General features: G+C 69.3%; 50 protein-coding genes (2 of these 50 running past the window's edge). 25 read left to right on the top strand and 25 right to left on the bottom strand.

All coding sequences use genetic code 11. The features are described from left to right. The 3 genes from CLV71_RS17540 to sodN all read right to left on the bottom strand — a co-directional run. Nucleotides 1–76, bottom strand: the 5' portion of a protein-coding gene (locus tag CLV71_RS17540) for a hypothetical protein (protein ID WP_133903809.1). Its footprint begins 995 nt before the window's first position; only the first 76 of its 1,071 coding nucleotides appear in the window; it begins with the start codon at nucleotides 74–76; its stop codon lies beyond the left edge, outside the window. After that, complete coding sequence (locus CLV71_RS17535) at nucleotides 73–1,035, bottom strand: hypothetical protein (protein WP_133903808.1); 963 nt, start codon at nucleotides 1,033–1,035, stop codon at nucleotides 73–75. The genes CLV71_RS17540 and CLV71_RS17535 overlap by 4 nt, the downstream gene beginning before the upstream one ends. A gap of 675 nt (nucleotides 1,036–1,710) precedes the next feature. Then, entirely contained in the window at nucleotides 1,711–2,118 is a 408-nt protein-coding gene (gene sodN, locus CLV71_RS17530) for a superoxide dismutase, Ni (RefSeq protein ID WP_133903807.1), read from the bottom strand. Nucleotides 2,119–2,201: 83 nt separating this feature from the next. Between sodN and CLV71_RS17525 the strand changes: the two genes are divergently transcribed. After that, entirely contained in the window at nucleotides 2,202–2,522 is a 321-nt protein-coding gene (locus CLV71_RS17525) for a S26 family signal peptidase (protein WP_133903806.1), read from the top strand. Here CLV71_RS17525 and rfbC read toward each other — a convergent pair. Then, nucleotides 2,495–3,100 (bottom strand): dTDP-4-dehydrorhamnose 3,5-epimerase, encoded by a 606-nt coding sequence (gene rfbC, locus CLV71_RS17520; protein ID WP_133903805.1) that lies wholly within the window; start codon nucleotides 3,098–3,100, stop codon nucleotides 2,495–2,497. The genes CLV71_RS17525 and rfbC overlap by 28 nt on opposite strands. 220 nt (nucleotides 3,101–3,320) lie before the next feature. Between rfbC and CLV71_RS17515 the strand changes: the two genes are divergently transcribed. The 8 genes from CLV71_RS17515 to CLV71_RS17480 all read left to right on the top strand — a co-directional run bounded on the left by CLV71_RS17515 (nucleotide 3,321) and on the right by CLV71_RS17480 (nucleotide 12,483). Further along, nucleotides 3,321–4,514 carry an NAD(P)-dependent malic enzyme gene (locus CLV71_RS17515; protein WP_133903804.1) on the top strand — a complete coding sequence of 398 codons (1,194 nt, stop codon included), beginning with the start codon at nucleotides 3,321–3,323 and terminating at the stop codon, nucleotides 4,512–4,514. A gap of 63 nt (nucleotides 4,515–4,577) precedes the next feature. Next, on the top strand, nucleotides 4,578–7,130 hold the full coding sequence (locus tag CLV71_RS17510; RefSeq protein ID WP_243866531.1) for an EAL domain-containing protein: 2,553 nt from the start codon (nucleotides 4,578–4,580) through the stop codon (nucleotides 7,128–7,130). After that, nucleotides 7,127–7,954, top strand: a complete 828-nt coding sequence (locus tag CLV71_RS17505) for an alpha/beta fold hydrolase (protein ID WP_133903803.1) — start codon at nucleotides 7,127–7,129, stop codon at nucleotides 7,952–7,954. The genes CLV71_RS17510 and CLV71_RS17505 overlap by 4 nt, the downstream gene beginning before the upstream one ends. A gap of 156 nt (nucleotides 7,955–8,110) precedes the next feature. Beyond that, on the top strand, nucleotides 8,111–9,220 hold the full coding sequence (locus tag CLV71_RS17500) for an ABC transporter ATP-binding protein (RefSeq protein WP_133903802.1): 1,110 nt from the start codon (nucleotides 8,111–8,113) through the stop codon (nucleotides 9,218–9,220). Beyond that, the gene (locus tag CLV71_RS17495; protein ID WP_133903801.1) at nucleotides 9,217–9,885 is read left to right on the top strand and encodes an ABC transporter permease; all 669 of its coding nucleotides are present in this window, start codon (nucleotides 9,217–9,219) and stop codon (nucleotides 9,883–9,885) included. The genes CLV71_RS17500 and CLV71_RS17495 overlap by 4 nt, the downstream gene beginning before the upstream one ends. Continuing rightward, entirely contained in the window at nucleotides 9,882–10,619 is a 738-nt protein-coding gene (locus tag CLV71_RS17490) for an ABC transporter permease (protein ID WP_243866530.1), read from the top strand. The genes CLV71_RS17495 and CLV71_RS17490 overlap by 4 nt, the downstream gene beginning before the upstream one ends. Nucleotides 10,620–10,630: 11 nt before the next feature. Then, nucleotides 10,631–11,548 carry an ABC transporter substrate-binding protein gene (locus CLV71_RS17485; protein ID WP_133903799.1) on the top strand — a complete coding sequence of 306 codons (918 nt, stop codon included), beginning with the start codon at nucleotides 10,631–10,633 and terminating at the stop codon, nucleotides 11,546–11,548. Nucleotides 11,549–11,733: 185 nt separating this feature from the next. Further along, complete coding sequence (locus tag CLV71_RS17480; RefSeq protein ID WP_133903798.1) at nucleotides 11,734–12,483, top strand: hypothetical protein; 750 nt, start codon at nucleotides 11,734–11,736, stop codon at nucleotides 12,481–12,483. Here CLV71_RS17480 and CLV71_RS17475 read toward each other — a convergent pair. After that, nucleotides 12,434–13,234, bottom strand: coding sequence for an IclR family transcriptional regulator (locus CLV71_RS17475; RefSeq protein ID WP_243866529.1), 801 nt, complete (start codon nucleotides 13,232–13,234; stop codon nucleotides 12,434–12,436). The two genes, CLV71_RS17480 and CLV71_RS17475, sit on opposite strands and share 50 nt — an antisense overlap. 62 nt (nucleotides 13,235–13,296) lie before the next feature. Between CLV71_RS17475 and CLV71_RS17470 the strand changes: the two genes are divergently transcribed. From CLV71_RS17470 to hutI, 7 genes are read left to right on the top strand one after another with little or no spacing between them, the layout of a single operon-like run. Continuing rightward, on the top strand, nucleotides 13,297–13,710 hold the full coding sequence (locus CLV71_RS17470; protein WP_133903797.1) for a hypothetical protein: 414 nt from the start codon (nucleotides 13,297–13,299) through the stop codon (nucleotides 13,708–13,710). 2 nt (nucleotides 13,711–13,712) lie between these two features. Continuing rightward, nucleotides 13,713–16,382: a maltose alpha-D-glucosyltransferase gene (gene treS / locus CLV71_RS17465; RefSeq protein ID WP_243866528.1), complete on the top strand. Its 2,670-nt coding sequence runs from the start codon at nucleotides 13,713–13,715 to the stop codon at nucleotides 16,380–16,382. Nucleotides 16,383–16,434: 52 nt separating this feature from the next. Continuing rightward, nucleotides 16,435–17,931, top strand: a complete 1,497-nt coding sequence (hutH, locus tag CLV71_RS17460) for a histidine ammonia-lyase (RefSeq protein ID WP_133903796.1) — start codon at nucleotides 16,435–16,437, stop codon at nucleotides 17,929–17,931. Further along, nucleotides 17,928–19,580, top strand: a complete 1,653-nt coding sequence (hutU, locus tag CLV71_RS17455) for a urocanate hydratase (RefSeq protein ID WP_133903795.1) — start codon at nucleotides 17,928–17,930, stop codon at nucleotides 19,578–19,580. The genes hutH and hutU overlap by 4 nt, the downstream gene beginning before the upstream one ends. Beyond that, entirely contained in the window at nucleotides 19,577–20,779 is a 1,203-nt protein-coding gene (locus CLV71_RS17450) for an allantoate amidohydrolase (protein WP_133903794.1), read from the top strand. Before hutU ends, CLV71_RS17450 begins: the two co-directional genes overlap by 4 nt. Continuing rightward, complete coding sequence (locus CLV71_RS17445) at nucleotides 20,776–22,083, top strand: formimidoylglutamate deiminase (protein WP_133903793.1); 1,308 nt, start codon at nucleotides 20,776–20,778, stop codon at nucleotides 22,081–22,083. Before CLV71_RS17450 ends, CLV71_RS17445 begins: the two co-directional genes overlap by 4 nt. Beyond that, on the top strand, nucleotides 22,080–23,288 hold the full coding sequence (hutI, locus tag CLV71_RS17440) for an imidazolonepropionase (RefSeq protein ID WP_133903792.1): 1,209 nt from the start codon (nucleotides 22,080–22,082) through the stop codon (nucleotides 23,286–23,288). Before CLV71_RS17445 ends, hutI begins: the two co-directional genes overlap by 4 nt. Here the strand turns inward: hutI and CLV71_RS47700 are convergent. After that, nucleotides 23,208–23,378, bottom strand: coding sequence for a hypothetical protein (locus tag CLV71_RS47700; RefSeq protein ID WP_166664129.1), 171 nt, complete (start codon nucleotides 23,376–23,378; stop codon nucleotides 23,208–23,210). The two genes, hutI and CLV71_RS47700, sit on opposite strands and share 81 nt — an antisense overlap. A gap of 35 nt (nucleotides 23,379–23,413) precedes the next feature. Between CLV71_RS47700 and CLV71_RS17435 the strand changes: the two genes are divergently transcribed. Beyond that, on the top strand, nucleotides 23,414–24,406 hold the full coding sequence (locus CLV71_RS17435) for an aldo/keto reductase (protein WP_133903791.1): 993 nt from the start codon (nucleotides 23,414–23,416) through the stop codon (nucleotides 24,404–24,406). Nucleotides 24,407–24,467: 61 nt separating this feature from the next. On the opposite strand, the gene CLV71_RS17430 is transcribed toward CLV71_RS17435, so the two are convergent. The 19 genes from CLV71_RS17430 to CLV71_RS17345 form a co-directional block, all read right to left on the bottom strand. After that, nucleotides 24,468–24,965, bottom strand: coding sequence for a nucleoside deaminase (locus CLV71_RS17430; protein WP_133903790.1), 498 nt, complete (start codon nucleotides 24,963–24,965; stop codon nucleotides 24,468–24,470). Nucleotides 24,966–24,976: 11 nt separating this feature from the next. Next, entirely contained in the window at nucleotides 24,977–25,231 is a 255-nt protein-coding gene (locus CLV71_RS17425) for a hypothetical protein (RefSeq protein ID WP_133903789.1), read from the bottom strand. Continuing rightward, the gene (locus CLV71_RS17420) at nucleotides 25,228–25,764 is read right to left on the bottom strand and encodes a radical SAM protein (protein WP_133903788.1); all 537 of its coding nucleotides are present in this window, start codon (nucleotides 25,762–25,764) and stop codon (nucleotides 25,228–25,230) included. Before CLV71_RS17420 ends, CLV71_RS17425 begins: the two co-directional genes overlap by 4 nt. After that, nucleotides 25,736–26,563 (bottom strand): hypothetical protein, encoded by an 828-nt coding sequence (locus CLV71_RS17415; RefSeq protein ID WP_133903787.1) that lies wholly within the window; start codon nucleotides 26,561–26,563, stop codon nucleotides 25,736–25,738. Before CLV71_RS17415 ends, CLV71_RS17420 begins: the two co-directional genes overlap by 29 nt. A gap of 127 nt (nucleotides 26,564–26,690) precedes the next feature. Next, the gene (locus CLV71_RS47695) at nucleotides 26,691–26,867 is read right to left on the bottom strand and encodes a DUF6104 family protein (protein WP_166664128.1); all 177 of its coding nucleotides are present in this window, start codon (nucleotides 26,865–26,867) and stop codon (nucleotides 26,691–26,693) included. A gap of 4 nt (nucleotides 26,868–26,871) precedes the next feature. Then, on the bottom strand, nucleotides 26,872–30,657 hold the full coding sequence (locus CLV71_RS17410) for a multifunctional oxoglutarate decarboxylase/oxoglutarate dehydrogenase thiamine pyrophosphate-binding subunit/dihydrolipoyllysine-residue succinyltransferase subunit (protein WP_133903786.1): 3,786 nt from the start codon (nucleotides 30,655–30,657) through the stop codon (nucleotides 26,872–26,874). 342 nt (nucleotides 30,658–30,999) lie between these two features. Next, the gene (locus tag CLV71_RS17405) at nucleotides 31,000–34,863 is read right to left on the bottom strand and encodes an ABC transporter ATP-binding protein (RefSeq protein ID WP_481733823.1); all 3,864 of its coding nucleotides are present in this window, start codon (nucleotides 34,861–34,863) and stop codon (nucleotides 31,000–31,002) included. 138 nt (nucleotides 34,864–35,001) lie between these two features. After that, the gene (locus CLV71_RS17400) at nucleotides 35,002–35,910 is read right to left on the bottom strand and encodes an ABC-2 transporter permease (protein WP_133903784.1); all 909 of its coding nucleotides are present in this window, start codon (nucleotides 35,908–35,910) and stop codon (nucleotides 35,002–35,004) included. Continuing rightward, entirely contained in the window at nucleotides 35,910–37,154 is a 1,245-nt protein-coding gene (locus CLV71_RS17395; RefSeq protein ID WP_133903783.1) for an ABC transporter ATP-binding protein, read from the bottom strand. Before CLV71_RS17395 ends, CLV71_RS17400 begins: the two co-directional genes overlap by 1 nt. 99 nt (nucleotides 37,155–37,253) lie before the next feature. Next, a complete protein-coding gene (locus CLV71_RS17390) occupies nucleotides 37,254–37,562 on the bottom strand; it encodes a hypothetical protein (RefSeq protein WP_133903782.1) in 309 nt (102 codons plus the stop codon). A gap of 13 nt (nucleotides 37,563–37,575) precedes the next feature. Further along, nucleotides 37,576–37,698 carry a hypothetical protein gene (locus CLV71_RS50140; RefSeq protein WP_279588737.1) on the bottom strand — a complete coding sequence of 41 codons (123 nt, stop codon included), beginning with the start codon at nucleotides 37,696–37,698 and terminating at the stop codon, nucleotides 37,576–37,578. Nucleotides 37,699–38,227: 529 nt separating this feature from the next. After that, a complete protein-coding gene (gene ald / locus CLV71_RS17380; RefSeq protein WP_133903780.1) occupies nucleotides 38,228–39,343 on the bottom strand; it encodes an alanine dehydrogenase in 1,116 nt (371 codons plus the stop codon). A gap of 123 nt (nucleotides 39,344–39,466) precedes the next feature. Further along, nucleotides 39,467–41,002 carry a PucR family transcriptional regulator gene (locus CLV71_RS17375; protein ID WP_133903779.1) on the bottom strand — a complete coding sequence of 512 codons (1,536 nt, stop codon included), beginning with the start codon at nucleotides 41,000–41,002 and terminating at the stop codon, nucleotides 39,467–39,469. Nucleotides 41,003–41,039: 37 nt separating this feature from the next. Then, on the bottom strand, nucleotides 41,040–41,345 hold the full coding sequence (locus CLV71_RS17370; protein WP_133903778.1) for a transcriptional regulator: 306 nt from the start codon (nucleotides 41,343–41,345) through the stop codon (nucleotides 41,040–41,042). Continuing rightward, the gene (locus tag CLV71_RS17365; protein ID WP_133903777.1) at nucleotides 41,342–42,208 is read right to left on the bottom strand and encodes a hypothetical protein; all 867 of its coding nucleotides are present in this window, start codon (nucleotides 42,206–42,208) and stop codon (nucleotides 41,342–41,344) included. The genes CLV71_RS17370 and CLV71_RS17365 overlap by 4 nt, the downstream gene beginning before the upstream one ends. Before the next feature lie 128 nt (nucleotides 42,209–42,336). Further along, on the bottom strand, nucleotides 42,337–42,783 hold the full coding sequence (locus CLV71_RS17360) for a hypothetical protein (protein ID WP_133903776.1): 447 nt from the start codon (nucleotides 42,781–42,783) through the stop codon (nucleotides 42,337–42,339). Between the two features lie 38 nt (nucleotides 42,784–42,821). After that, nucleotides 42,822–44,861 (bottom strand): GGDEF domain-containing protein, encoded by a 2,040-nt coding sequence (locus CLV71_RS17355; RefSeq protein WP_133903775.1) that lies wholly within the window; start codon nucleotides 44,859–44,861, stop codon nucleotides 42,822–42,824. An 87-nt stretch (nucleotides 44,862–44,948) separates the two neighbouring features. Further along, entirely contained in the window at nucleotides 44,949–45,752 is an 804-nt protein-coding gene (locus CLV71_RS17350) for an SAM-dependent methyltransferase (RefSeq protein ID WP_133903774.1), read from the bottom strand. A 100-nt stretch (nucleotides 45,753–45,852) separates the two neighbouring features. Continuing rightward, nucleotides 45,853–46,443 carry an SACE_7040 family transcriptional regulator gene (locus CLV71_RS17345; protein WP_133903773.1) on the bottom strand — a complete coding sequence of 197 codons (591 nt, stop codon included), beginning with the start codon at nucleotides 46,441–46,443 and terminating at the stop codon, nucleotides 45,853–45,855. A 201-nt stretch (nucleotides 46,444–46,644) separates the two neighbouring features. Between CLV71_RS17345 and CLV71_RS17340 the strand changes: the two genes are divergently transcribed. The 8 genes from CLV71_RS17340 to CLV71_RS17305 all read left to right on the top strand — a co-directional run. Further along, complete coding sequence (locus tag CLV71_RS17340) at nucleotides 46,645–47,412, top strand: SGNH/GDSL hydrolase family protein (RefSeq protein ID WP_243866526.1); 768 nt, start codon at nucleotides 46,645–46,647, stop codon at nucleotides 47,410–47,412. A 162-nt stretch (nucleotides 47,413–47,574) separates the two neighbouring features. Continuing rightward, the gene (locus tag CLV71_RS17335) at nucleotides 47,575–49,188 is read left to right on the top strand and encodes a carboxyl transferase domain-containing protein (protein WP_133903771.1); all 1,614 of its coding nucleotides are present in this window, start codon (nucleotides 47,575–47,577) and stop codon (nucleotides 49,186–49,188) included. Nucleotides 49,189–49,190: 2 nt separating this feature from the next. Then, a complete protein-coding gene (locus CLV71_RS17330; protein ID WP_133903770.1) occupies nucleotides 49,191–51,164 on the top strand; it encodes an acetyl/propionyl/methylcrotonyl-CoA carboxylase subunit alpha in 1,974 nt (657 codons plus the stop codon). Continuing rightward, entirely contained in the window at nucleotides 51,161–52,315 is a 1,155-nt protein-coding gene (locus CLV71_RS17325; RefSeq protein ID WP_133903769.1) for an acyl-CoA dehydrogenase family protein, read from the top strand. Before CLV71_RS17330 ends, CLV71_RS17325 begins: the two co-directional genes overlap by 4 nt. Before the next feature lie 433 nt (nucleotides 52,316–52,748). Further along, the gene (locus CLV71_RS17320) at nucleotides 52,749–54,593 is read left to right on the top strand and encodes a Xaa-Pro dipeptidyl-peptidase (protein WP_133903768.1); all 1,845 of its coding nucleotides are present in this window, start codon (nucleotides 52,749–52,751) and stop codon (nucleotides 54,591–54,593) included. Continuing rightward, nucleotides 54,590–55,384 carry a hypothetical protein gene (locus tag CLV71_RS17315; RefSeq protein WP_133903767.1) on the top strand — a complete coding sequence of 265 codons (795 nt, stop codon included), beginning with the start codon at nucleotides 54,590–54,592 and terminating at the stop codon, nucleotides 55,382–55,384. Before CLV71_RS17320 ends, CLV71_RS17315 begins: the two co-directional genes overlap by 4 nt. Before the next feature lie 41 nt (nucleotides 55,385–55,425). Continuing rightward, entirely contained in the window at nucleotides 55,426–56,793 is a 1,368-nt protein-coding gene (locus CLV71_RS17310) for an FAD-binding oxidoreductase (protein WP_133903766.1), read from the top strand. An 18-nt stretch (nucleotides 56,794–56,811) separates the two neighbouring features. Then, on the top strand, nucleotides 56,812–57,671 hold the 5' portion of the coding sequence (locus tag CLV71_RS17305) for a class I SAM-dependent methyltransferase (protein WP_133903765.1). It continues 373 nt past the right edge of the window; the window shows 860 of its 1,233 coding nt (coding positions 1–860); its start codon is at nucleotides 56,812–56,814; the stop codon falls past the right edge of the window.

The following is a 57,671-nucleotide window of genomic DNA, read 5'->3' as shown; positions in this document are numbered from 1 at the left end:
CCTCTACCACGAAGGTCTTGGTGGGTGAACTAGGATCAAGGGCAAGGCTTCGGCCCATGTCGGCTCTCGTGGTCACGGCTCTTCCTCCTCCCCGGCTTCGATGGTGTCTTCATCATCCGCCTGAAGCAGCTCCTGCAACAGGTCAAGTTGATCAGGATCATGCTGACGGGTTCGCTTTCGCCTCAACTGACTACTGCGAGCGAGCGCCTGGTAGGCCTGGGTCCGCCCACGTGGATCATTGTCTTCGGGGGTTCTCAGGAAGCGCACGAACCCGCAGTTAGGGTCGTTGGGCGGTGGCGGGTGATACTCGAACGTCGCGGTGTCAGACTGCGCGATCTGCCTCGCAGCTTCTCCAACAGTTCTCACAAGGCGCTGTTGAGCCGTTCTTGCGTAGAAGGCCAGGTAGGGCGCTGCCTCTTCGGCGAGCCAGCGAACAGTCACCTGCTGCTTTGGTACTGCGAGAGCCTTGACGAGCTGAGCGCGCACTGCCGGCGTCACATCGGCCACTGAGGATTCATGATCAAACTGAATCAGACTCGGGGGCGGTCCGTTGAGTGGCAACGATCGAACCGGGAAGGTTCGAAGCACCGGTTCAGGCACTTGGTCAGAAAGATCGAACGTGATGTGCTCGTGGCAGACGCCAACGATGGGAGAGTGAAGGTTCACCTCATTTAGTCCCAACCGGATGCGGTCGATGTGCTGACAGAGGCAGGCGTACACCGCGACCACAGATGGTTGTATTGGACTACTGAGGGTTATATTGCCTGCTAGTACAATGCCCTGCGCATCGAGAAGCCGGTACTTTGCAGCTTGCGGCGCCTCCACGTTCGCACCCGACTTGGCCTCGCACGCCAGGAGTAGCGATCGGTCGCGGTTGAACAGGAGCACATCGATGACGACCTTGCCTGTGGCGGTCGTGACTGGCACCTCCAAGCCAGCCAGTTCATAGCCGCTCTCCTTCAGCAGCGGCTTGTCGATGCCATAAGGAAGCACCAGACCAAGCAACCCATTTATGGGCAACAGGCGATCTTCCACTTGCATCCCTCATCGCAACGTGTGAACGTTCCGCACGGTATCAGCGAGCGAGCGTTCAACCACGTAGGCGATGCCGTTCGGGATCAACTTGGTTGTGTCGTTGGCATAGTTGAGCTTGCAGAACTCGCCTCTTGAGGATCAAGGGCGGCGCTTCGCGCCGCTGCCAGCCGGACGGCCTGCCGCTCCGCTCACGGCCGCCGGCCGGCGATCAGGACAGCGCCGCACTCAATCCACAAGCCTGCTTGGCACCTGCGGCTCACGAAGGCCGCCCCCTCATCTGCCCGTGATCTTTTAACACCGGCCCGCCAGCATCAAGGGCGCCTGACGGCGTCGCTGGCGCGATCTCGCTTCGCTCGCCCCTTGACACCGACGATCCGGCGCTAAGGGCGGCCAGGGCGAGGGGAAACGGCGGCGAGTAGGTGCCGACAAACCTCAACTGGCCGAGTCGGCTTGCCCCCAGGGAGGTCATCACCATGGCGCACAGGTACCCCCGTCGGCCCGAACCCAGCTCGTCCCTGGGACCGCCATGAGCTGACCGAATGCCCCAGGCCAGACGGCGGGCAGCGACCAAGATCAGGCCGTCTCCAGGCCGTCAAAGGTCGCCTAACAACGAGAAACGACGCCGACCTACGGAAGATATTTCCGCTGGTCAGCGCCGTTTCGAGAGGCTTGGCCTCAGCCCTGCTTGGTCTCCCAGAAGATCTTGTCGATCTCGGCGATGTAGTCCAGGAGTTCCTGGCCCTTGGCGGGGTCCATGGAGCCCTTGGTGCCGGACGCGCCGGCGGCCTTGGTCGCCTTGTTGACCAGCTCGTGCAGCTGGGGGTACTTCTCGAAGTGCGGCGGCTTGAAATAGTCGGTCCACAGGACCCACAGGTGGTGCTTGACCAGCTCGCTCCGCTGCTCCGCGATCAGGATCGCGCGCGTGCGGAACTCCGGGTCCTCGTTGTCCTGGTACTTCTGCTGGATGGCCTTCACCGACTCGGCCTCGATGCGGGCCTGCGCCGGGTCGTACACGCCACACGGAAGGTCGCAGTGTGCGGTCGCCTCCAGGCGTGGGCCGAGAATGCGCGACAGGAGTCGCATCTTTCCTCCTGAAACAAGGTTGACGCTCCGACGCTTCGGACACTACTCCCGGCATCCTGTGCGGACACGGCGGAGGTGATCGAATGAACCCACTCGGGCGGCTGCCCTACCGGCGCATCCGCGTCGTCGGGCCGTCCATGGTGCCTACCTTGCGACACGGGGATGTTGTGCTTGCTCGGCGTAGTCGACAGCCACGTACGGGTGATGTGGTGGTGGTCACGTGGGTGACCCGGCCCGGGCAACTCTCCATCAAGCGGGCAACCCGGGCCACCGGCGGACGATGGCACGTCGAGGGGGACAACGCCATCGCCAGCACCGACTCACGCGAGCTCGGCCCCGCCGACGTGCACGGCGTCGTCCTGGCCCGCCTCTGGCCTCACCCCAGGCTCCTCAGCTCCCGGTAGCGCGCCTGGCACTCCGCATAGGACGGCAACAGCCCCGAAGCCTCCGCCTCCGCCAGCGTCGGTGCCGCGGTGTCCTTCTCCGACAGCAGTACCTCGATGTCCTCCGGCCACGGCAGGCCGAGCGCCGGGTCCACCGGCGTGATGCCGTGCTCGGCGGGCGGGTTGTACGGCGTCGAGCAGAGGTAGGAGATCACTGTCTCGTCCTCCAGCGCCACGAACGCGTGCCCCACCCCCTCCGGCACGTACACCGCGCGGAAGTCGACCGGGTCCAGGCGTACGGCATCCCACGCGCCGAAGGTCGGCGAACCGACCCTGATGTCCACCACGACGTCGAGCATCGCGCCTACCGGGCAGTACACGTACTTCGCCTGTCCCGGCGGCACGTCGGCGAAGTGCAGCCCGCGCACGCTCCCGCGCCGCGACCGCGAGTGGTTCGTCTGCGCCAGCCGCAGCGGGTGGCCGACCGCCTTCACGAACGCGGCCTCCTGGTACGGCGACACGAACACGCCACGCTCGTCCGGAAACGAACGGGGGGTGAACTCGAAAGCGCCTGGGACAGCAAGCTCCCGCACATCCATAGTGACGGAGGGTACGCGACGCCCCACGGTGCTTTGTGTCTACACTGTGGGACACCGCAGCGTCCGCGGTCGCCCGCCCCACAAAGCGGCGAGGCGGCTGACGTGCCCCGGCAAGGTCCCCCACATCGGTGTCACCCAATCGATGTCGACCATGCCGTGATCGGGCGGAGCCGCTCCGCACTGCCACGAGGCTCCCGCATCAGCCCGCAGGAGGGACGCAATGACCGCCGTGAACGACCCGCTAGCCACCGAACTGAACACTCCCATCACCGACGATGAGATCTTCCGTGCCCACGAGGGCGGCAAGCTGGACGTCTCGGTACCGCGCGCCATCACGGACTCCCGCGCACTGTCCATCGCCTACACCCCCGGTGTGGCGAAGGTGAGCAGCGCGATCGCGGAGGACGCCTCGCTCGCGAAGAAGTACACCTGGACCGACCGCCTCGTCGTGGTCGTCAGCGACGGGACCGCCGTGCTCGGCCTCGGCGACATCGGCCCCCGCGCCGCGCTGCCGGTCATGGAGGGCAAGTCCGCGCTGTTCAAGACGTTCGGCGGCCTCAACTCCATCCCGCTGGTGCTCGACACCACCGACGTGGACGAGATCGTCGAGACCCTGGTCCGCCTGCGCCCGTCCTTCGGCGCGGTCAACCTCGAGGACATCTCCGCCCCGCGCTGCTTCGAGCTGGAGAAGCGCGTGATCGAGGCACTGGACTGCCCGGTCATGCACGACGACCAGCACGGCACCGCGATCATCCTGCTCGCCGCGATCAAGGGCGCGAACGCGGTGCTCGACCGGCCGATCGCCGACCAGCGGATCGTCATCGCGGGCGCGGGCGCGTCCGGTGTCGCCTGCGCGAACATCCTCCTGGCCTCGGGGGCGGGCGAGCTCACGGTGGTCGACTCGCGCGGCATCCTGCACGAGGGCCGTGACGGCATGAACTCGGTCAAGGCCGAGCTGGCGAGCCGCACCAACGAGTCCGGCCTGCGTGGCGGGCTCGCCGAGGCACTCGAGGGCGCCGACGTGTTCGTCGGCCTGTCCGGCTCGACGGTGCCCGAGGAGCTGATCGCGAGCATGGCGAGCGGCTCGGTCGTGTTCGCGCTGTCGAACCCGACGCCGGAGATTCACCCCGACGTGGCACGGAAGCACGCCTCGATCGTGGCGACCGGTCGCAGCGACTTCCCGAACCAGATCAACAACTCGCTGGCGTTCCCCGGGGTGTTCCGCGGCGCGCTCGACGCGGGCGCCCGGCGGATCACCGAACGCATGAAGCTCGCCGCCGCCGAGGCCATCTTCGCGGTGGCCCAGGAGGACCTCTCGGCGGACTACATCGTGCCGAGCGCGGTCGACCCGAGGGTCGCGCCGGAGGTTGCCGCCGCAGTGGCGCGGGCCGCGAAAGAGGACGGGGTAGCCTAAGGCACCGGCGGGAAGATCGGCGGTGCGCCCCGACCCGCCGGCCTGCGGGCGAGAGGAAGCGTGTTGGCCGAGCATGTCCTGCGTGCCGGCCGGCTCCACAGCGGGCAGCCGACCGGTGAGTTCGCGCTGCCCGGTGGCGGAGACCCGCTGGTGGACACGGTCGCCACCACCCCGGAGCACGCCCTCGAGCTGCTCGCGGGCGTGGAGAAGATCGCCGAGATCGGCATCTGGGGCATCGACCTGCAGGCGGGCACGGCGTACTTCTCCGAGGGCATGCGCACGATGTGCGACATCCCGCCGAAGTGCACGGTAAGCGAGGCGATGGAGCTGGTCTTCGCCGACGACGAGGCGGTGCTCGGCGCCTTCCGGGCCCGCCTCGTCGCAGGCCACGACCCCAGGCCGGCCGAGGTCGAGGTGCGCGACCCGTCGGGCCACAGGATCTACCAGGTCAGGGCCCGGCCGGAGTTCGACGACACCGGCAACATCGTGCGTGCGACCGGCACGGTCCAGGACGTCACCCGTCACCGGGCCGCCGAGCAGCGCGCGATCCAGGACCGCAGGCTGTTCGGCGACGCGCAGCGTGTCGCCAGGATGGGCACCTGGGAGTGGAACACCGTAACCGGTGAGTGCATCTGGTCGTCGATGCTCTACGAGCTGTTCGGCGTCGAGTCGAGCACCCCGATCACCTACATGGACTACCTCGGCCTGGTGCACCCCGACGACCGTGCGTGGGTGGACCAGCGCTGGCAGGACCTCGCGCAGACGGGCAGGCCGGTCGAGTGCGAGCACCGGGCCGTGCTGCCCGACGGGTCGCGGAAGGTGTTCCGCTGCCGGGGCGACGCGCTGGACACCTCGGGCGGCGGCCCGGTCATGATCGGCACCGCCCAGGACGTCACCGAGCAGCGGTCCACCGAGACCCGCATGATGCGCTCGTCGCAGCGGTTCTCCGACCTGGTGGCGATCGCACCGGTCGGCATCGGCCTGTTCGACGAGTCCGCGCGTCTCGTCGAGGCCAACGAGGCGCTGTGCAAGCTCCTCCAGATGGACATCGAGCGGCTGCGCGGCATGGCGGCCGTCGACCTCACGCACCCGACCGACCGGGGCGAGTCGCTGCTCGCGGGCGCCTCCCGGCGCAACGGTGACACCCGCGCGGGCCAGCGGGTGCTGCTCACGGCGTCGGGCAAGGCCGTCTACTGCGAGCTGAACGTGACGGTGTCGGTCGCCGACGACGGCCAGCGGTTCCGCCTCGTCGTCTTCTCCGACGTCACCGAGCGCCGCCGTGCCGCGGAACGCCTGCGCTACCAGGCCACGCACGACGAGCTGACCGGGCTGCCTGGCCGGTCGGCCGTGAACGAGCTGCTCAACCAGCTGCTCGGCGGCCCGGACGCGGACCGGGTCGCGCTGCTGTTCTGCGACGTCGACAACTTCAAGCGGGTCAACGACTCGCTCGGCCACGACGTCGGCGACGAGCTGATCATCGCGCTGGCGCGAAGACTCGAGCGCGGCCTGCCTCCCTCGTGCACGGCGGGCCGCATGTCCGGCGACGAGTACGTGGTGATCTGCTCGGACTACTCCGAGGTCGGCGGCGTCGAGGCACTGGCGAACCGGGTCGCCGGGCTCTTACGCGCGGTCGTGCCGGTGCGGGGCCAGCTCCTACGGGTCTCCGCGACGATCGGCGCGGCCACCCCGACCAGCCAGGAGACCTCGGGCGCGGACTTACTGAGGTTCGCCGACGCCGCGATGTTCAACGCGAAACGCCAGGGCACCGGCAGGGTGTCGCTCGCGAGCGAGGCGTTGATCGCGTCGGCGAACAGCCAGATGATGCTCGAGGGACAGCTCCGCGACGCCATCAACAACGACGGGCTCGTCCTGCACTACCAGCCGGTGGTCGGCCCGGACGGCACCGTGCTCTCGGCGGAGGCCCTGGTCCGCTGGCCGCACCCGGAGCGGGGAATGCTCCCGCCGGGTGAGTTCCTCCCCGTCGCCGAACAGGGCGATCTGCTGCGTGACCTGGACCTCTGGGTGCTGAAGACCGCGCTGCGCGAGGCGGCGAAGTGGCCGATGATGGCGGGCGGCGTGCTGGGCGGCGGGGTCGGCGTCGCGGTCAACCTCGCCGGGCTCGTGCCGGGGGACCCGGAGTTCACCGACATCGTGTACGCCGCCGTCAACGAGATGGGCATCGACTGGGACCGCGTGGTGCTGGAGCTGGTCGAGACGAGCTTCATCGACCTGCCGTCGCGGACCCGCAAGGCCATGGAGTCCCTCACCGAACGCGGCATCCGGTTCGCGGTCGACGACTTCGGCACGGGGTACTCCTCGCTCGCGCGGCTCAAGGAGCTGCCCGCGCAGATCATCAAGATCGACCGGGCGTTCGTGTCCGGAGTCGCGTCCGAGGCCTCGGACTACGCCGTCGTGCGGGCGCTGGTGGACATGGCGCGGGCCATGGGCCGCACGTGCGTGGCGGAAGGTGTGGAGACGGAGTCGCAGTTCCACGTGCTGCGCAGCTTCGGCGTCGAGGCCTACCAGGGCTGGCTGCTGTCGAAACCGTTGCCCGCCAAGGAGTTCCGCGAGCTGCTGCGGCTCGGGCCGGTACACGTGCCGCGGGGTTCCGCGTGATCGAGGCGGACCTCACGCTCGACGACGGGCGGACACTGCACTACTACGACACCGGCGGCGACGGCTCGCCGGTGTTCTGGCACCACGGCACCCCGAACATCGGCACACCGCCCGAACCGCTGTCCGACGCCTCGACACGGCTCGGGCTGCGCTGGATCTCGCTCGACCGGCCCGGTTACGGCGGCTCGACGCCGCTGCCCGGCAGGAACATGGCCTCGGTGGTCCCGTGCGTGGCCGCGGTCGCCGACGCGCTCGGCATCGGGACGTTCGCGGTCATGGGGCACTCCAGCGGCGGCCCGCACGCCCTGGCCTGCGGTGCGTTGTTGCCGGACCGGGTGCGGGCCGTGGTCGGCGTGTCCGGACCGGCGCCCTTCGGCGCCGAGGGGCTCGACTGGTTCACCGGCATGTCGGCAGGCAGCGAGGCGTCCCTGCGGGCGGCCGCGGCCGGCCGCGCGGCCAAGGAGGAGTACCAGGCGAGCGCGGAGTTCGACCCCGACTCGTTCACGCCTGCCGACGAGGCCGCGTTCGACGGGCCGTGGGGCTGGTTCGGCTCGGTCGTCCGGCCGGCCGTCGCGGACGGGCCCGCCGCGTTGATCGACGACGACCTCGCGAACGTCACTCCGTGGGGCTTCGACCCGGCGGCGGTCACCGTGCCGGTCCTGCTGATGCACGGCACCGGCGACCGGATGGTGCCCGCGTCGCACAGCCGGTGGCTCGCGGAGCGGTGCCCGACGGCGGAGCTGTGGACGAGGCCGGACGAAGGCCACATCTCGGTCCTCCGGCACGCGGAGGCCACTCTGGACTGGCTCCGCGAACACCTTTGATGACGATCTGATCACGTTGGGCCGAACGGCCTAGTGGAGTTGCCCCGTGTGCAGGGGCCAGATCGTGGGATGCCCTGCCGTTGTCGGTGGTTCAGGCTAAGGTCGGGCGACCTACGGCCGTTGGGAGGCCGTCTCGATCCGAGGAGTTCTCACGGCATGATCGAGTTCAAGGCCGTGACCAAGAAGTATCCGGACGGAACGGTCGCCGTCGACAGCCTCGACCTCGCGGTCGACGCGGGCCGCATCACGGTGTTCGTCGGGCCGTCCGGTTGCGGCAAGACCACCTCGCTACGCATGATCAACCGGATGATCGACCCAACGGGCGGCTCCATCCTGTTGGACGGCAAGGACATCCGCGAGTCGGACCCGCCGTTGTTGCGGCGTGGCATCGGGTACGTCATCCAGCAGGCGGGGCTTTTCCCGCACCGCACGGTGATCGACAACGTCGCCACGGTACCGCTGTTGACCGGCGCCACCCGGCGCGCGGCCAGGGCGCGGGCGCAGGAGCTGTTGGAGCTCGTCGGTCTGCCCGCGGAGATGGGCAAGCGGTACCCGGTCCAGCTCTCCGGCGGTCAGCAGCAGCGCGTCGGCGTGGCCCGCGCGCTCGCCGCCGACCCGCCGGTGCTGCTGATGGACGAGCCGTTCAGCGCGGTCGACCCGGTCGTGCGGGACGACCTCCAGCAGCAGCTGCTGCGGCTCCAGTCCGAACTGGACAAGACGATCGTGTTCGTGACGCACGACATCGACGAGGCCATCAAGCTCGGCGACCGCGTCGCGGTGTTCCGCGTCGGCGGCAGGCTCGCGCAGTACGCGACGCCATCGGAGCTGCTGGCCAAGCCCGCCGACGACTTCGTGTCCTCGTTCGTCGGCAGGGACCGCGGGTACCGCGCGCTCGGCTTCCTCGACGCGGCGGGTGTGCCGGTCGGCCCGGTCGCCACCGCGAAGGTGGGGACCGGGGCGGCCGAGGCCGAGAACACCGACGGCTGGGTGATCGTGGTCGACGAGGAGAACCGGCCGCTCGGCTGGCTGTCCTCGGCCGCACTGTCCACGATGGACACCATCGACAAGGACTCCGTCGTCTCCGGCGGCTCGCTGTACAACACGGCAGACGGCTCGCTGCGCAGCGCGCTCGACTCGGCGCTCAGCTCGCCTGCCGGGCTCGGCATCGCGGTCGACGCCGACGGCAGGGTCGCGGGCGGTATCAAGGCCGACACGGTGCTCGACGCGCTCGCGCGGGCCCGCCGGACCGGTGAGGTGCCCGCGTGAACGTCGACTGGCCGTGGCCGTGGCTTCCGCGCAACGTCGACAAGATCGCCGACGCGACCGGCCAGCACCTGTACCTCGCGCTGCTCCCGGTCCTCTTCGGACTGATCATCTCGATCCCGCTCGGCTGGGCCGCGAGCCGCTGGCCCGCCGTGCGGCTGGTGCTGGTGCCGCTCGCCGGCGTGCTGTACACGATCCCGTCGCTCGCGCTGATCACGCTGGTGCCGCTGCTGATCGGCACGAAGATCATCGATCCGTTGAACGTCCAGGTGCCGCTCGCGATCTACACGGTCGCGCTGCTGGTCCGTTCGGTCACCGACGCGTTGCTCGCCGTGCCACGTGAGGTCACCGCGGCGGCCACGGCGGTCGGGTTCAAGCCGACCAAACGGTTCCTGTCGGTCGAACTGCCGCTCGCGATCCCGGTGATCGTGGCGGGGCTGCGGGTCGCGACAGTGTCGGCCATGAGCCTCACGGCCGTCGGCGCGCTGATCGGCATCGGCGGGCTCGGCAGCCTGATCACGGAGGGCTTCCGCCGCAACAACGCGGTGGAGATGGTGATCTCGATCGCGCTGATCGTCGTCATCGCACTGATCATCGACGCGTTGTTGCTGCTGGGCGGCAAGCTGATCACGCCATGGACCCGCGCGCGGCAGGGCGTGGGCCGGTGAACGCGGCACTGAGCTGGCTGTTCGACTCGGCCCACTGGAGCGGGCAGACCGGCATTCCCGCGCGGATCCTCGAGCACCTCGGCTACACGGCCCTGACCGTGCTCGTCGCGGCCGTGATCGCGGTCCCGCTCGGCGCGGTGATCGGCCACACTGGGCGCGGCACGTTCCTGATCGCCGGTCTGTCCAACGGTCTGCGCGCGCTGCCCGAGCTCGGCCTGCTGACGCTGCTGGTGCTGCTGACCTACGTCGGCCTGCTGCCGGTGGTGGTCTCGCTGGTGATCCTGGCGCTGCCGCCGATCCTCGCCGGCACGTACGCGGGCATCCGCAACGTCGACCGCGCGGTGGTCGACGCCGCGCAGGGCATGGGCATGCGTGGCTCGACGGTGCTGTGGAAGGTCGAGCTGCCGAACGCGCTGCCGCTGATCCTCGGCGGCATCCGCTCGGCGACCCTGCAGGTGATCGCGACGGCCACGATCGCGGCGTACGTCGCACTCGGCGGCCTCGGCCGGTTCGTCATCGACGGCAACAACGCGGGCGCCGGTTCCCCGGACGGCTATCCGCAGATGGCCGCGGGCGCGATCGTGATCGCCGTGCTGGCGCTGGTCGTCGAGGGCGTACTGGAGCTGGTGCAGCGTCTGGCGGTGTCGCCTGGCCTGCGCAACGCGACGACACGGAAGCGCACGGCCAGGATCTGGCGCAGGCCGACCACGGATTTGGTTGGAAAGTCCACGTGAGGAGACAGAGGATGAAACGCGTTATCGCCGGTGCGGCGACGGCCCTGGCGGCGACGCTGGCCCTTTCCGCGTGTGGTGGCGGTGGTGGAGACCCGTTGGCCGAGGACACCTCGGCGGGTTCCGGCTCGGGTGACTCGATCACCATCGGGTCGGCGAACTTCCCGGAGAGCCAGCTGCTCGCCGAGATCTACGCGCAGACGCTCGAGGCCAAGGGCGTCACCGTGACCCGCAAGTTCGACCTGGGCAGCCGCGAGAAGTACATGGACGGCCTCAAGGACGGGTCGATCGACCTCATCCCCGAGTACTCGGGCGTGCTGCTGCAGTTCTTCAACAAGCAGGCGAAGGAGGTCTCCTCCGACGACGTGTACGGGGCGCTGAAGGGCGTGCTGCCGGAGAACCTCACCGTGCTGGAGCAGTCCGACGCGGAGGACAAGGACGCCATCGTCGTCACCAAGGAGACGGCGGACAAGTGGAAGCTGAAGTCCATCGAGGACCTGGTGCCGCACTGCGGTGAGACCACTTTCGGCGGCCCGCCGGAGATCCAGCAGCGCCCGGACGGCATCCCGGGCATCAAGGCCACGTACAACTGCACGTTCAAGGGCTTCAGCGCCCTCGAGCCGGGCGCGATCACCACGAAGGCCCTCCTTGACGGCACCGTCCAGGCGGCCGACATCTTCACGACGGACGCGGCCATCGAGGCCAACGACCTGGTGGTGCTCGAGGACCCGAAGAACAACTTCGCAGCCCAGAACGTGCTGCCGCTGATCAACAAGGACAAGGCCTCGGACACGGTGACCAAGGCCCTGAACGCGGTGTCGGCCAAGCTCGACACGAAGACGCTGCTCGAGCTGAACGTCGCGCTGAACGCCCCGGACAAGCCGGAGTCGGCGGACGTCGCCAAGGACTGGCTGTCCAAGGCCGGTATCTGACCGGTTCATGACGAGGCCCCTCCGGTTTCCGGAGGGGCCTTTTCGTGTTTCGACCCCGCCGTTCCCCTGTCGCGACATAATCGGGCGGAACATCGGGACACTGTCTGGGGGGACGTGTGTGGAACTCGTGTGGGTGTCCGTACGCACTATGGCGAAGCCGGTTTCACCGCCGCAAGGCGGACGCGTTGCTGATCGGTATCGGCGGCTACCTTGGCACGGCACTCGTGGTCGCGGCGTTGAGGATGGCAGGCGTCCTGCCATTCGAGCAGGTGAGTTGGCTACATGCGACCCTGTTGGTCACCGGGCTCATCGTCTACTTCGAGCTTTCGCGGCCTCGGCGGCCGCGCCTGCGCTGGCGGGAGCTGCAGACGTCCGATTTCTTGCAGGCGCTGACGTTCCCCGGTCTTTACCCGGTCGGCTGGCTCGACGTCCTCGGCAAGGAGCTTTCCGGCTGGGGACTGGCGCTGGCCGCGTCGGGAATTACCGCTGTCGTGTGTGTGATCGCCTGTGAGTTCGCGCTTCGCATTCCGACCGCGATCGCGGACTTTCGGCGCAAGGTTTCTGGTCCGCTGACCGAGGAGTCGCGAAGGTTCAACCTCGACTACCGCCGTCATGAGCTGTTCTGCCGAGCCCATGACGAACGGAGCAGGTCGCGGATTCTGATGAAAGCGCGCCGGGGTGCGCGCCTACGCCGGGAGGCCCGGCTGGCGAGCAGCCGTGAGGGCCGGTTCTGTCGATGGGTCGACGAGCACGTGCTGCGGCCGTACGAGGACGTGGGGTTCTGGCTCGGCACCTACACGACCAGTGCCGCGATCTTCGCGGTGCTGTTTCCCCGGATGGAGCCCGGCCTGCTGTCCACCTTGTTGGTGTTCCTCCCGTTCGCGCTCATGCCTGTGCTGGAGTACGCCTGGCGGAGGACGACGGGACGCCGCTGATCCGCGCGGTCAGCTCCTCCGCCGCGCGCCGGGTCTCCTCGGCCAGCTCCGGCCAGGTCTCGCCGCACTCCTGGTCGCACTCGTGGCGGAAGGTGGTCGAGATGGCGGCCGTCGGGTGGCCGGTGTGGTCGAGGACCGGGACCGCCACCGACGCGAAGCCCGCCGTCACGTAGCCGTCCTCCACCGTCCAGCCCCGTCTGCGTGCCTCCGCCAGCAGGCGGCGCAGCGACGGGAGGTCCCGAGGACCCCGGCCCGTCCGGTCCACGAACGCCGAACGCGACGGGAACAACGCGCGGACCTGGGCCGCTGGCAGGGCACCGAGCATCGCACGGCCCGACGCCGGGAGGTGGGCGGGCAGCCGCACGCCGACATCCGTGACCACCGTCGCGTGGCGGGGCGGCTGCTCGCGGACCAGGTACAGCGTCTCGCTGCCGTGCAGGACACCCAGCTGGGCGACGTGCCCGGTTCGTTCGATCAACGCACGCAGCACCGGGCGGGCCAACCGCTCCAGCGGGTCGTGTCGCAGGTACGCCGACCCCAGCTCGAAGGCCGCCAACCCGAGCCCGTACCGCCGCTCCTCGGGCAGGTGGGTCACGAAACCGGCCGCCATCAGCTCCGACAGCAGGTGGTAGGTCGTCGATCTGGGCAGCGCCAGCTCGCGGGCCACGGTCGCCGCCGTCACCGGCCCCGCCCGGCCCGCCAGCAGGCGCAGCACCGCCAGGCCTCGGCGCAGTGCGGGGATGTCGGTCACGTGTCTTGGATACCAGATCACGAGCCTGGCCGACCGGGACGCCTTTACGGCACAATCGACATATGGCAGAAAACTCGCTGACGTTATGGGTCACCGGCGCGGATCCGGACGATCTGGACGGCATCTACGACGCGTCCAGGACGTTACGTTCCGACCTCGAAGAGATAAGTGACGTTTCTGTCACGGATTTGATGACAGAACATGGACAAGAAGGCACTCGTTCCGGGCTGCTCACCCAGATCGTCGCCGAGGGCGGGGCCGCGCTGATCGTCACCTACTACGGCGGTAAGACGGTACGCGGCATATTTCGTGACCTCGCCGAAATAGTTCAGCGCTGGCAGGACCGGAACAAGGGAAACCGGGTCGTCCTGCGTGCGGCGGACGGCAGCACGATCGAGCTGACGGGCCTTTCGGGCGAGGAGGCCGTCACGCTCATGGAGTCGATCAAGGACCGGCCCGAGGTCCTCGAGAACTGACGATGGCGACCACCCCCGAGGCAGACCCGCTCGGCACCGCGCGCCGGCGTGCCCTCGCGGTGGCCACCGGACGCTACCGGCACGACGAACTGCCCGATCTCGACTCCCCGGCGCAGGACGCCGAGATCGCGAGGCGCATCCTCGGCAACCCCGCGATCGGCGACTTCAGCCCGTTCACGGTCCTGCTCAACAACGACGTCCACACCCTGACCAACCAGGTCTACGACTTCTTCCACACCGCGGAGACCGACGAGTTCCTGTTCGCCTACTTCTCCTGCCACGGGCGCCGCGACTCCGACGGCCGGCTGTACCTCGCCGCGATCGACACCGAGCCGGGCAGGCTGCCGCCGACCGCGATCGCCGCGGACGACATCCGCGACTGGGTGGACAACTGCCGGGCACGCAGTGTCGTGGTCGTGCTGGACTGCTGTCACGCGGGTGCCTTCGGCGGCGAGCCCAAACAACGGAGCATGCGTGACCGGGTGGTGCTGCTGACCGCCGGCGCGACCGAGCTGGCGCACGAGGGCAGCTCCGGCAAGGCGAAGGCGACACCGTCGGCGTTCGCGCGGGCCTTCTTCGAGGGCCTGGAAACGGGGCTGGCGGACCGCAACCTCGACGGCGCGATCTCGGTCCGCGAGGCGTTCGACTACGCCAACGGGCAGCTGGCCAACTCGGAGATCAAACAGCACCCGCAGATGCGGGCCAACGTCGTGGGCGATCTGGTGCTCTGCCGGACCCCGCCCAACCCCGGCAGGCTCTCCCGCGACCTGGAGTCCCTGGTGCGCAACGGGTTCCCGGCCGCGCGGCTGCTCGCCGTCGAGCAGCTCGCGCAGTGGCTCGGTTCGGCGGAGCCTGCGCAGGCACGCACGGCCGAGGCCACGCTCGTCGACCTCGCCGCGGACCCCGACGAGCACGTCGCCGCGGCGGCGGGCCGGGTGCTGAACAACCAGCAGCCTGTCCTGGTCTCGGCGGGGGCGCGACCGGCAGGGGCGGAACCGGACCCGAACTGGTACGCCAGGGCGGTGTTCTACGAGGTCCGGGTGCGTACCTTCCGCGACTCGAACGGCGACGGCGTCGGCGACCTGCCCGGCCTGGTCAAGCAGCTGGACTACCTGCGGTGGCTCGGCGTGGACTGCCTGCTGCTGACGCCGATCTACGACTCCCCGCTGCACGACGACGGCTACGACATCAGCGACTTCACCAGCGTGCACCCCGACCTCGGCACCGTCGGCGACCTGGTCGAGCTGCTCGACCAGGCACACGCGCGGGGCATCCGCGTCGTGCTCGACGTCGTGCTCAACCACACCAGTACCGCGCACGACTGGTTCCAGAAGTCGCGGACGGATCCGACCGGACCGTACGGGGACTTCTACGTCTGGCAGGACACCGACGAGGGCTACACCGACGCGAGCATGCTCGGCGAGGACCAGGAGGACGTCCGCTGGACGTTCGACCGGGCCCGCAGGCAGTACTACTGGCACCGGTTCGCCGACCACGAGCCGGACCTGAACTTCGACAACCCCGCGGTCCAGGACGCGATGATCGCGGCGCTGCGGTCGTGGCTCGACCTCGGCGTCGACGGGTTCCGCCTGCTCACCGCGCCCTACCTGTTCGAGCGGGACGGCACGCCGTGCGAGGGCCTCGGCGAGACGCACGAGTACCTCGCGGCGGTCCGCAGGGAAATCGACAAGAACTACCGGGAAAGGGTGCTCATCGCCTGGGCCGACCGGTGGCCGTCGGACGCGGTCGAGTATTTCGGGAACGACCCGGCAAACCCGGAATGTCACGTCGTCCTTTATTCGTCGTTGATGCCGAGGGTGTTCCTGAGCATTCGGCAGGAGAACCACGAGGCGATCTCCGCGGTGCTCGCCGAGTCGCGCGGTGTCCCCGAGAACTGTCAGTGGGGAATCTTCCTGCGCAACGGTGACGAGATGACGCTCGATCTGGTCGACCCGGACGAACGCCGGTACCTGCTCCGCGAGTACGCGCCGCTGCGAAGAATGCACAATTCCCGCGGAATTCGCCGCCGGCTCGCCCCGCTGCACAACGGGAAACCCGACCAGCTCGGCTTCTGCATCGCGTTGCTGCTGTCGCTGCCTGGTGCGCCGATCCTGTACTACGGCGACGAGATCGGCATGGGGGAGAACCTGTCGCTGCCGGGCACCGCGGCCATCCGCACCCCGATGCAGTGGTCCTCCGACCGCGCCGGTGGTTTCTCCGACGCGGAGTACGAGGAGCTGGCGTCGCCGGTCGTGCTCGACTCGATCTACGGCTACCAGTCGATCAACGTCGAGTCCCAGCTGCGGCAGCCGACCTCGCTGCTGCGCACCGTGCGGCAGCTGATCGAGATCCGGCGCCACAGCCCGGCGCTGACCACCGGTTCGTTCCGGCAGCTCGACTCGGACAACCCGGCCATCTGGTGCTACGTGCGCACGAGTCCGACGGAGGAGATCGTCTGCGTGGCCAACTTCTCCGGCTACCCGCAGGCCACGCAGCTCGACCTGTCGCGGTTCGCGGGCCGGTACCCGGTCGAGGTCACCGGCGGCGTGCGGTTCCCCGACGTACGTGCGGACACGCCCTACCAGGTCACCCTGTCCGGCAACCGCTTCTACTGGCTCCGGATGGTCGAGCACGAGAAGGACCAGGGTGGACAGTCTGAGATCCCAGACTGAGATCGTCCGTCCCGGGTCGTGCGGGGGCGCCGGGCGCGCTGAGATGTAGTCCATGGTCGTGATCGATGGCGGGGCCCTGACCCGCGAGCAGGTTGTCGCGGTGGTGCGGGACGGTGCCGACGTCGAGGTCGGTGCCGACGCGCTCGCCGAGGTGGCCAAGACCAGGGACCACGTCGAGCGGCTCGCCGAGGCCGTGACCCCCACCTACGGCGTGTCCACCGGGTTCGGTGCCCTCGCCACCAGGCACATCCCGCCCGACCGCCGTGCGGCACTCCAGCGGTCGCTCATCCGCTCCCACGCCGCGGGCGCTGGTGATCCCGTCGAGACCGAGGTCGTGCGGGGGCTCATGCTGCTGCGGCTCCGCACCCTGGCCAGCGGTCGCACCGGGGTCCGGCCGGAGACCGTCGAGGCACTCGCCTTCCTGCTCAACGCCGGGATCACCCCGGTGGTCCACGAGTACGGCTCGCTGGGCTGCTCCGGCGACCTCGCGCCGCTCAGCGCCGTCGCCCTCGCGCTCATGGGCGAGGGGGAGGTGACCGTCGACGGTCGGCGCACGCCCGCAAGGGACGCCCTGTACGAGGCCGGTATCGAGCCGCTGGAGCTGGCGGAGAAGGAGGGCCTCGCGCTCGTCAACGGCACCGACGGCATGCTCGGCATGCTGGTGCTCGCCCTGCACGACCTGCACCGGCTCCTCGACATCGCCGACCTCACGGCCGCCATGAGCGTCGAGGCCCTGCTCGGCACCGACCGCGTGTTCGCCGCCGACCTCCAGGCGTTGCGCCCGCACCCCGGGCAGGCCGTCTCCGCCGCACGCATGACCGCGTTGCTGGCGGGCTCGGCGATCATGGACTCCCACCGGGGACCCGACTGCAACCGGGTGCAGGACGCCTACTCGCTGCGCTGCGCCCCGCAGGTCCACGGCGCGGCCCGCGACACGGTGTCCTACGTGGAGACGGTGGCCGACCGGGAGCTGGCCGCCGCCATCGACAACCCGGTGGTCCTGCCGGACGGGCGCGTCGAGTCCAACGGCAACTTCCACGGCGCACCCGTCGCCTACACGCTGGACTTCCTCGCCATCCCGGTCGCGGACGTCGCCGGCATGGCCGAGCGCCGCACCGACCGGATGCTCGACGCCAACCGCAGCCACGGGCTGCCGCCGTTCCTCGCCGCCGATCCGGGGGTGGACTCGGGGCACATGATCGCCCAGTACACGCAGGCCGCGATCGTGTCCGAGCTGAAGCGCCTCGCCGTGCCCGCCTCCGTCGACTCGATCCCCAGCTCCGCGATGCAGGAGGACCACGTGTCGATGGGCTGGTCGGCGGCCCGCAAGCTGCGCAGGGCCGTCGACGGGCTCACGACCGTGCTGGCGATCGAGCTGCTCACGGCGGCCCGCGCGCTCGACCTCCGCGCCCCGCTCACCCCCGCACCGGCCACCGCCCGGGCCGTCGCCGCACTGCGTGAGACCGTCCCCAGGCCCGGCCCGGACCGCCACCTGGCCCCGGAGATCGCCGCCGCCGAGGCCCTAGTCCGATCAGGAGACCTACCATGACCGATGGCGCCCGTCCAGTTCGCGCGGCGCGCGGCACCACGCTGACCGCGCGCAACTGGCAGACCGAGGCCGCGTTGCGGATGTTCCACAACAACCTCGACCCGGAGGTGGCCGAGCGGCCCGACGACCTCGTCGTCTACGGCGGCACCGGCCGGGCGGCCCGCAACTGGGCCGGCTTCGACGCCATCACGCGTGAGCTGACCACCCTCCGCGAGGACGAGACACTGCTCGTCCAGTCGGGCAAGCCGGTAGGCGTCATGCGGACGCACGAGTGGGCGCCACGGGTGTTGATCGCCAACTCCAACCTCGTCGGGGACTGGGCCACCTGGCCGGAGTTCCGCAGGCTGGAGTCGCTCGGGCTCACCATGTACGGCCAGATGACCGCGGGCTCCTGGATCTACATCGGCACCCAGGGCATCCTGCAGGGCACCTACGAGACGTTCGCGGCCGTGGGGCGCAAGAAGTTCGGCGGGAGTCTCAAGGGGACACTCACGCTGACCGCGGGGCTCGGCGGCATGGGTGGGGCGCAACCCCTCGCCATCACGATGAACGAGGGCGTCGCACTGTGCGTCGAGGTCGACCCGGCCCGTGCGCACCGCCGTGTCGAGACCCGCTACCTCGACGAGGTCGCGTCCGATCTGGACGACGCCGTCGCCAGGGTCACCGCCGCCAGGAAGGAGGGTCGGGCGCTGTCCGTCGCGGTGATCGGGAACGCGGCGGAGGTCCTGCCCGAGCTGCTGCGGCGTGGCGTCGAGGTCGACGTCGTGACCGACCAGACGTCCGCGCACGATCCGCTGGCGTACCTGCCGAAGGGCGTGGACCTCGAGGACTGGTCCGACTACGCGGCCAAGAAGCCGGACGAGTTCACCGACCGCGCCCGCGACTCCATGGCCGACCACGTCGACGCCATGCTCGGGTTCATGGACGCGGGTGCGGAGGTATTCGACTACGGCAACTCGATCCGCGGCGAGGCGAAGCTCGGCGGCTGCGACCGGGCGTTCGACTTCCCCGGGTTCGTGCCCGCCTACATCCGGCCGATGTTCTGCGAGGGCATGGGCCCGTTCCGCTGGGCGGCACTGTCCGGCGACCCGGCCGACATCGCCGCGACCGACCGGGCGATCCTGGACCTGTTCCCGGAGAAGGAGTCCCTGGCCAGGTGGATCAGGATGGCCGGAGAACGCGTCGCCTTCCAGGGGTTGCCCGCCCGGATCTGCTGGCTCGGCTACGGCGAGCGGCACCTCGCGGGCCTGCGGTTCAACGAGATGGTGGCGAGCGGCGAGCTGTCCGCGCCGGTCGTGATCGGTCGCGACCACCTCGACTGCGGCTCGGTCGCCTCGCCGTACCGCGAGACCGAGGCCATGGCCGACGGCTCCGACGCGATCGCCGACTGGCCGCTGCTGAACGCCATGATCAACACGGCCTCCGGTGCCAGCTGGGTGTCGATCCACCACGGTGGCGGCGTCGGCATCGGCCGCTCGATCCACGCGGGCCAGGTCACGGTCGCCGACGGCACGGCACTCGCCGGTGAGAAGATCGCCCGCGTGCTCACCAACGACCCCGGCATGGGCGTGATCCGCCACGTCGACGCCGGTTACGACGACGCCCGCGCCGTGGCCGCCTCCCGCGGCGTGACCGTCCCGATGCCATGACCGCCGCCACCGAGCTGCTGTCGGCCATCGGGACCGTCGGGCGCGACCCGAGGCGGGGTGGGTTCTCCCGCCACGGGTTCGACCCGGTGGAGCTGGAGCTGCGGGAGTGGTTCGTCGCCGAGGCGGAACGCCGGGGCCTCGCCGTGCGTGCCGACCGCAACGGCAACCTGTGGGCGTGGTGGGGTGAGCCGGGCCGCGACGCGGTCGTCACCGGCAGCCACCTCGACTCCGTCCCCGGCGGTGGCGCGTTCGACGGACCGCTCGGCGTGGTGTCCGCGCTCGCGGCCGTGGACTTGTTGCGGGAGCACGGGTTCGCGCCCGCCAAGCCGTTCGCGGTGGTCGTGTTCGCCGAGGAGGAGGGCGGCCGGTTCGGCATGCCCTGCCTCGGCTCCCGGCTGCTGACCGGCTCGATCGACGCCGACGCCGCCCGCCACCTGCGTGACCCCGACGGGACGAGCCTCGCCGACGCCGTCACCGCGGCGGGTCTCGACCCGGCCCGGCTCGGCCGTGACGACGAGGCGCTCGCCGCCATCGGCACGTTCGTCGAGCTGCACGTCGAGCAGGGGCGCGGGTTGATCGACCTCGGCGCGCCGGTCGCCGTGGCCAGCTCGATCCTCGCGCACGGCCGCTGGCGGTTCCGGTTCACCGGCGAGGGAAACCACGCCGGTGCGACGCTTCTCGGCGACCGGCGCGACCCGATGGTGCCCGCCGCGGAGATGGTGCTGGCGGCCAGGGTCGCGGCGGCCGAGGTCGACGACGCCCGTGCCACCGTCGGGCGGCTGGTCCCCAACCCGGGCGGCACCAACGTCATCGCGTCCACTGTGGACGTATGGCTGGACGCGCGGGCACCCGACGACGCACGAACGCGGCAGGTGCTCGACCGGATCCGCGGCATGGCGACGGAGGCCGCCCAGCGGGAGGGCTGCGACCTGGCCGTCACCGAGGAGTCCTACGGCGACACCGTCCACTTCGACACCGGCCTGCGGGACCGGGTCGCCGCCGCGCTCGGTGGGGTACCGGCGCTGCCGACCGGCGCCGGGCACGACGCGGGCGTGCTCGCCGCCCACGTGCCGACCGCGATGTTGTTCGTGCGCAACCCGACCGGCGTGTCACACGCGCCGGAGGAGTTCGCGGAGGCCGAGGACTGCGAGTCGGGTGTCACCGCGCTCGCGGCCGTGCTGGGACAGCTCGCCGGATGACGACCTACTGGTGCGAGTACGTCTGGCCGGCGCTCACGCGTGGGGTGCTCGTCGAGGTCGAGGACGGCCTGATCGCGTCGGCCTCGCGTACCGCCGCCACGCCGCCCCCGGGCGCGCTCGTGTTGCGGGGACTGGTGTTCCCCGGCTTCGCCAACGTGCACTCGCACGCGTTCCACCGGGCGCTGCGAGGTCGGACGCACGACGACGGCGGCACGTTCTGGACGTGGCGCCAGGCGATGTACGAGCTGGCCTCGCGCCTCGACCCGGACAGCTACCTGAGGCTGGCGACCGCCGTGTACGCGGAGATGGCCGTCGCCGGGTTCACGGTCGTCGGGGAGTTCCACTACCTGCACCACCCGCCGGGCGGCGGCCGGTATGCCGAGCCGAACGCCATGGGGGAGGCGCTGGGAGAGGCCGCTCTCGCCGCGGGCATCCGGATGACCCTGCTCGACACGTGTTACCTCACCGGCGGCATCGACACACCGCTTGCCCCCGAGCAGCGACGGTTCTCCGACGGCAGCGTGGCGGCGTGGGCGGCACGGGCGCGGCCAGGCCGCGACCGGGGTACCCACCGCGTCGGCGCCGCCGTTCACTCCGTCCGTGCCGTGCCTGCCGAGGGTATCGCCGAGCTGGCGTCCATTGTGGATGGTCGGCCGCTGCACGTCCACGTGTCCGAGCAACCCGCGGAGAACGAGGCGTGCCTCGCCGCGTACGGCCGGACGCCGGTCCGGCTGCTGGCCGACTCCGGCGCGCTCGGCCCGACCACGACCGCCGTGCACGCCACCCACCTGTCCACCGAGGACACCGCGATACTGGGAAAGACCGCTACGGCAGTGTGTTTCTGCCCCACGACGGAAGCGGACCTCGCCGACGGCATCGGACCCGCACGGGAGCTGCTCGACGCGGGTGCGCCGCTGTCACTGGGTACCGACCAGCACGCCGTGGTCGACCCGCTGGTCGAGGCGCGGGCGCTGGAGCACGGCGAGCGGCTCCGGACCGGGCAACGTGGGCGTCTCTCGCCGGACGAGCTCGTCACCGCGCTGACGACCGCGGGCAACGCCGCGCTGGGGTGGCCCGAGGCGGGCCGGATCGAGCCCGGGGCGCCCGCGGACCTCGTGGCCGTGCGACTGGACAGCGTGCGTACCGCGGGGAGCCGGCCCACGCAGGTCATGTACTCGGCGACCGCCGCCGACGTGCACACGGTCGTGGCAGGCGGCCGGGTCGTCGCGGTCGACGGCCACCACGAGCTGCTCGGCGACGTGGGAGAACTGTTGCGGGAAGCCATCGAGGAGCTGTGGGCATGAGCGTTCTCATCACCGGCATCGGCGAGCTGACGACCAACGACGGCCCGGTGTCGCACGACGCCGCACTGGTGCTGGACGGCGACAGGGTGGCGTGGGTCGGGCCGGCGTCGGCCGCGCCGGACGCCGACACCGCCGTCGACGTCGCGGGTCGGGCCGTGCTGCCCGGCTGGGTCGACAGCCACACCCACCTCGTCTTCGCGGGCGACCGGACCGCCGAGTTCGGCGCGAGGATGGCCGGCGAGCCCTACAAGGCGGGCGGGATCGCCGTCACCGTGGCCGCCACCCGCGCGGCGACGGACGACCAACTGGCCGCTGTGCTGCGCGAACACGTCGCGGAGGCCGTCGCGCAGGGCACCACCTGCCTGGAGACCAAGACGGGCTACGGCCTGACGGTCGAGGACGAGCTGCGGTCCGCGAAGCTCGCGGCACAGCACGTGGACGAGGTGTCGTTCCTCGGCGCGCACCTGGTCCCGTCCGACATGTCCACGGAGGACTACGTCGACCTGGTGTGCGGCGAGATGCTCGACGCCGTGACTCCGCACGTCCGCTGGGCGGACGTCTTCTGCGAGACAGGCGCCTTCGACGAGGACGAGTCGAGGCGGGTGCTCACCGCCGCGAAGGAACGCGGCCTCGGCCTGCGGGTACACGGAAACCAGCTCGGCTACGGCCCCGGCGTCCGCCTCGCGGTGGAGCTGGCCGCGGCGAGCGTCGACCACTGCACGTACCTGACACGGTCCGATGTGGACCTGCTCGCCCAGTCGGCCACGGTGGCCACCCTGCTGCCCGCCTGCGACCTCTCCACCCGCCAGCCACTGCCCAATGCGCGTGAGCTGCTCGACAACGGCGCCACCGTCGCGCTGGCGACCAACTGCAACCCAGGCTCGTCGTACACGTCGTCCATGGCCTTCTGCGTGGCGATGGCCGTGCTGCAGATGCGGATGTCCGTCGAGGAGGCCGTCCGCGCGGCCACGCTGGGCGGCGCGCAGGCGTTGCGCAGGGACGACGTCGGCGTGCTGCGGGTCGGCGCGCGGGCGGACGTGCACGTGCTGGACGCGCCGTCGATCACCCACCTCGCCTACCGGCCGGGGGTGCCGCTGACCTACGCCGTATGGCGTAACGGCGTCCTAGAACGCCAGCCACACGACCAGCACGACCGCCAGCACGCCGATGACCAGCCCGATCCAGATCAGGCGACGGTACTTTAGGTCCTCCCCGACGGGGTCGAGGATGTCGCGTTTGTCGTCGGCGTGCGGGTTGGCGTCCAGCGGGATCCACTCGGGCTCGTCGTCGGGCATGGGCCCATTCTCCCCGTCCGGCGTAGCTTGGACGCATGGAGTACACACAGCTAGGCCGCAGCGGCCTGTCCGTGTCGCGGCTCATGCTCGGCACCATGAACTTCGGACCTGAGGCGTCCGAAGAGGACAGTCACGCGATCATGGACAGAGCCCATGAACACGGCATCAACTTCTTCGACACCGCGAACACCTACGGCCGGTCGGTGAGCGAGGGGCACACCGAGGAGATCATCGGCCGCTGGTTCGCGCGTGGCGGCGGCCGCCGCGAGAAGACCGTGCTGGCGACGAAGCTGTACGGCCAGATGGGCGACTGGCCCAACCAGGGCCGCCTGTCCGCCCACAACATCCGGCATGCCGCGGACGCGTCGCTGCGCCGGCTGCGGACGGACTACCTCGACCTGTACCAGATGCACCACGTGGACCGGAACACGCCGTGGGAGGAGATCTGGGAGGCGTTCTCGGTCCTGCGGCAGCAGGGGAAGGTGCTGTACTTCGGGTCGTCCAACTTCGCGGGCTGGCACCTCGCACAGGCGCAGGAAGCCGCACGTGCCAGGCACTTCCTCGGTCTCGTGAGCGAGCAGTCCCTGTACAACCTGATGTCGCGGTGGGTCGAGCTGGAGGTCCTGCCCGCCGCCAGGCACTACGGCATCGGCCTCATCCCGTGGTCCCCGCTGTACGGCGGGCTGCTCGGCGGTGTCCTGCGCAAGCAGCAGGAGGGCGGGACCTCGCGTTCCGACAGCGGCCGTGCGGCACAGTCACTCAAGGCGCACCGCGACAAGATCGAGGCGTACGAGAAGCTGGGCGCCGACCTCGGCGCGGACCCGGCCGACGTGGCACTCGCGTGGCTGCTGCACCAGGAGGGCGTGACCGCGCCGATCATCGGCCCACGCACGATGACCCAGCTCGACGGCTCGCTGCGGGCGGTGGAGCTGAAGCTGGAGGCCGACGTGCTCGCGCGGCTGGACGAGCTGTTCCCGCCGCCCGGCCCACACGGCGTGAAGCCGGCGCCCGAGGCGTACGCCTGGTAGATGCCGTCCCCACGGTCCCCGGTGACACGTCACGCCCGTCACCGGGGACCGTGGGGGAGACCTACTGCGGTTTGCTCAGCGCGAACAACGGTGTGCAGTCGTCGCGGAGCACGTTTTCATGGAGTTCCAGTCGCGGGTCGCCTGCCGCGACCACTGTACGCGCGCGGATGTGTATTTGGCGCCATGTGTAGGTCTCGTCGGAATTCGCGGCAGACCAGCGGTCGGCGTCCTCCTGGCTGGCGCCGAAGGCGATGCCTGCCATTTTCGCCCAGATTGCCACCGAGGTGCACATCGGGCACGGTTCGAGCGTCGTGACCAGTACCGCGCCGGGCAGATATCGACTGCCCAGCTTCTTGGCCGCCGCACGTACGACGACCATTTCCGGATGTGCGCTGGGGTCGTCGTCGCCCTTGATCAGGTTGCTGCCGGATTCGGCTATGATTCCCTGGTCGGTCGCGACCAGTGCGGCCAGCGCGTAATTACCGGCGGCAGCGGACTCGTGTGCCAGCTGAATACATCGACGCATCCACCGCTCGAGGTCGATCGTTGGCAGAACCATGGTGTGTGATGCTAGGCGTTCGCCGTGAGCGTGAGCAAGTTGGCGAGATCGCCGACGCGGATATCGAGGTCGTCGGCTTCTCGTTCGATCCACACCGTTCCGTCGTTCTCGATTACCCAGTAATCCCTCGTCCTGATGTCGATGCAGCGCACGACGAGCGTGCCCGCGTACCGCACTGCGAGATCCGCCGCCTGCTCACGGATGTGCCGTAGCTGATGACCTGCCAGCTCACCTTCACCGCTCGCGGCGAGACCGCGTGGGATCACGGGATGAAGCTGATCTTGCGGGCGCCGTGGACCGATGCGAAACGAGCCATCGGGGCCATGAGCTGGGTGACGTCCGCGGTCACCACGGAGTTGATGCCGAACCGGATTCCGCGTTCGACGCACGTCGCCATGTTCGCACGGATCAGGTCGAAGGACCTGATTCCCAGTACGTCGTCATTGGTGCGGTCAGGTCGGTGGATGCTGAACTTGAACTCGGCGCCGCACCTTTCCGTCGCGTCGAGGACAGCCGGACGAATCCTGATTCCGTTGGTGGTGGTGACCGTGTGCATGCCGTGGTCGTGAATGGTGTGGATGATCTCTGGCAGATCGCCTCTGACAGTGGGTTCCCCACCCGACAGCTTGATGGACCGAACACCGAGTGCGGACAGGTTCCGCATGAGGTCGGAGATCTGTTCGAGAGTGAGCTCTGCTCGGCCGGTGTTCGGCGAATGGCAGAAGGAGCAGGCGGCGTTGCAACGACGAGTCAGTCGTAGGCAGATTGATTCAGGGTACCTTCTCGGTGTCTTTCGCATGACTATCAGTCATTTCCGTGACTAGTTCGATGATGTTGAGAATCTGCGACATCTGGTTCGCGAACTGCTCCGCGTACTCGAGCGCGGCCGACACACGCGCTTCTTTTCCGTTGGTGGGTGGATCGTTGACCCCGTAGAAGCAGATGACGCCGTGTGGCGACAGCTCCTCGATGTGCCGGTTGGTCTCCGCGTCGAGCGTCAGGACGGGGCACGCGAGTACCCATCGTTGCGCAGGCTCGATCATTCGCGCGATTCTCGGCTCGTAGTTCGAGTGGTGGTCGACGGGAAGGTCCTCATAGGTCGGACAGCGCTCTCGAAAAGCCCGGCCTATGACGATGTGCGGGGTGTCGACCGCGACCCGCGTGAAGCCGAACTCCCTCGGCATTCGCACCGTGAGCACGGCGAGTTCACGATCCTGTTCGAGATAGGTCTGGTCGCCGTCGGCCACGGCGAGAAAGTACCGGCCGTTGCACGGTACACGCAGTGTCTTGGAAACCAGTTCGCACACCGTGGCCAGCGTCGTTGCCAGCAGTCGACCCTGCCGGTGGCGAAGAAGCTCGAAGCGCCGCTCGAGATCTCGGTGTTCCATCAAGAGTCTCCTCTTGGTCGCCAGTTCGCCGGCGATGAGGCAGCCGCCTCCACCGAGTAGTAGCAGGTTGCCCCAGCCCAACCTGGTTATTGTATGCAGGTAGGCGCCATCTCTCAGCCGTTCGGTGAAGACATTCACCCAGATACCGAGCAGAACTACCGACAGCAACGTGGAGCTGAGTCGCAGCACGTTCAGGCTGTTCGGGCGCACGCTTTCACTCTTACGTGCGACGCGCATCACCTGGGTGTGCGGTTGGCGGCGATCCAGTCACATTGCGGTGGACGTCGGGACGAAGACTGGGCGTCACCGGAATTCCGGTGACGCCCAATTCGTGTGCCTACTCGTCGTCCTCGTCGTCTCTGGCCAGGTAGGTGGCCAGGCGTTCTATCGCGTTCTCGAACTCCGGGTTGGCGTCGACGAAGTCACGCATCTTGGCGGCCAGCCAGGCCAGCGTGACTTCTTCGTCGCCTCGTCGTTGTTCCAGTTCTTCCAGGCCTCGGTCAGTGAAGTACATCGTGTCAGCTGAACGCCTTCTCGATGATTTCGCGCTGTTCGACCTCGTGGACCTTGCCCGAGCCTGCCGACGGGGCGGCCATCACGCGGCGGGACACGCGGACCAGCCTCGGCAGGTCGGGGTACAGCTCCCGCAGGTGCAGGCCGTAGAACGGCCACGCGCCCTGGTTCGCCGGCTCCTCCTGCACCCAGCGGATCTCCTCCACGTTCGGGTACTTCTCGAGGATCGCGCCCAGCCGCTTCACCGGGACCGGGTACAGCTGCTCGAACCTGACGAGCGCCGCCTCCGGCACGCCGCCTCGGTTCTCGCGTTCGGCGGCCAGCTCGTAGTAGAGCTTGCCCGACACCAGCAGCAGCTTCGTGACCTTGTCCGGGTCCGGGTTGGCCGGGTCGTCGATGATCGGGCTGAACCTGGCCTCGTCCGTGAAGTCCTCCACCGAGCTGACCGCGGCCTTGTTGCGCAGCATGGACTTCGGGGTGAAGACCACCAGCGGGCGCTGCACGCCGTCGAGCGCGTGGCGGCGCAGCAGGTGGAAGTAGTTCGCGGGCGTCGACGGCACCGCCACGGTCATCGAGCCCTCGGCGCACAGCTGCAGCCAGCGCTCGATGCGGCCCGACGTGTGGTCGGGGCCCTGGCCCTCGTGGCCGTGCGGCAGCAGCATGACGACGTCGCTTCGCTGGCCCCACTTGGCCTCCGACGAGGAGATGTACTCGTCGATGACCGACTGGGCGCCGTTGACGAAGTCGCCGAACTGCGCCTCCCACAGGACCAGTGCGTCCGGGTTCGCCACCGAGTAGCCGTACTCGAAGCCGACCGCCGCGTACTCCGACAGCGCCGAGTCGTAGGCCAGGAACTTGCCCTGGTCGTCGGACAGGTTCTGCAGGGGCACGTACTCCTTGCCCGTCTTGCGGTCCACGATCACCGCGTGCCGCTGCACGAACGTGCCACGCCGCGAGTCCTGGCCCGCCAGGCGGACCATGTGGCCCTCCAGGTTCAGCGAGCCGAACGCCAGCAGCTCGCCGAAGGCCCAGTCGATGTGGCCCTCGCGCGCCATCTTCGCGCGGCGCTCCAGCACCGGCTTCACGCGTGGGTGCGGTGAGAAGCCCTCCGGCAGCCTGACGTGTGCGTCGGCGATCTTCTCCAGCACCTCGCGGCTGATGTTCGTCGACAGCTTCGCGGGGACCTGCTGCTCGGACTCCACCGACGGGCTCGCCGTGATCGGGTGCTTCTCCAGCTCGCGCACCTCGTTGAAGACGTGCTCCAGCTGCGACGAGAAGTCCCGCAGCGCCTTCTCCGCCTCGTCCACCGAGATGTCACCACGGCCGATCAGGGCCTCGGTGTAGGTCTTACGGACGCTGCGCTTCGTGTCGATGATGTCGTACATCGCGGGCTGCGTCATCGAGGGGTCGTCGCCCTCGTTGTGGCCGCGGCGGCGGTAGCAGACCATGTCGATCACGACGTCCTTGTTGAACGCCTGGCGGTAGTCCATGGCCAGCTGCGCGACCCAGTAGCACGCCTCGGGGTCGTCGCCGTTCACGTGGAACACCGGCGCCTGGATCATCTTCGCGACGTCGGTCGCGTACTGCGACGAGCGCGAGTGCTCCGGCGCGGTCGTGAAGCCGACCTGGTTGTTGATGATCACGTGGACGGTGCCGCCGGTGCGGTAGCCACGCAGCAGCGCGAGGTTCAGCGTCTCCGCGACCACGCCCTGGCCCGCGAACGCCGCGTCGCCGTGCAGGGCGACCGGCAGGACCGTGAAGCCGCCGTGGCCCTTGTCGAGCAGGTCCTGCTTGGCGCGGACGATGCCCTCGAGCACCGGGTCGACGGTCTCCAGGTGCGAGGGGTTGGCGGTCAGCGTCACCTTGGTCTCGCCGTCGCCGAACATGCGGAAGTACTTGCCCTCCGCACCCAGGTGGTACTTCACGTCGCCGGAGCCGTGTGCCTGGCCGGGGTCGAGGTTGCCCTCGAACTCCTGGAAGATCTGCGAGATCGGCTTGCCGACGATGTTGGCCAGCACGTTCAGCCTGCCGCGGTGCGGCATGCCGATGACGACCTCGTCCAGCTCGTACTCGGCCGCCTTGTCGAGGATCGTGTCGAGCAGCGCGATGACCGACTCGCCACCCTCGAGCGAGAACCGCTTCTGGCCGACGTACTTGGTCTGCAGGAACGTCTCGAAGGCCTCTGCCGCGTTCAGCTTCGACAGGATGTACTTCTGCACGGCCTGCGCGGGCTTCGCGTGCGGGACCTCCACGCGCTGCTGGATCCAGCGGCGCTCGGACGGGTCCAGGATGTAGGTGTACTCGACGCCGACCGTGCGGCAGTAGCTGTCGCGCAGCACGCCGAGGACGTCGCGGAGCTTCATCCGCTCCTTGCCCGCGAACCCGCCGACCGGGAACTCGCGGTCCAGGTCCCACAGCGTGAGGCCGTGGGACAGGATGTCGAGGTCCTCGTGCTTGCGCTGGCGGTAGTTCAGCGGGTCGACGTCGGCCATCAGGTGGCCGCGCGTGCGGTAGGTGTCGACGAGGCCGATGACGCGCGTCGTCTTGTCGATCGCGCCTTCCGGGATGTCCTCGACCCAGCGGACCGGCTCGTAGGGCAGGCGCAGCGACGTGAAGATGTCGTCGTAGAAGTTGTCCTCGCCCAGCATGAGCTGGTGCACCCGGCGCAGGAACTCGCCGGACTCCGCACCCTGGATGATGCGGTGGTCGTACGTCGAGGTCAGCGTGATGATCTTGCTGACGGCCAGCTCGGTGAGGGTCTTCTCGCTCGTGCCCTGGTACTGCGCCGGGTACTCCATGGCGCCGACGCCGATGATCGCGCCCTGGCCCTTGGTCAGGCGTGGCATCGAGTGGTTCGTGCCGATGGTGCCCGGATTGGTCAGCGAGATCGTGGTGCCCGCGAAGTCGTCCGCGGTCAGCGCGCCGTTGCGGGCCTTGCGGATGATGTCCTCGTAGGCCTGCCAGAACCGCGTGAAGGTCATGCCCTCGCAGTTCTTGATGGACGCGACGACCAGCGTGCGGCCGCCGTCCCTGGCGGGCAGGTCGATCGCGAGGCCCAGGTTGACGTGTTCCGGCGTCACGAGGTTCGGCTTGCCGTTGACCTCGGCGTAGTGCCGGTTCATGTTGGGGAAGTCACGCAGCGCGCGAACCAGCGCGTACCCGATCAGGTGGGTGAAGGAGACCTTGCCGCCACGCGTGCGCCGCAGGTGGTTGTTGATCACGATGCGGTTGTCGAACAGCAGCTTCGCCGGCACGGCCCGCACGCTCGTCGCGGTCGGGATGGTCAGCGAGATGTCCATGTTCTTGGCGATCGCGGCTGCCGCGCCACGCAGTGGCCTGACCTCCTCGCCGTCCTTCTTGGCGTCGGACTTCGCGTCGGGCTTCGCCTGCGCGGCGGCAGGCTTGGCGGGCGCGGCCTGGCGCTCCGGCGCGGCTGCCTTCGCGGCAGGCGCGGCGGGCTTCGACGCCTGGGCCGTCTTCGCGGCAGGCCTCGACGCCGCCGGGGCGGTCCTGGCCTGGCCGTTGGTCTCGCTCTGGTTCGGCGGCGACGTGGGCGAAGACGGCGTTGTCGGCTTCGTGACCTTGGCCACCGTCGCGGTCTTCGCGGCGCCGGTTTCGCTCTTCGTCTCGCCCGCGGCCTTGTTCGCCACGCGCTGTGTCGGCTTGTAGTCGGCGAAGAAGTCGTGCCACGCTGAGTCCACTGACGACGGGTCAGCGAGGAACTGCTCGTACATCTCCTCTACGAGCCACTCATTGGGGCCGAACTGCGACGCAGGGCTGCTGCTGGACACGGCAGGCACTCGCCTCTATCTATCTCGATCTGTTAGTGATACTGACTGGCACCCCCAGGCTAGTCCCCCACGCGAGTGACGTGGTGCCGACTCGGGAGAAGGACCGCAGGTCACATAGATGATCGAATGTGCCCCCGGGATGCCGCTAGTTCGTGATACTCGCATTGTCTCCCAGCGTGTCGGTAGTCGGTCCAAGTGAAGCGTCGGCGTCTGCTTGGTCCGTTTCCGGCCCGTTGACTGTGGTGAACGCCTCATGCTTCGGGTCCGGGCCGTGGGACGGACGCACGGCATCGCCCGTTGGTGTCAGAATGATCACCCGGTCCGTATCGGTGGACGGTCGGTTCACAGCGCTGAGTGGTCGGGAACTTCCTCTCTGCCCGAGTTGTCGGCGAACCGGTCGAGTTCGTGACCCACCCCGTCCGCCCCGTACTCCGCCGTGCCGTGCCGCCACAACATGGCGTAGCGGCCCGCCGCTGCCAGCAGCTCCTCGTGCGTGCCCACCTCGACGATGCGGCCGCCGTCCATGACCACGATGCGGTCGGCCCTGGCCGCCGTCGCGAGCCGGTGTGCCACCACGAACGTCGTCCTCGGCGCGGCCAGCCGCTCGCTCGCGGCCAGCACCAGGGACTCCGTCGCCGGGTCGAGCGCGGCCGTCGCCTCGTCGAGCAGCAGCACGTCCGGCCGGACCAGCTCCGCCCGAGCCAGCGCGATCAGCTGTCGCTGACCCGCGGAAAGCCCTTGCCCGCGCTCTCCGACCTGCTGCCGGAACCCGTCGGGCAGATCCGCGACCATCGCCAGCGCCCCGACCGACCGCACCGCCGACTCGATGGCGACCCGGTCCCCGTTCGTGCCCTTCCTGACACCGTCCTGCGCCTCGCCGTAGCCCACGTTGCTCGCCACGTCCCCGCTGAACAGGTGCGCCTCCTGCGGCACGACGCCCAGCCGGCGCCGGAACTCCGACGGGTCGTAGTCCCGCAGGTCCACGCCGTCGACCAGCACCCGCCCTCCCGTCGGGTCGTAGAACCGGGCGATCAGCTTCACCACCGTCGACTTGCCCGCGCCGGTGGCGCCGACGAGTGCCACCGTCTCGCCGGGTGCCACGGTCAGGTTGATGCCGGCCACGGCGGGTTGTTCCGTGCCCGGGTAGGCGAACGTGACGTCCCGCAGCTCCACCGCGCCCGCAAGCCTCGGCGGGACCGGCACCGGCGCGGCAGGCGGTTCCACCGAGCTGGGGGTGCGCAGCAGCTCCGCGATCCGCCGCAGGCCGACCCTCGCCTGCTGGTAGCCGTCGAACACGCCGGACAGCTGCTGTACCGGGGAGAAGAACAGGTTCAGGTACAGCATGAACGCCAGCAGCACGCCGACCGGCAGCTCGCCGGACGCCACCCGCCGCGCGCCGACGACCAGCACCGCCGCCTGCGCGATCCCCGCCAGCAGCGCCACGAACGGGAAGTACGTCGCGACGTACCGCTGCGCCCGCAGCCTCGTGCGCCGGTAGGTGTCGCTGCGCTGGGCGAACTCCCGCGCGGAGTGCTCCTCCCGCGTGAACGCCTGCGCCACCCGCAGCCCGGACACGTTCTCCTGCATGTCCGCGTTGACGGCACTGACCTGCTCGCGGGCCTGTGTGTACGCCACCGTCGACAGTCGCTGGAAGACCACCGTCGCCAGGACGAGCAGCGGCACCACGGCCAGTGCCACCAGCGCGAGCCCGGGGTCGGTGGCCACGATCGCCACGGTGATCGTGACGACCGTCAGCACGCTCGCGAGCGCGCTCACCAGGCCCGTCTGCAGGAACGTCGACAGCGCGTCGACGTCCGTGGTCATCCTCGTCATGATGCGGCCGGCCATCTCGCGCTCGAAGTAGTCGAGCCCGAGCCGCTGCAGGTGGGCGTAGCTGCGCACCCGCAGCAGGTAGAGCAGCCGCTCACCCACCCGCGCGGTCAGCACGGTGTTGACCGCGTTGTCCGCGAAGCTCAGTGCCACGAGGACCGCCGCGACCGCCGTCACCACCCACAACGCCGTGCCGTTCCCCGTGACCACGCCCTTGTCGACGCCCTGCTGGACCAGCAACGGCAGTGACATCGACAGCACCGCGTCGCCGATCACCAACACGGCCACGACCAGCAGCATCATGCGCACCGGCCTGAGCAGGCGCCGTAGGCGGAACCCGGGGTCCGGCGCGGTCGGGTCCTCACCACGCAGCACCGGTTGCTCGTCGGCAGGCGGGAGCGCGGCCACCCGTTCGAGCAGCTCGGGTGTCGGCGGCGTGCCGTTCAGTGCGCCGGTCATCGGCCCACCCGCGGGCGTGCCACCTCGTCGTGGCGCGCCGACCGACACCTCCGGCGTCCTGGTGCCCGTGTACTCCTCGGCCTCCTCGGGCCACAGCTGCGGCGTCCAGCCGTCCGGGCCGGGGACCAGGTCGACGGGGAGCCTGCTCTTCTCCTCGATGACCTCGCCGGGCCCTGCGAGCAGCGACCGGTACAGCTCGCACCGCGCGGTCAGCTCCTCGTGGGTGCCGATGTCGACGACCCTGCCCCTGTCGAGCACCGCGATCCGGTCGGCGAGCGCCAGCGTCGACCTGCGGTGCGCGATCAGCAGCGTCGTGCGGTCGCGGGTGACGGCCCGCAGCGTGTCGTGGATGGCCGCCTCGGTCGCGGTGTCCACGGCGGACGTCGCGTCGTCGAGCACCAGGACGCGTGGGTCGGACAGCAGCGCCCTGGCAAGGGCCACCCGCTGGCGCTGCCCTCCCGACAGCGTCAGCCCGCGTTCGCCGACCACCGTGTCGTAGCCGTCCGGCAGGGCGGAGATGAACCCGTCGGCCTGCGCCGCACGTGCCGCCGCCCGGATCTCGTCGTCCGTGGCGCCCGGCCTGCCGTACGCGATGTTGGTGCGCACGCTGTCGGAGAAGAGGAACGCCTCCTCGAACACCACCCCGACCGTGCCGCGCAGCGAGGCCTGCCGCAGGTCCCGGATGTCCACCCCCGCCACGGAAATCGAGCCTTCGTGCACGTCGTAGAAGCGCGGCAGGAGCAGGGACACCGTCGACTTGCCCGAGCCCGCGGTGCCGACCAGCGCCAGGGTCTCGCCCGGCCGCACCTCGAACGAGACGCCGTCCAGCACCGGCTCGCTGCGGGTGTAGCCGAACCGGACGTCGTCGAGCCGCACCCCCGCTGGACCCTCCGGCACGTCCACGGCGTCCGGCGCGTCGACGACCGTCGGGTGCGAGTCGATCAGCTCGTACACCCGCTCGACGCCCGCCCGGGCCAGCTGCACGTTGACGAGCAGGCCCGACAGCAGTCGCGTCGGACCGACGAGGCTCGCCACGTAGCTCGCGAACGCGAGGAACGTGCCCAGCGTGACCTGCCCGTTCATGGCCATGAAGCCACCGAGTGCCAGCACCGCGACCTGGCCTGCCGCGGGCATGGCCACGAGCGTCGCGGCCCGCATCGAGGTCAGCTTGGCCGTGCGCATCCGCTCGCCGAACAGGGTGCGTGCCGCGCGGTCCAGTCGCCTGATCTCCCGCAGTTCCTGGCCGAAGCCCTTGACCACGCGGACGCCGGTGACGGTCTCCTCGACGTGCTGGGCGAGGTCGGCCGCCCGCTGCTGCGCCGACCACGACGCGGGGAAGAGCACCGTGCGGCTCTTGACCGCGACCACCGCGACGACCGGCATGACGACGAGCGCGATCAGTGTCAGGAACGGCGAGAGCCACAGCATCGCGCCGAACGCGGCCACCGCGAACACGACCGTGCCGACCGACAGCGGGACCATCATGAGGAGGCCCTGCACGATCTGCAGGTCGGTGATGGAACGCGAGACGACCTGCCCGGTGCGCAGCGTGTCCTGTTTGGCTCCGTCGAGCCGCTGCACGGCACCGAAGACCTGCTGCCGTAAGTCGTGCTGCACGTCGAGTGCGAGGCGGCCGCCGAGGTAGCGGCGCACGAACGCCGTCACGAACGTGGACAGCTCCATGAGGATGATCGCCGCGACCAGCCAGGCGAGCCGGGACGTGGTGCCCGCGACAGCGTCGTCGACGACGAGCTTCACCAGCAGCGGTCCGGCGGCCTGGAAGCCGACGCCGATCACCGAGGAGATGACGGAGAGCAGGACAAGCCGACGGTGCCGCCAACAGGCGGCACTGAGCCGGCGGATCCAGCCGGGGGAGGAATCTGACACGTGCTCCACATTAGGCGCGACCACCGACAACCCCGACGATTCGAACACGTGAGAGTTTGCACAACCTCCCATTCGCCTGCTGTGGTCTCCACTCGCGCGGCGAACGGCTCCTCTCACGACGAAGGGGGCCTGCCATGATGGCAGGCCCCCTTCGCGGGAGATGCTCGGTCAGGTGATGTCGCGCGAGTTGTTGCGGACCATGCCCGTCACGAAGAACAGGGCCGTCCACGCGACGAAGATCAGGCCGCTCAGCCACATCGCGAAGGCGCCGGGGGCACCGGCAGCGAAGCGGACCAGCTGGTTGAAGCCGTTGACGACGTCGTCGGTGATCACCTGTGACTGGCCGCTCGCCGCGACCATGTCCTTCGCCTGCTGGAACAGCAGCTCCGCGGCCGTCGAGCCGGTCAGGCCGTTCGCCGACCCGTTCGGCATGAGGCCCGCGATGTTCGAGTAGTTCGACGCGCCGGTGATCACGAACTCGGAGATGGGGCCGACCAGCCCCGCGTACAGGAGCAGCACCAGCAACGCGGCCACCGGGGAGCCGAGCAGCGCGCCGACGCCCATGCCGAACAGCGTCCAGAGCACGCACGCCAGCACGCCCGTCAGCAGGATGATGATCCAGTCGCCCGCGCCGGGCAGGACGGCCGAGTCGGAGCCGATCGCCGTGCCGATCGTCGCGCCGAGGGCCACCACGACGCCGTAGACCAGGCCCCACGTCACGTAGACGATCGCCTTGGCGGTCAGGACCGCGCTGCGTGTCGAGGCGGTCAGGAAGCTCGTCGTGATGGTCCTGCGGTTGATCTCACTCGCCACGGCCAGCGCGCCGAAGACCATCGGGAACAGGGTCGCGAAGTTCATCGCCCTGGTCAGACCGAGGGACGCCCAGGACATCTTGTCCAGGTCGACGTTCACGCCCGCGTCGTCGAAGACCTCGCCGAGGCCGCTCGCCACCTGGGAGAAGAAGTAGCCGCCGAGCCACGCCCAGCCGATCGCCAGCAACACCGACGGGATGAGCAGTGCCCACCACATCTTGGTCGTGATGATCTTGCGGTACTCGGCCTTGATCAGCAGACCCATCACTGGTGACCTCCGCCTGCGCCGGGGGTGGACTGGTCACCGGAGGGCGGTGTCGGGTCCTGCGGTGGTGGTGGCGGTGCCGGCTGGACCTGCAGCGGTCCGCTCGGCTGCTGGCTCCAGGCCTGCTGCTCCTGTGCGGGCGGCTGCGCCCACTGGGCCTGCTGTTGCCACTGTTGCTGTGGGGCGCCGCCGGGCGGCGTGCCCGGCGCGTAGCCCTGCTGGGGCGCGTAGCCCGGGGGGACCTGCTGGTAGCCACCGGGCGGGGTGCCCGGCGCGTAGCCCTGTTGCGGCGGGGCGCCCCAGCCGGGCGGCGGGGCCTGCCCGTAGGGTGCCTGCCCGGCGTACTGGCCTGACGTCAGCCGGAAGAAGAGCTGCTCGAGGTCGGCCTTCTCCTCGTGCACGCCGTACAGCGCGACACCTGCCTGCGCGGCGATGTCGCCGACCTGCTGGATCGTCGCGCCGACGATGGCCAGCTTGCCGTCCGGGGTCGGCGAGACGTTCGTGATCCTGGCCTCCTGCAGCGCGACCGCGAGCTTCTGCGGGTCGGCAGGCGCCACGATGACCCTGCTCTGCTGCGACTTGCGCAGCTCGTCGAGCGGGCCGTAGAACATCGTCTGGCCGCGGCTGATGATCACCACCTGGTCGATGGTCTGCTCGACCTCGGCCAGCAGGTGACTCGAGATGAGGACGGTCCGCCCACTCTGCGCGAACGCCTTGAGGAACGAGCGCAGCCAGGCGATGCCCTCCGGGTCGAGGCCGTTGGCCGGCTCGTCGAGCACCAGCACCTGCGGGTCCCCGAGCAGGGCGGTCGCGAGGGCGAGGCGCTGTTTCATGCCGAGCGAGAAGCCGCCGGCGGCCCGGTTGCCCGCGGCGCCGAGCCCGACCAGGTTGAGCACGTCGTCGGCCCGCTGGTCGGCGACGCCCATGGCCGCTGCGTACACCCTGAGGTGGTCACGTGCCGTGCGTCCGGGGTGGAAGCCCTGCGCCTCCAGCACTCCGCCGACGATGCGTCCCGGGTTGCCGAGCCGTTCGAACGGCTGACCGTTGATCGTCGACCACCCCGACGTCGGCCGCACCAGCCCGAGCAGCATGCGCAACGTGGTGGTCTTGCCGGAACCGTTCGGACCGAGGAAGCCGGTGACGGACCCGGGCTCCACGTTGAAACTGAGGTTCTGTACCGCGGCGACCTGACCGAAGTGCTTGGTCAGGTTCTGTACCACGATGCGGCCGCTGCCATCCTGCACGGGCCCTCCTGCTTCGCCGCCTGCGGTTAGTGCGGGCCATCTTGCCGCATGGCGGGTGCGAAGGTTCGCGGAACGGGGGCAACCGTGTCGGAAAGAGAGCTAGCGGGCACCGAACCTGGCGAAGGGGGACCGCAGGGGGTTGGTGCGCCGCCGGGGCGGCACGTCGTCGCCGATCAGCTGCTCGTGCGCGGCCTGCCAGACCTGGCACGGCCAGCGCCTGCCCCGGTGGCAGGCCTCGCAGCGGCCGTCCGGGTCGGCCCTGTGGTCGGAGAGCAGGCGGCGCCAGCTGTCGGCGAGACAGTGCAGCGCGGTGGCCGCGATGGGGAGGAGCTTCGCGGGGTCGGCGTGGTCGGCGGCCTGGTCCACGGCGGCGAGCCGGTCCAGGACAGCACGGCGGGTGTCGTCCATCTCGGCCACCTCGTCACCCGACCTGCCGGCTCGGGTAGTCGTCGGTGCGGACGGCGGCCTGGTCGAGCGCCCGTCCCAGGCCCCTGGCCTGCTGCGCGGAGAGGACCGCGGCGGCACCCGGCGGGGGGACGAGCACGACTCTCTCGTTTTCGACCAGCACCATCAACGCCCGGTCCCGACCGAACGGATCGATGCAACGTACGGACCAACGGGGTTCAGTCACCGATACGACATCGGCGAGGGAAACGGCGGACCGAAGTGGTAACAGCCAACTTCACTCCATTGCCGCGTTTCTCACTCGATCGAGCGTTCCACTAGTGTGAGTAGTCGCCGTTCGGGTAGCAACGGTTGCTTGGTGTGATGTTGGGCGACGGGTTGACGCTGAATCGAGAACGTTTCCGCTTCACCACCCCCCAACTACACCACCGGGACCCCCATGCGCTTAAACTGCACTTGGCGGCCCGCTCCCAGTGACCCCCAGGCTGGTTGAGCGGGCCGCCCTCTTGTGCTCAGCACCCCCGCCAGTCCATCCGGGACTTGTGTTCATTGTGTTCACAACACGACGGACACCCCGTCACTAATTTGCGACAGGGTGTCCGTTTCCGACGAGTCGAACCGCCTTTATCACGCCGGTCCGTGGTTTCCGCTTTCCGAACGGCCGTTGATTAGTTGACCATTTCAGTCAACGGCGTGTGTGACAGGTTGTGGGCCTCTGCCACGGGTGCGTTCGTGAGGGCGCCCGCGTGGGTGTTGAGGCCCAGCGCCAGTGCCTCGTCGGCTGCGAGCGCGGCCTGCCAGCCGCTGTCGGCGAGGGCGGTCGCGTATGGCAGCGTCACGTTCGTGAGCGCGTAGGTGGACGTGCGCGGCACCGCGCCCGGCATGTTCGCGACGCAGTAGAAGACCGAGCCGTGGACGTCGTAGGTCGGGTCGGCGTGGGTGGTCGGCCGGGAGTCGGCGAAGCAGCCGCCCTGGTCGATCGCGATGTCCACGAGCACCGAGCCCGGTTTCATGTCGGCGACCAGCTCGTTGCTGATCAGCTTCGGCGCCCGCGCGCCCGGCACGAGCACCGCGCCGATGACGAGGTCGGCCTCGCGGACGGCCTGCTCGACGGCGTACCGGTTCGACGTCACGGTCCTGAGCTGGCCGCGGAACTGCGCGTCGATCTGGCGCAGCCGGTCCACGTTGGTGTCGAGGACCTCGACGTCCGCGCCCATGCCGACGGCGATCGTCGCCGCGTTCAGACCCGCCACGCCGCCGCCGATCACGACGACCCGTGCCGGCGCGACACCCGGCACGCCGCCGGGCAGCACGCCCCGCCCGCCGGACGGCTTCATCAGCGCGTACGCCCCGACCTGGGGCGCGAGCCGGCCGGCGACCTCCGACATCGGGGCGAGCAGTGGGAGCGCCCGGTTGGCCGTCTGGACCGTCTCGTAGGCGATGGCCGTCGTGCCCGCGTCGAGCAGAGCCCTCGTCAGCGGCTCGTCGGCGGCGAGGTGCAGGTAGGTGAACAGCACCTGCCCCCTGCGCAGGAACGGGTACTCGGCGGCGATGGGCTCCTTGACCTTGAGCACCATCTCGCCCTCGGCCCACACCTCTTCCGCGGTGGCCAGGACCTTCGCGCCCGCGGCGAGGTACTCCTCGTCCGGGATGGCGGACCCGAGGCCCGCGCCGGCCTCGACGAACACGTCGTGTCCACGCACGGACAGCTCGTGGGCGCCCGCCGGGGTCAGGGCAACCCGGTACTCGTGGTTCTTGATCTCCCGAGGAACGGCGATCTTCACGGTCAAGGGTCCTTCCGAGGCTGGGCCAACTGGGTGTCCAACACCACAATGAGATAACGATAAGTAAGTGTCATCGTGGCGTTGGCACCAGACATGAGCTTCGCTGTAGTGCTGGGAGCACAGTCAGGCCCAGCGGCGGGCCGCCAGTTGGACCAGCAGCGCCAACCGTGTGTCGGGGTCGTCCATGTCCACCTCGACCAGCTCGGCGAGCTTGGCCATGCGGTACCGCAGGGTGTTCGGGTGGATGCGCAACGCCCTGCTCGCGGCCCTCGGATCGCCGGGGTGGCGCAGCCACTCGAAGAGCGTGTCCACATAGGAGGTGCCGGACTGGGTGTCGTGTCCGCTCAGCACCGCCAGCGGGCCGAACTCCGTGGCTCCGGCGGCCAGCGCGCCGGTCGCGGCGCGGTGCAGCGCCAGGACCGTCCAGGCGTCCTCGTGGCCGACCACGGGACCCGCGATCAGGCCGGTGCGCAGGAGGTTCAGCATCTCCTCCGCCACCGCACGCGACCCCGACAGCTCGGTCACCGGCGCAGGGGGACCGGCCGCGACCAGGGGGCCCTCCTCGCGGGCCAGCGCCTGGCGCAGCGCAGGCCACCCGGTGCGGTCCGGGACCACGGCGTACAGCACGTCCCGCAGCTCGGTCACCGCGGGCCTGCGGCCGACACCCGCGGTGATCCGCTCCCACAGCGCGAGCCGCATGCCTTCCGCGCCAAGGGGGTCCGGCGTCCGGATGGCCATCGCGACCACGCGGTGCGGCTCGTCCGGCAGGTCCAGCTCGGCCGCCGCGAGCCGGACGCTGCCCGTGCCCTCCAGCACCGTCCGCACCAGCTCGGCTGACCGCCTGCGGTCGGCGTCCTCGCGGGCCCGCCGCCGCAGCAGGTGCAGTGCCACGACCGGTGCGGTGTCGGCGAACGCGGATGCCCGCTCGTCGGCGACCGGTCCCGGCACGACCGCCCACATCGAGCCGAGCAGCTCGCCACCCATGCGGATCGGCACGATCAGGCGCGGCAGCGTGCCGTCCTTCTGCCTCGGCACGAAGATCGTCGTGCGCCCCCTGGACAGGTCGCGGAACACGCCTCGGGACCGGAACCTGGCGAGCACGTCGTCCGGCACCCGCCTACCCATGATCGTCGAGACCCGGGCCGGGTCGGTGCGGTCCTGGCGGGCCGAGTAGGCGAGCACACGGGAGTTCGCGTCCTCGATGGTGACCGGCGCGTCGATCACCGCGGCCGCCGCGTCGGCCAGCCGGAACAGATCGCCGAGCCCGGGGTCCGCGCCGTGGTGCTCGTCGGCCTCGTCCGCCGCCGCGTCGAGCACGGACCGCAGCAGCAGCACGACCTGCGCCCACGACGCCGCGGGGTTGACCTCGACGAGTGCGACGTCGCCCGCCTGCGCGGCCGACCGGACCGCGGCCCGCACCGGCAGCGGCGGCTTGAGCAGCACCGCCGCCGCACCCTCCTCGCCGCAGTACCTGACCAGCTCGGCGGCGTCCTTGGTGGCGTGCACGCCGACGCCGAGCACGAGGTCGCCGTCCCCGATCGGGTCGCGCGCCCCCGGCTCGGCGATCACGACGTCGGCGACGTGGCCGCCGGAGCCGGCCATGCGGGTGTGCAGAAGGGTCGGCCCCACCCGGTCGACGACGCCCTGCACGGTGATCACGCCGCAAGTATGCGCGGGAGACCGGCTGCCCGGCGGGTCAGTCGACGTGGCGGTCGATCAGCGCACGCAGCGCGGTGATCTCGTCGGCCAGGGCCTGGCGGCCGGTACGCGTGATGCTCACCCAGGTCTTGGGGCGCTTGCCGTCGTAGCCCTTCTCCATGTCGAGCAGGCCGGCGTCGACCAGCACGGTCAGGTGGCGGGACAGGTTGCCGCCGGTCAGCTCGAGCGCGTCCTTGAGGTAGCCGAACTCGACCCGTCTGGACTCCGCGGCGATCGTGAGGATGCCGAGCCGGTGTCGCTGGTGGACGACGTCGTTCAGCCCGTTGGTCGGGTGCTCGCTCATCGGCCCTTCCTCACGGCCACCGCGACCACGCCGCCCGCGAGCAGGACCACACCGGGCAGCAGCAGGCACTGCAGCGCCATGACCTGGTGGTTCACGCCGGCGTACCAGCCGAGTCCCGAGTAGAGGTTCTCCATGTCGTACAGGTTGGTGAGCAGCGCGACGCCCGCGAACACGCCGCCTGCGACCGTGAGGAGCGTGCTGCGTTCCGCCCACGCGAGCAGGAGCAGCGCCGCCGCGACGATCACCAGCGCCCCGTACCCCCGGATGAGGTAGGTCCCCAGCGCGCCGAAGGAGACGGTGGCGAGGAACGTCGCGACAGCCACTCCCGCCGTGCGTGCCCAGCCGGTCCGCCGCGTGCTCCACACCCCGGCCACCGCCGCGATGGCCGCGCAGCCGAACAGGATCGGCAGGTTCACCGCAGGTGTCGAGTAGCCGCCCATGTAGTCGTCGAACAGCTCGTGCAGCAGGGTCGAGAACAGCGGCTGCCACACCAGGAACCCCAGCAGCGCGGCGATGGCGGCCGCGGTGGCGACGCGGATGTCGCTCTCCACGCCGTGCCTGCGTGCCCGGTGGCGGTACCACCAGGTGGTGGCCCAGAGCCCGCCGACGACGGTCAGGATCCAGTACCAGCCGACCAGGTCCGGGTACCTGAGCAGGCCGGACGACGTGAACTGCGGGAACGATCCCCGGTCCCACCGCACGACCTCGACACCGGCCGGCAGCGACGCGGTCACGTAACACAGCGGCGCGATCAGGACCAGCGTGCCGAAGAGGAACAGCGGGAAGGCGTACCCGTGCCGGTCGCCTCGGGTTCGCCTGCGCAGCTCACCCAGCTCGGTGAGCAGGTTCGTGGTGTCAGACATCGTCGCGACCCCCAGCCGGGACGAGCCCTACGTGGTTCATGAGTACCCCCAATTTGATTGCTATGCACATCAGTTTGCATCGCAAACCTGATGGCGTCAAGCGGGCACCGCGGTCGAACCGTCGCGGGTCAGTACAAAGCGGTCGTAATCCACTCCGCTATGGAGAGTCCCCGGTTGCGGCACTCGGCCGACAGGCGCATGGTCCAGCGGAGGGCCTGGACCATCAGGGTGTCCATCTCCTCGGGCGCGGCCGAGGCCAGTGCGATCTCGATGTGGGCGCGGGCGGCCTCGCTGTCGCCGTGGACCTCGGCCAGCAGCACCCGCACAGCCGTGCGGACGGGCGGGTCGGCCTCGTCGATGGGGACCTCGTTGCCCGCGTTGTCGAACACCTGCATCTTCACGGGCGCTGTGCCGCCGCTGCCGAGGGAGGACACCATGGCACTGCATTCGTGGAACAGCAACAGCATCACGTCTCTTGCCGCGTCGGCGGGCACCGCCGGTTCCTCGACGCCGGCCCGCATCGCGGACAGCGCAGCGCTCGCGGCCTCGACCACCCGTGAATACTCAGGTTCCACCACAACATCTTCCAACAGGAGCGCGCCTTTCGGGGCACTCAGCGCGTACCGAACACTCCACCCTGTCCTGTGGCCACCCCTGTCGAGGCCCACCAGTCCGCCGCCTCCACCGTGGCCACGTCCACCACCGAGGCGACGGCGCCGAACCTGCCGAACACCTCCACCGTCCGCGCGGTCTCGGCGGCCAGCACCGGGGAGCCCGCGCCCAGCTTCGGCGACAGCGTCACCGACCGTACGCCTGTCTGGTGCAGCAGCTCGAAGTCGAGCGGCCCGCCGGTGACTCCGCACAGACCGACCTGAACACCGATGTCACCGAGCACCTCCAGGTTGTCCCGTGCGTCGCCGACCTCGTCGAGCAGCGCGCCGACGTCGAGCGACACCTCGAGCCTGCCCGCCGACATCCCGCTGTCGCGCAGCGCGCCGCGCACGGCACGCACGAGGTCCGCGTCGCCGGACTGGTTGCGGGTCAACTGAACCCGCAGCAGCCCCGGCGAGGTGGCGAACAACCGGCACGCCTCACGTAACAGCAGCGGTCCGATGTGGACTGACCACCCGGTGCGCTCCGCGAGTGCCAGCGTGGTCTCGTGGTCCGCGGCCGCCCAGGACAGAACCGCCCGTGCGCCAACGACTTCACGGTCCGAGAGGCGGACGACAGGCTGGAAGGCCGCGGCGAGGTCACCGTTCTCCCAGGCGGCGGGCAGGGACGCGGCGAGCCGGTCCAGCTCGACGGCCGCCCGGTCCTCCGCCTCGTGGAACCCGGCCCACTGACGCCTGCCGGTCGCTTTGGCCTTGCGCAGCGCGGTGTCCGCGGCACGGAACAGCTCGGCGGCCGTGAGATGGTCGGCCGCCTGTCTTCGTACCGCGCCGACGCTCGCACCGACCGCGACGCCGACGCCGTCGATGTACTCGGGGTCCTCGAGCACCGAGGTGAGCGTGTCGATCAGCTCACCGATGTCCGGGGTCTTCTCCGAGTCCTCGATGAGCACCGCGAACTCGTCGCCGCCCATGCGTGCGACCAGCGCCGTCTCGTTGGAGACGGCCTCCTCGAGCCTGCGGCCGACCGTCTGGAGCAGACGGTCGCCGACCGCGTGGCCGAAGCTGTTGTTCACCAGCGAGAACGCGTCGAGGTCGAGGCAGCACAGCGTGAAGGAGCTGTCCGGCGTCGCCCGCTCGACCGCGCTCTCCAGCTTGGTCTGGAAGCACTGCCGGTTCGCGAGGCCGGTGAGCGCGTCGTAGAGCAGCTGGTGGCCGAGCCGGTCCTGCAGCAGGTGCAGCTCGGTGACGTCCTGCGCCATCGTGACGAAGTACGCCGGCGCGCCCGCGCCGTCGCGGAGCAGGGAGATCGCGAACAGCACCCACGCGATCTCGCCGTCCTCCTTGCGCAGCCTGCGGTGCTCGTGCACGCGTTCCTGCTGGCCCGAGAGGATCCTGCGGTAGGGCGCCATCACGTCGCCGGACGCCTCGTCGCGGAAGATGTCGGTCAGCGTCCGTCCCGGCAGCCGGTCGGCACGCACGTTGAGGATGCCGGCGAGCGCGGGGTTGGCCTCGAGGCACATACCTTCGAGGTTCGTGATCGCGATGCCGTTCGCCGACGACGCGAACACCTCGCGGAACCGGTTCTCCGTGCCGCGCAGGTTGTGCTCGGCCCGCAGCACCGCGTTGAACAGCGCCTGCTTGACCTCTTCCTGCTGGGTGAGGGTGTAGCTGCGCAGACCGTCGGCGTAGCCGGCGGACACCGCGCCGAGCAGGGACATCGTCCGCTTCGCCAGCTCGGTGTCCGGCGTCGCATCGAGGTCGGCGAGCAGACCGTCGGACAGCGCGGTGATCGTCGCGGTCAGCGTCGTCGGGTCGATGAAGCCCTCGGAGATCAGCCGGTGGCCGAGGCGCACGCCCGAGGACTTCGAGAACGGCTCCGCGCCGAGCATCGCCAGCAGCTCGTCGACCAGTTCGAGGAGCAACGCCTCGATGTCGTCGGCCGACCGGGGGATGTAGGAGGACGAGATGGCCGACCGCGTCCAGGTACGGGCCAGCTCCTCCCGCCGGTGTACCGGGGGAAGGGTCACGCCTGATTCGGCCATTGCCTGTGGTCCATCGTCGAAGTTTGCGCTCGGGGTCGATCGTGTCGGAAGCGGCCCAATGGCTTTAGCCCGACATACCCAATCGCGTTACCTCTTCCGGGCTACCCCCGCGTACAGCCCGTCGCGTTGTTCGGAGGTCTCCCGGGTGTCCTCCTCGCGGTCCGGCCGCCACTGCGAGGTCATGACGAGACCGGGCTCGACGAGCTCCCAGTCCCCGAACAGCCGGGCGATCTCCGCCTTGGACCTGGGCAGGACCGCGGTCTGCGAGTGCCCGATGGCCTCGGTGAAGTCGCTCAGCTCGATGAAGTCGTCGGTGAGGTGGGAGAGCGCGAGGTAGCTGCCCGCCGGGACCGCGTCGCGGTAGGCCGCGAACACGCCCTCCGGATTGTCGAGGATGTAGTGACCGATCGTGATGCCCAGGATGCCGACCGGCTGGTCGAAGTCGAGGACGCGCCGGGTGTCCGGGTCGTTCAGCACGAGACCCGGCCTGGTGATGTCGGCGTGGACCATCGCCGCGTGCTCGTTGTCCTCGAGCAGGAGTTGGCTGTGCGCGACGGCGACGTGCTCGATGTCGACGTAGACCACGCGGGCGGACGGGTCTGCCGCCTGGGCGATCTCGTGCACGTTGCCGACGGTGGGGATGCCGGAGCCGAGGTCGAGGAACTGGCGGACGCCCTGCTCGATCAGGAACAGCACCACTCGGCGCAGGAACGCGCGGTTCTGGAGGGCGAAGTGCTTGGAGTCCGGGTGCCGCTCGTGGACGAGCCTGACGAACTCGCGGTCGACCGTGAAGTTGTGGTTGCCCCCGAGTACGTAGTCGTACGCCCTGGCCGCACTGGGTTTCTCCAGGTCGACCGAGGTTGGCACCCAGTTGGTCTGCTGTGACACCATCCACCTCTTGGTCTGAATCGATCGGTAACCGAAACACTACCGAGACGTGGACTTGCGGCGGCGACCGGTCACCCGGATGGACCATGAGCTCGCCAAACTTTCACGTATCCGGGGAAGCGTGATCACTCGCGGTCTCCGGGCCGACGTTGCCGAGGGCGCCGAGTGCCATGTCCCGCAACATGGTCGCCATGCCGTCGCGGCCGAGATACCTGCTGTGCGGGGTCGAGTTGATCAGACCGAAGACGGCGTGCGCCGCCGCCCGTGCCGCGGGCTCGTCGAAGGTCGGCGTGGTGTCGCGAATGGCCTGCACCCACACCTCGACGTAGCGGCGCTGCAGGGCGCGCACCCGCCTGCGGTCGGGCTCGGTGAGATTGCCGAGATTGCGTTCCTGCACCGTGATCAGCGACGGGTTGTCGAGTGCGAAGTCCACTTGGAACGCCACCAGTTCACCCAGCAGCTTCGCGGGATCCTCGGTACGTTCGCGACGTTCCAGTCCGCCGGCCAGGAGTTCGTCGCTGATGGAGGTCAACATCTCGCCCAGCATCGCGTCCTTGCTCCGGAAGTGCCGGTACAGCGCGGGTCCGGAGACCCCGACCGCCGCGCCGATCTCGTCGATGCCGACACCGTGGAACCCGTGTCGCGCGAAGAGCCCCGCTGCTGCGGCAAGGATCTGCTCCCGACGGCTGGACACCGCGCCATGATACCGGCCGGGTTAGCGATGGATAACTCCCGTGTTCGCGCATGCCAACTGGTAAGGCCCATCTGGCAACCGTGAACTACTAACGAACCGATTCGCCGTCTTGTTAGTCGCTGGTAATCATGATCTGGCGTTGATTCCCCGTCGCGGAGGAAGACCATGCGTGCTCGTTCTGCCCTCATTGCCTTCGTAACGATGTTCTCGGCGATCCTCGCCGGGCTCGCGGCCGCCCCGGCGTCGGCCGATCCCGTTGTCCTGGCGGGAAAGTACGTCGCACTCGGTGACTCCTACGCGTCCGGCACCGGCGCGGGCAGCTACGGCGACAGCGGCGGCTGCAAGCGCAGCGCCAACGCCTACCCACAGCTGTGGGCGAATGCCAACGCGCCGTCCGCGTTCTCGTTCGTGGCGTGCTCCGGCGCCGTCACCACGGATGTCCTGAACAACCAGGTCGGCGCGCTCACCGCCGACACCTCGCTGGTCACGATCTCGATCGGGGGCAACGACGCGGGCTTCGCCTCGGTCATGACCGACTGCAACCTCGGCTCGGACTCCGACTGCGTCACCCGCAACCAGCAGGCGCAGACCTACGCCCGTGACCAGCTGCCCGCCAGGCTGGACGCGGTGTACACCCAGCTCCGCGACCGCGCGCCGGACGCCGAGGTTGTCGTGCTCGGCTACCCGCACATCTACGTGCTCAACGGCGACTGCACGCTGGGGCTGAGCGAGACCAAGCGTGCGGCGATCAACGGGTCCGCCGACGTGCTCGCCGAGGTCACCAGCGGTCGGGCGGCCGCGTACGGCTTCACCTTCGTCGACGGCCGCACCGCCTTCTCGGGTCACGAGATCTGCGCGGCCGGTGAGCGCTGGCTCAACAGTGTCACCTGGCCGGTGGACGAGTCCTATCACCCGAACGTGGCCGGTCACCGCGATGGCTACTACCCGGCGCTCGAGGCGGTCGCCTGAGTCAATCGCGAGGGGACGGGGACCCGGCCGGGTCCCGTCCAGGTCGGGGTGGATCCAGAAGTCGTCCACTCCGGCTGGAGTGCGCCAGGAGCCGGGTGGACGGGTCGGTTAACCGCCGCTAACATCGGTCATGTTAACGATGACTAACGTGAGCGGAGCGAGATGGACGCGCCCGTACTGCGCTCCGGCGCCGACCCGGGTGACCCCGCGTACCAGCGGTACGTGAAGGAGCACGCGGCGCTGGTCGACGACCTGCGGGCCCGCACGGCCACGGCCGCGAGAGGCGGCGGTGAGCGGGCCAGGCAGCGGCACCTCGACCGGGGCAAGCTGTTGCCCCGCGACCGGGTGGAGTCGCTGGTCGACCCCGGGTCGCCGTTCCTGGAGCTGTCGCCGCTGGCCGCCAGTGGCATGTACGACGACGAGGCACCGGCCGCGGGCATCATCACGGGCGTCGGCCGCGTCTCCGGCCGCGAGTGCGTGGTCGTCGCCAACGACGCGACCGTCAAGGGCGGCACGTACTACCCGATGACGGTGAAGAAGCACCTCCGCGCGCAGGAAGTCGCGCTGCACAACAACCTGCCCTGTGTCTACCTGGTCGACTCCGGCGGCGCGTTCCTGCCCCGCCAGGACGAGGTCTTCCCGGACCGCGACCACTTCGGCCGGATCTTCTTCAACCAGGCCACCATGTCCGCGCGCGGGATCCCGCAGATCGCCGCCGTGCTGGGGTCGTGCACGGCAGGGGGCGCGTACGTGCCCGCCATGAGCGACGAGGCGGTGATCGTCCGCAACCAGGGGACGATCTTCCTCGGTGGCCCGCCGCTGGTGAAGGCCGCGACCGGCGAGGTCGTCACGGCCGAGGAGCTGGGTGGCGGGAATGTCCACTCGCGACAGTCCGGCGTGACCGACCACCTTGCCGAGGACGACGGGCACGCACTGCGCATCGTCCGGTCGATCGTGTCCACGCTCGGGCCCCGCGCTGCCCGGCCGTGGGACGTCGCGGCGACCGAGGAGCCGGCCGTCGACCCGGCGGAGCTGTACGGCGTGGTGCCGACCGACTCGCGCACCCCCTACGACGTGCGCGAGGTCATTGCGCGGATCGTCGACGGCAGCCGGTTCCGGGAGTTCAAGAAGGAGTACGGCACGACGCTCGTCACCGGCTTCGCGCGCCTCCACGGGCACCCGGTCGGCATCGTCGCCAACAACGGCGTGCTGTTCGGCGAGTCGGCGGTCAAGGGAGCGCACTTCATCGAGCTGTGCGACCAGCGCTCGATCCCACTCGTGTTCCTGCAGAACATCACCGGCTTCATGGTCGGCCGCGACTACGAGACGTCCGGCATCGCCAAGCACGGCGCCAAGATGGTGACGGCGGTCGCGTGTGCCCGGGTGCCGAAGTTCACCGTGATCATCGGCGGCTCGTTCGGCGCGGGCAACTACTCCATGTGCGGCAGGGCGTACGAGCCGAGGTTCCTGTGGATGTGGCCGAACGCCAGGATCTCCGTGATGGGTGGCGAGCAGGCGGCCTCCGTGCTCGCGACAGTGCGCCGCGACCAGTTCGGGGCACGGGGTGAGGACTGGCCCGCACCGGAGGAAGAAGCGTTCAAGGCGCCCATCCGCACGCAGTACGAGGACCAGGGCAACCCGCTGTACTCAACCGCACGGCTGTGGGACGACGGCGTGATCGACCCGGCCGACACTCGCATGGTGCTCGGGCTGGGCCTGTCCGCGGCCGCCAACAAGCCGCTCGAACCGGTCCGCTACGGCGTCTTCAGGATGTGACGATGTTCAGTACCGTACTGGTCGCCAACCGGGGCGAGATCGCCGTCCGGGTCTGCGAGACGTTGGCCAACCTGGGCATTCGGTCGGTCGCGGTGTTCACCGACGCCGACGCGGGTGCCCGCCACGTGGCGGACGCCGACGACGCGATCCGCGTCCCGAGTTATCTGTCCATAGCGGACATGGTGGCTGCCGCGAAGGAGACCGGCGCGGAGGCCGTGCACCCCGGCTACGGCTTCCTGGCCGAGAACGCCGCGTTCGCACGCGCGTGCGCGGACGCGGGCATCGTCTTCATCGGCCCGCCACCGGCCGCGATCGAGGCCATGGGCGACAAGATCCGCGCCAAGCAGACCGTCAGCGCGGCCGGGGTGGCGGTCGTACCCGGCCGCAACGAGCCGGGCATGTCCGATGACGACCTGGTAGCCGCGGCGAAGGAGATCGGCTACCCGGTTCTGGTCAAGCCGTCCGCAGGTGGTGGCGGCAAGGGAATGCGTCTGGTCGAGGACCCTGCCGACCTCCCGGAGGCGCTCGAGTCGGCACGCCGCGAGGCCAGAGGCGCCTTCGGCGACGACACACTGCTGGTGGAACGGTTCGTGGCCAACCCACGGCACATCGAGATCCAGGTACTGGCCGACGCGCACGGCAACGTGATCCACCTGGGCGAACGCGAGTGCAGCCTCCAGCGAAGGCACCAGAAGATCATCGAAGAGGCGCCGTCCCCCCTGCTGGACGAGGAGAAGCGGTCCCGCATGGGTGCCGCGGCCGTGGAGGCGGCGCGGTCCGTCGGCTACACGGGTGCGGGCACGGTCGAGTTCATCGTCTCGACGGACCGCCCCGACGAGTTCTTCTTCATGGAGATGAACACCCGCCTCCAGGTCGAGCACCCGGTGACCGAGATGGTGACCGGCATCGACCTGGTGGAGCAACAGGTCAGGGTGGCAGCGGGCCTGTCACTAACGATGGCGCAGTCCGATGTGGACTTCGAGGGCCACGCCGTGGAGGCGCGCGTCTACGCGGAGGACCCGGCACACGGCTTCCTGCCGACGGGTGGGCGCGTACTGGCCGTCACGGAGCCGTACGGGGACAACGTCCGCGTGGACTCCGCACTACGCAAGGGCACAGTGGTCGGCTCGAACTACGACCCCATGCTGGCCAAGGTGGTCGCCTGGGGTCCGACCCGCTCGTCCGCGCTGAAGGCGCTGTCGGGTGCACTGAGCGGAACGGCAGTACTGGGCGTAGGCACGAACACGGCGTTCCTGCGAGCACTGCTGTCCGACGCGGACGTGGTGGCAGGCAGGCTCGACACCGGCTTGGTGGAACGAAAGCTCGAGGAGCTGACGAAGACCGAGGTACCGGACGTGGTGTTCGCCGCCGCGGCACTGGACCGACTACTGGACCTGCGACCAGTGGCCGAGGACGACGACCCGGTCGACCCGTGGGACCTGGTGAACGGCTGGCGCCTGGGCGGCCCCGCGGCCATCCCGTTCCGCCTGGCCTGCGGCGACAGGGATGTCACGGTCCGCATCACCGGCACCCCGGAGAAGGCGTCGATCACGCTGGACGACGCCGAAGCACACCAGGCGACAGCGCGACGGGACCGACACCGCCTGGAGATCACGTTCGCGGGTCGCACGGCAACGTTCCGCCGAGCCAGGGACAACGACACGCTCTGGCTGGCGGGCGGCGGCGGCACGTGGGCAGTGGACGAACACTCGCTGCTGGAGCGCACGACGGTCAACGCGACGGGCGGCGGCCCGGTGGTGAGCCCCATGCCAGGCACGGTCCTGGTGGTCAAGGCATCGCAGGGCGACGTGGTCGCCGCGGGAGCACCGCTGGTCGTGGTCGAGGCGATGAAGATGGAACACACGGTGACAGCGGCGGTCGACGGTGTCGTCACAGAGCTACACGTCCGCGCAGGCCAACAGGTCGCGCTGAACCAACCCCTTGCGGTGGTGACCCCACATGAGGAGCGGTCATGATTGACTTCCGCCTGTCCGACGAACACGCCTCGCTGCGGAAGACCGTGGAGGAGTTCGCGCAGAACGAGATCGCCCCGGTCATAGGCGACCTCTACGAGAAGGCCGAGTTCCCGTACGAGATCGTGGCGAAGATGGGCCGCATGGGCCTGTTCGGCCTGCCGTTCCCGGAAGAGTACGGCGGCATGGGCGGCGACTTCCTGGCGGTGTGCATCACCCTGGAGGAGTTGGCCCGCGTGGACTCGTCCGTGGCGATCACGCTGGAAGCGGGTGTGTCGCTGGGTGCCATGCCAATCCACCGTTTCGGCACAGAGGAGCAGAAGCAGGAGTGGCTGCCAAGCCTGTGCTCAGGTGAGATGCTGGGCGCCTTCGGCCTGACAGAACCAGGTGGCGGCTCGGACGCAGGAGCCACACTGACCACCGCGGTAGAGCAAGACAACCAGTGGGTACTGAACGGCAGCAAGTCGTTCATAACGAACTCAGGCACAAAGATAACAGGTCTGGTAACCGCAACGGCGGTAACAGGAAAAACCACCAATGGGCGCAAGGAAATCTCGGCGATCATAGTCCCGAGCAACACCCCGGGCCTGTCGGTGTCCAAGAGCTACTCAAAGGTGGGCTGGTGCTCCTCGGACACGCACGGCCTGTCCTTCGACGACTGCAAGGTGCCGTCATCAAACCTACTGGGTGAGCGCGGTCGAGGCTACGCCCAGTTCCTGTCCATTCTGGACGAGGGAAGAATAGCGATAGCGGCCGTCTCGGTGGGCCTGGCCCAGGGCTGCGTGGACGAGTCAGTCCGCTACGCAAAAGAACGCGCAGCATTCGGCAACGCGATAGGAAAGTATCAGGCGATCCAGTTCAAAATAGCGGACATGGAAGCCCGAGTGCACACCGCACGCCTGGCCTACTACGCGGCAGCGGCAAAGATGCTGAGAGGCGAACCCTTCAAGAAGGAAGCCGCAATAGCCAAACTGGCAAGCTCGAACGCGGCCATGGACAACGCAAGGGACGCAACCCAGATCTTCGGCGGCTACGGCTTCATGAACGAGTACCCGGTAGGCCGCTTCTACAGAGACGCAAAGATCCTGGAAGTAGGCGAAGGCACAAGCGAAGTGCAACGAATGCTGATAGCAAGAGAACTGGGCCTAAGCTAAAGAACGCAAAGGCCAAACCAAAGCGAAAGTGCAAAGCGAAGCGGGGCCGAACGCGCAAGCGAAGAGCGAGAGCGACGCGCAGCCGAGGCGAGGCGAGACGCAAGCGAAGCGAAGCGAAAACGGTGCCGCCCCGAGGCACCGCAACCACGCCGGGTCGGCAACCATCCGCACCGTGGGGGGTTTGGGGGGCTCGGCCCCCCATCACAATGAAAACCCGCAAAAGCGAAGGTGAGCAATCACCGAGCAGGCGTCGCCGAAGGGTTACGGCCCCGGCGGTGGCGGCCGCCGAGGCCAGTCGCAAGCCTTCCGGAACCGGAGGGTTTGCATGTGTGATGGTAGCCCAGTGGGCGCCGGTGGGACAAACCTCGTGGTGATGGGGGTTTTGGCCGTACTATGACAGCGCTTTCCACCCCTGCTGTCGTACGGAGGCTCGATGCGCCGGTCCCGCCGTGCTGTTCTGTTCGCGCTCGCGGTCGTGTTGCCGCTCGCGGTGGTCATACCGGCCGGGGCGACCCCGTACGCGCGGGGTGGTCCGACGCCGCCACCGTGGCTGAGGTTGGAGAACGGGGTCTCGGTGCCTCAGTTCGACCTGGCCAACGCGGTCGAGGAGACCCTGTTCGTGCAGACGACGGTCGACAGCGATCTCGACGGCGTGAGGGACCGCGTCCGTGTCCGGCTCTCGCGGCCTGGTGAGACGGTGTCGCAGGGCATCAAGGTCCCGGTGATCTTCGAGCACAGCCCGTACCGCTACAACACGGGCGGCGGCGAGAACCACAACGTGGACTACTCCGTTCTGCCGCAGGAGGGCCTGCAGCCGTCGGCGGCGCGGACCGACGCGACGCCGATCGGTGCCCGGCCCGAGCCGGACCTGCCGGGTTCGCTGGACAACTACTGGGTACCGCGTGGCTACGCGGTCGTCCTCGGCGAGTCGATCGGTACCGGCTTCTCCGACGGGTGTCCCACGGTCGGTGACATGAAGGAGACTCTCGGCACGAAGGCGGTCATCGACTGGCTGAACGGCCGGGCGAAGGCGTACAACGAGGCGGGCGAGCCGGTCACCGCGGACTGGACCACCGGTGACGTGGGCATGGTCGGCACGTCCTACAACGGGACGCTCCCCAACCAGGTGGCCACGACGGGTGTCGAGGGGCTGCGCACGATCGTGCCGACCTCGGCCATCGCCAGTTGGTACGACTACTACCGCGCGAACGGTCTGGTCCGCGCACCTCACTCGAACGTGTCCGGCCTGGGGGAGAACTCGTTCCAGGGCGAGGACCTGGACGTGCTGGCCTACTACGTCGAGGGGCCGGACCGCGTCGAGAAGTGCCGACACATCACCGACGCGTTGCTGCAGTACGCCGACCGGACTACGGGCGACTACAACGCGTACTGGGACGAGCGGGACTACCTGCACCGTGCGCGTGGCATCAAGGCCAGCGTGTTCGTGGTGCACGGCCTCGAGGACTACAACGTCATGCCCACGGCGTACGCATCGTGGTGGGCGCAGCTCGAGCGCTACAACGTGCCGCGCAAGCTCTGGCTGCACAAGGGCGGCCACGGTGGTCCGACCGGGACGTCCGACTACCAGGTGACACTGAACCGGTGGATGGACTACTGGCTGTTCGGTGTCCGCAACGGGATCATGGCCGAGCCGAGGGCCGACATCCAGCGCCCGGACGGCACCTACGAGAAGTACGCCGACTGGCCGGTGCCCGGTGCGCGGGACGCGACGTTGAAGCTGTCGTCGCCGAACGCTACCGATCCCGGCGGGTTGGCCCGGTCGGGTGGTGGGCCGCGCCAGTCGTTCGTGGACTCCGGCAGGACGCTCGACACCGACGTGTCGCTGGTCCCGAACCCGGCGACGGCGAACCCGAACCGTCTCGCGTACCTGTCCGCTCCGCTGTCGAAGTCCACCCATCTGAGTGGCACCCCGTCGGTGTCGTTGCGGGCGTCCGTTGACAACCGGTACTCGGCGAACCTGACGGGCCTGCTCGTCGACTACGCACAGGACGGCTCCGCGACGGTGGTCACGCGCGGCTGGACGGACGTGCAGAACCGCAAGGGCGCCGACCGGAGCAGCCCGGTGGTGCAGGGCAGGGAGTACACGTTCGACTGGCCGCTGGAGCCGGACGACTACGTGTTCCCGGCCGGTCACCGGATCGGCCTCGTGGTCGTGTCCACGGACATGAACTTCACGCTTCGCCCGTCGCCCGGCACGCAGCTGACCGTCAACCCCGGCAAGAGTTCGGTGACGCTGCCCGTGGTCGGCGGACTGTGAGGGTCCTCGGGCTGGTGGCGGCCCTGCTGGTCGGGCTGGCGACCCCGGTCGCCGCCGCGCCGGACTGCACGTCCACTTTGGACTGTTCGTTCGACGAGATCGACGCGATGTCCATGCCGGAGCGACTGGAGTTCGTGCGGGGCATCGAGTCCGGGCCCGCGGCGGCCCTCGGTGCGACGGACCGGTGGCGCAACATCGAGGGCGTCATCACGTTCTTCGTCGACCACCGACTGGGGAGCCCGGGCACCTGGGTGTCCTATGTGGACTCCGGGATCGTGGAGGGTGTCCAGCGTGGCGTCGCGATCGCGCTCGGCCGGTCCACGGAGACGGGCGGCAATCCCGGTTCGAACAAGTGGGCGGACTACCTGACGAGGCTGTCGACAGGGCAGCTCACGACCCGCGCGGCACACGACCGGGCGTGGAGCGAGGCCGAGCAGGCCTCGACCGAGTACGGCAACGCGGTGGCCCAGGCCCGAGGCGTCCCCGCGACCGCGGCCGAGTGGCGGTTCTACCAGTTCTCCGAGGTCTACCGGTGGGCGCTGCGCAACCGTCCGTTCGCGCTCGACCTGCTCGCGTTCTACGGCCCGCTGATCGCGCCCGGGCTGGCGAGCGCGCGTGTCCCGTTCTACGACTGGTTCACCGACGTGAGCGAGTCGGCACCGTCGTACCGGGGCTGCGAGCTGGCGTACGGCTTCGCCCAGCTCCATCCGATCGCCGGCGTGTTCGGGATCGCGGGCCTGTTCCTGTCCTACGTCAAGGAGTTGTTCGACGAGTACCAGAGCACGGGATAACAACCGGGTAGTCCGCGCGAATCGGGGTTAACATCGAACTCGTGACCCGCTCACCTGCACGGATCGCCCACGATCGTGCCGTGGCCGACCTTCGCGAGCAGATAGTCGCCCGGCCCGCCGGGACGCCCATCCGGTTGGCGAAGCCGACCTCGAACCTGTTCCGTTTCAGAGAACCCCCCGGACGCGCCGGTCTCGACGTCAGCGCGTTCACCGGCGTGCTCGACGTCGACACCACTGCCAGGACCGCCGACGTCGGTGGCATGACCACCTACGAGGACCTCGTCGACGCGACACTCCCGCACGGACTGGTCCCGTTCGTGGTGCCGCAGCTCAAGACCATCACGCTGGGTGGCGCGGTGGCGGGGCTCGGCATCGAGTCGCCGTCGTTCCGCTCCGGTATGCCCCACGAGTCCGTGCTGGAGATGGACATCCTCACGCCGGACGGCGAGGTCGTGCTCGTCACGCCGGACAACGAGCACGCGGAGCTGTTCCGCGGCTTCCCCAACTCCTACGGCACGCTCGGTTACGCACTGCGGTTGCGGATCGCGCTCGAACCGGTGAAACCGTTCGTCCGGCTGCGGCACGTCCGCTTCCCCGACGCGGTCAGGTGCGCCGCGGGTATCGAGGAGATCTGCGCGAACGGCACCTATCGGGACGAACGGGTCGACTTCCTCGACGGCGTGATGTTCTCGGGTGACGAGCTGTACCTGACACTCGGCCGCTACACCGACGAGGTACCCCAGCTGTCCGACTACACCGGGCAACGGATCTTCTACCAGTCGATCCGAAACCGGGTGACCGATCACCTCACGATTCGTGACTACCTGTGGCGATGGGACACCGACTGGTTCTGGTGCTCCAAGGCTCTCGGCGTGCAGAACCCGGTGGTCCGGCGGCTGTGGCCGAAGAGGTACCTGCGGTCCGACGTGTATCGCAAGATCATCGCGTTCGACCGGCGCCACCAGCTGTACGACCGCCTTTCGAAGCTGCGGCGCGAGCCCGCGCGCGAGCCGGTCATCCAGGACGTGGAGCTGCCGGTGGAGCGGCTGCCGGAGTTCCTGGAGTTCTTCGACAAGGAGATCGGCATCAGCCCGGTGTGGCTGTGCCCGCTCAGGATGCGGGAGAGCTGGTCGCTGTACCCGATGGAGACAGGGCGTTTGTACGTCAACGTCGGTTTCTGGGCGACCGTTCCGCTGGGACCTGGCGAGGTGGACGGAACGTACAACCGGCTCATCGAGAGCAAGGTCACCGAGCTGGGCGGCCACAAGTCGCTGTACTCCACTTCGTACTTCGAAGAGGATGAGTTCTGGATGGCGTACGACGGCGAGACTTACCGGAAGCTCAAGGAGGCGTACGACCCCGACGGTCGGCTCCCGGACCTGTACTCCAAGTGCGTACGGAACCAGTAACGGGGAGGAGCGAAATCAATGCGACTGGCTGAGATCATCGAGAGTGCAGTGGGCCGGGAAGCCCCGCTGGAGTTCACCGCGTACGACGGCAGCAGGGCGGGGGACAGGAACGCGCCGGTGCGCATCGACCTGCGTTCGCCGCTCGCCTTGTCCCACCTGGCGTCCGCACCTGGCGAGCTGGGGCTGGCCAGGGCGTACGTGACCGGCACCATGGACATCCACGGGGACATGTACACGGCGCTGGCGAGCATGGCGACGTCGACGGTGACCGAGCAGGTCCCGGCGAAGGTGTTCGCCCAGGTGGCGTTGCGGCTGGGGATGTCGCGGCTGTGGTGGCCGGTACCACGGCCCGCCACGGAGGCCCGGGTACACGGCAGGCGCCACTCCAAGCGCCGTGACCAGGAGGCGATCGCGCACCACTACGACGTGTCCAACCGTTTCTACGAGTGGGTGCTCGGTCCGTCGATGGCCTACACGTGCGCGGTGTACCCCAGCGACGACGCGTCGCTGGAGGAGGCGCAGTGGACCAAGCACGACCTGGTGGCCCGCAAGCTCGGCCTCAAGGAGGGCATGCGGCTGCTGGACGTCGGCTGCGGCTGGGGCGGCATGGTCATGCACGCCGCGAAGCACTACGGCGTGCGGGCACTGGGGGTGACACTGTCGCGCAAGCAGGCCGAGTGGGCGCAGAAGAAGATCGCCGAGTCGGGTCTGTCCGACCTGGCCGAGGTGCGCCACCTCGACTACCGCGACGTCGCGGAGGGCGGGTTCGACGCGGTCAGCTCCATCGGCCTGACCGAGCACATCGGCGCGGCGGCGCTCCCGTCCTACGTGCGGTCGCTGCACGACAAGCTCCGCCCGGGCGGGCGCCTGCTCAACCA

It is taken from the genome of Actinophytocola oryzae (genome assembly GCF_004364325.1).
Lineage (GTDB): Bacteria > Actinomycetota > Actinomycetes > Mycobacteriales > Pseudonocardiaceae > Actinophytocola > Actinophytocola oryzae.
This window is presented reverse-complemented; position numbering and strand designations above follow the sequence as displayed.

Coding starts and splice junctions, on each gene's coding strand:
- sodN (WP_133903807.1), bottom strand. CDS start 2,118: ATGCGACTCCTGTCGCGCATTCTCGGCCCACGCCTGGAGGCGACCGCA.
- CLV71_RS17525 (WP_133903806.1), top strand. CDS start 2,202: ATGAACCCACTCGGGCGGCTGCCCTACCGGCGCATCCGCGTCGTCGGG.
- rfbC (WP_133903805.1), bottom strand. CDS start 3,100: ATGGATGTGCGGGAGCTTGCTGTCCCAGGCGCTTTCGAGTTCACCCCC.
- CLV71_RS17515 (WP_133903804.1), top strand. CDS start 3,321: ATGACCGCCGTGAACGACCCGCTAGCCACCGAACTGAACACTCCCATC.
- CLV71_RS17500 (WP_133903802.1), top strand. CDS start 8,111: ATGATCGAGTTCAAGGCCGTGACCAAGAAGTATCCGGACGGAACGGTC.
- CLV71_RS17485 (WP_133903799.1), top strand. CDS start 10,631: ATGAAACGCGTTATCGCCGGTGCGGCGACGGCCCTGGCGGCGACGCTG.
- CLV71_RS17470 (WP_133903797.1), top strand. CDS start 13,297: ATGGCAGAAAACTCGCTGACGTTATGGGTCACCGGCGCGGATCCGGAC.
- treS (WP_243866528.1), top strand. CDS start 13,713: ATGGCGACCACCCCCGAGGCAGACCCGCTCGGCACCGCGCGCCGGCGT.
- hutH (WP_133903796.1), top strand. CDS start 16,435: ATGGTCGTGATCGATGGCGGGGCCCTGACCCGCGAGCAGGTTGTCGCG.
- hutU (WP_133903795.1), top strand. CDS start 17,928: ATGACCGATGGCGCCCGTCCAGTTCGCGCGGCGCGCGGCACCACGCTG.
- CLV71_RS17450 (WP_133903794.1), top strand. CDS start 19,577: ATGACCGCCGCCACCGAGCTGCTGTCGGCCATCGGGACCGTCGGGCGC.
- CLV71_RS17445 (WP_133903793.1), top strand. CDS start 20,776: ATGACGACCTACTGGTGCGAGTACGTCTGGCCGGCGCTCACGCGTGGG.
- hutI (WP_133903792.1), top strand. CDS start 22,080: ATGAGCGTTCTCATCACCGGCATCGGCGAGCTGACGACCAACGACGGC.
- CLV71_RS47700 (WP_166664129.1), bottom strand. CDS start 23,378: ATGCCCGACGACGAGCCCGAGTGGATCCCGCTGGACGCCAACCCGCAC.
- CLV71_RS17435 (WP_133903791.1), top strand. CDS start 23,414: ATGGAGTACACACAGCTAGGCCGCAGCGGCCTGTCCGTGTCGCGGCTC.
- CLV71_RS17430 (WP_133903790.1), bottom strand. CDS start 24,965: ATGGTTCTGCCAACGATCGACCTCGAGCGGTGGATGCGTCGATGTATT.
- CLV71_RS17420 (WP_133903788.1), bottom strand. CDS start 25,764: ATGCGAAAGACACCGAGAAGGTACCCTGAATCAATCTGCCTACGACTG.
- CLV71_RS47695 (WP_166664128.1), bottom strand. CDS start 26,867: ATGTACTTCACTGACCGAGGCCTGGAAGAACTGGAACAACGACGAGGC.
- CLV71_RS17400 (WP_133903784.1), bottom strand. CDS start 35,910: ATGGGTCTGCTGATCAAGGCCGAGTACCGCAAGATCATCACGACCAAG.
- CLV71_RS17390 (WP_133903782.1), bottom strand. CDS start 37,562: ATGGACGACACCCGCCGTGCTGTCCTGGACCGGCTCGCCGCCGTGGAC.
- CLV71_RS17370 (WP_133903778.1), bottom strand. CDS start 41,345: ATGAGCGAGCACCCGACCAACGGGCTGAACGACGTCGTCCACCAGCGA.
- CLV71_RS17365 (WP_133903777.1), bottom strand. CDS start 42,208: ATGTCTGACACCACGAACCTGCTCACCGAGCTGGGTGAGCTGCGCAGG.
- CLV71_RS17355 (WP_133903775.1), bottom strand. CDS start 44,861: ATGGCCGAATCAGGCGTGACCCTTCCCCCGGTACACCGGCGGGAGGAG.
- CLV71_RS17350 (WP_133903774.1), bottom strand. CDS start 45,752: ATGGTGTCACAGCAGACCAACTGGGTGCCAACCTCGGTCGACCTGGAG.
- CLV71_RS17340 (WP_243866526.1), top strand. CDS start 46,645: ATGTTCTCGGCGATCCTCGCCGGGCTCGCGGCCGCCCCGGCGTCGGCC.
- CLV71_RS17335 (WP_133903771.1), top strand. CDS start 47,575: ATGGACGCGCCCGTACTGCGCTCCGGCGCCGACCCGGGTGACCCCGCG.
- CLV71_RS17330 (WP_133903770.1), top strand. CDS start 49,191: ATGTTCAGTACCGTACTGGTCGCCAACCGGGGCGAGATCGCCGTCCGG.
- CLV71_RS17325 (WP_133903769.1), top strand. CDS start 51,161: ATGATTGACTTCCGCCTGTCCGACGAACACGCCTCGCTGCGGAAGACC.
- CLV71_RS17320 (WP_133903768.1), top strand. CDS start 52,749: ATGCGCCGGTCCCGCCGTGCTGTTCTGTTCGCGCTCGCGGTCGTGTTG.